The organism is Mesorhizobium sp. M7A.F.Ca.CA.001.04.2.1, assembly GCF_003998485.1.
In the GTDB taxonomy this organism is placed as follows: domain Bacteria; phylum Pseudomonadota; class Alphaproteobacteria; order Rhizobiales; family Rhizobiaceae; genus Mesorhizobium; species Mesorhizobium ciceri.
Window position 1 is genome coordinate 1 of the sequence record NZ_RZQT01000041.1, and the last position, 47,988, is coordinate 47,988.

53 protein-coding genes are annotated in these 47,988 nt (G+C 63.2%); 24 read left to right on the forward strand and 29 right to left on the reverse strand.

Annotated elements, in window-relative coordinates:
* Both EN955_RS35100 and EN955_RS15340 read right to left on the reverse strand, forming a co-directional pair.
* The coding region (locus tag EN955_RS35100; protein ID WP_206523753.1) for a hypothetical protein at positions 1 to 289 on the reverse strand (289 nt) is incomplete at its 3' end.
* Between the two features lie 54 nt (positions 290 to 343).
* Positions 344 to 943: a YdeI/OmpD-associated family protein gene (locus tag EN955_RS15340; RefSeq protein WP_024501718.1), complete on the reverse strand. Its 600-nt coding sequence runs from the start codon at positions 941 to 943 to the stop codon at positions 344 to 346.
* A gap of 264 nt (positions 944 to 1,207) precedes the next feature.
* On the opposite strand from EN955_RS15340, the gene EN955_RS15345 reads away from it, so the two are divergent.
* Positions 1,208 to 1,819: a hypothetical protein gene (locus EN955_RS15345; RefSeq protein ID WP_024501719.1), complete on the forward strand. Its 612-nt coding sequence runs from the start codon at positions 1,208 to 1,210 to the stop codon at positions 1,817 to 1,819.
* Positions 1,820 to 1,840: 21 nt separating this feature from the next.
* Here EN955_RS15345 and EN955_RS15350 read toward each other — a convergent pair whose 3' ends face one another.
* A complete protein-coding gene (locus tag EN955_RS15350) occupies positions 1,841 to 2,311 on the reverse strand; it encodes a cupin domain-containing protein (RefSeq protein ID WP_024501720.1) in 471 nt (156 codons plus the stop codon).
* A 65-nt stretch (positions 2,312 to 2,376) separates the two neighbouring features.
* On the opposite strand from EN955_RS15350, the gene EN955_RS15355 reads away from it, so the two are divergent.
* Both EN955_RS15355 and EN955_RS15360 read left to right on the forward strand, forming a co-directional pair.
* Positions 2,377 to 2,838, forward strand: a complete 462-nt coding sequence (locus EN955_RS15355; protein WP_024501721.1) for a MarR family winged helix-turn-helix transcriptional regulator — start codon at positions 2,377 to 2,379, stop codon at positions 2,836 to 2,838.
* Positions 2,839 to 2,967: 129 nt separating this feature from the next.
* Positions 2,968 to 3,696, forward strand: a complete 729-nt coding sequence (locus EN955_RS15360) for an SDR family oxidoreductase (protein WP_024501722.1) — start codon at positions 2,968 to 2,970, stop codon at positions 3,694 to 3,696.
* A gap of 16 nt (positions 3,697 to 3,712) precedes the next feature.
* Here the strand turns inward: EN955_RS15360 and EN955_RS15365 are convergent, their stop codons facing one another.
* Positions 3,713 to 4,687 (reverse strand): LysR family transcriptional regulator, encoded by a 975-nt coding sequence (locus tag EN955_RS15365; RefSeq protein ID WP_024501723.1) that lies wholly within the window; start codon positions 4,685 to 4,687, stop codon positions 3,713 to 3,715.
* A 15-nt stretch (positions 4,688 to 4,702) separates the two neighbouring features.
* Positions 4,703 to 5,608, reverse strand: a complete 906-nt coding sequence (locus EN955_RS15370; RefSeq protein ID WP_024501724.1) for a S1C family serine protease — start codon at positions 5,606 to 5,608, stop codon at positions 4,703 to 4,705.
* A gap of 195 nt (positions 5,609 to 5,803) precedes the next feature.
* Between EN955_RS15370 and yghU the strand changes: the two genes are divergently transcribed.
* Positions 5,804 to 6,670 carry a glutathione-dependent disulfide-bond oxidoreductase gene (gene yghU / locus EN955_RS15375; RefSeq protein WP_013530630.1) on the forward strand — a complete coding sequence of 289 codons (867 nt, stop codon included), beginning with the start codon at positions 5,804 to 5,806 and terminating at the stop codon, positions 6,668 to 6,670.
* 83 nt (positions 6,671 to 6,753) lie between these two features.
* Here yghU and EN955_RS15380 read toward each other — a convergent pair whose 3' ends face one another.
* Both EN955_RS15380 and EN955_RS15385 read right to left on the reverse strand, forming a co-directional pair.
* Positions 6,754 to 7,056: a DUF1236 domain-containing protein gene (locus EN955_RS15380; RefSeq protein ID WP_013530629.1), complete on the reverse strand. Its 303-nt coding sequence runs from the start codon at positions 7,054 to 7,056 to the stop codon at positions 6,754 to 6,756.
* Between the two features lie 613 nt (positions 7,057 to 7,669).
* Positions 7,670 to 7,888: an exopolysaccharide production repressor protein gene (locus tag EN955_RS15385; RefSeq protein WP_224674556.1), complete on the reverse strand. Its 219-nt coding sequence runs from the start codon at positions 7,886 to 7,888 to the stop codon at positions 7,670 to 7,672.
* Between the two features lie 326 nt (positions 7,889 to 8,214).
* On the opposite strand from EN955_RS15385, the gene EN955_RS15390 reads away from it, so the two are divergent.
* From EN955_RS15390 to EN955_RS15405, 4 genes are all read left to right on the forward strand, one after another.
* Entirely contained in the window at positions 8,215 to 8,502 is a 288-nt protein-coding gene (locus tag EN955_RS15390; protein ID WP_024501725.1) for a hypothetical protein, read from the forward strand.
* Positions 8,503 to 8,779: 277 nt separating this feature from the next.
* Positions 8,780 to 9,022, forward strand: coding sequence for a hypothetical protein (locus tag EN955_RS15395; protein ID WP_245265288.1), 243 nt, complete (start codon positions 8,780 to 8,782; stop codon positions 9,020 to 9,022).
* Positions 9,023 to 9,464: 442 nt separating this feature from the next.
* Entirely contained in the window at positions 9,465 to 9,764 is a 300-nt protein-coding gene (locus tag EN955_RS15400; RefSeq protein WP_013530625.1) for a DUF1236 domain-containing protein, read from the forward strand.
* Positions 9,765 to 9,871: 107 nt separating this feature from the next.
* The gene (locus EN955_RS15405) at positions 9,872 to 10,054 is read left to right on the forward strand and encodes a hypothetical protein (RefSeq protein WP_318014171.1); all 183 of its coding nucleotides are present in this window, start codon (positions 9,872 to 9,874) and stop codon (positions 10,052 to 10,054) included.
* Between the two features lie 304 nt (positions 10,055 to 10,358).
* Here the strand turns inward: EN955_RS15405 and EN955_RS15410 are convergent, their stop codons facing one another.
* Complete coding sequence (locus tag EN955_RS15410; RefSeq protein ID WP_024501726.1) at positions 10,359 to 10,910, reverse strand: isochorismatase family protein; 552 nt, start codon at positions 10,908 to 10,910, stop codon at positions 10,359 to 10,361.
* Positions 10,911 to 11,021: 111 nt separating this feature from the next.
* Positions 11,022 to 11,225: a hypothetical protein gene (locus EN955_RS15415; RefSeq protein WP_024501727.1), complete on the reverse strand. Its 204-nt coding sequence runs from the start codon at positions 11,223 to 11,225 to the stop codon at positions 11,022 to 11,024.
* A 35-nt stretch (positions 11,226 to 11,260) separates the two neighbouring features.
* Here EN955_RS15415 and EN955_RS15420 point away from each other — a divergent pair, with 35 nt between their 5' ends.
* Both EN955_RS15420 and EN955_RS15425 read left to right on the forward strand, forming a co-directional pair.
* Positions 11,261 to 11,350: a hypothetical protein gene (locus EN955_RS15420; RefSeq protein ID WP_081714185.1), complete on the forward strand. Its 90-nt coding sequence runs from the start codon at positions 11,261 to 11,263 to the stop codon at positions 11,348 to 11,350.
* A gap of 203 nt (positions 11,351 to 11,553) precedes the next feature.
* A complete protein-coding gene (locus EN955_RS15425) occupies positions 11,554 to 11,652 on the forward strand; it encodes a hypothetical protein (protein WP_013530621.1) in 99 nt (32 codons plus the stop codon).
* A gap of 60 nt (positions 11,653 to 11,712) precedes the next feature.
* On the opposite strand, the gene EN955_RS15430 is transcribed toward EN955_RS15425, so the two are convergent.
* The 13 genes from EN955_RS15430 to EN955_RS15500 form a co-directional block, all read right to left on the reverse strand.
* A complete protein-coding gene (locus tag EN955_RS15430) occupies positions 11,713 to 12,909 on the reverse strand; it encodes a hypothetical protein (RefSeq protein ID WP_024501728.1) in 1,197 nt (398 codons plus the stop codon).
* Between the two features lie 193 nt (positions 12,910 to 13,102).
* Complete coding sequence (locus EN955_RS15440) at positions 13,103 to 13,873, reverse strand: exodeoxyribonuclease III (protein WP_024501729.1); 771 nt, start codon at positions 13,871 to 13,873, stop codon at positions 13,103 to 13,105.
* Positions 13,874 to 13,877: 4 nt separating this feature from the next.
* A complete protein-coding gene (locus EN955_RS15445; protein WP_024501730.1) occupies positions 13,878 to 14,522 on the reverse strand; it encodes an alpha/beta fold hydrolase in 645 nt (214 codons plus the stop codon).
* A gap of 209 nt (positions 14,523 to 14,731) precedes the next feature.
* Positions 14,732 to 15,847 carry a tetratricopeptide repeat protein gene (locus EN955_RS15455; RefSeq protein WP_024501731.1) on the reverse strand — a complete coding sequence of 372 codons (1,116 nt, stop codon included), beginning with the start codon at positions 15,845 to 15,847 and terminating at the stop codon, positions 14,732 to 14,734.
* Positions 15,844 to 16,749 (reverse strand): Ku protein, encoded by a 906-nt coding sequence (locus EN955_RS15460; protein ID WP_024501732.1) that lies wholly within the window; start codon positions 16,747 to 16,749, stop codon positions 15,844 to 15,846. The genes EN955_RS15455 and EN955_RS15460 overlap by 4 nt, the downstream gene beginning before the upstream one ends.
* A gap of 270 nt (positions 16,750 to 17,019) precedes the next feature.
* A complete protein-coding gene (ligD, locus tag EN955_RS15465; RefSeq protein ID WP_024501733.1) occupies positions 17,020 to 19,512 on the reverse strand; it encodes a DNA ligase D in 2,493 nt (830 codons plus the stop codon).
* 45 nt (positions 19,513 to 19,557) lie between these two features.
* Complete coding sequence (locus EN955_RS15470; protein WP_024501734.1) at positions 19,558 to 19,782, reverse strand: hypothetical protein; 225 nt, start codon at positions 19,780 to 19,782, stop codon at positions 19,558 to 19,560.
* A 240-nt stretch (positions 19,783 to 20,022) separates the two neighbouring features.
* On the reverse strand, positions 20,023 to 21,201 hold the full coding sequence (locus tag EN955_RS15475; RefSeq protein WP_245265289.1) for a glycosyltransferase family 9 protein: 1,179 nt from the start codon (positions 21,199 to 21,201) through the stop codon (positions 20,023 to 20,025).
* A gap of 194 nt (positions 21,202 to 21,395) precedes the next feature.
* Positions 21,396 to 22,511 (reverse strand): glycosyltransferase family 9 protein, encoded by a 1,116-nt coding sequence (locus tag EN955_RS15480; RefSeq protein ID WP_024501736.1) that lies wholly within the window; start codon positions 22,509 to 22,511, stop codon positions 21,396 to 21,398.
* Between the two features lie 165 nt (positions 22,512 to 22,676).
* The gene (locus tag EN955_RS15485; protein WP_024501737.1) at positions 22,677 to 23,900 is read right to left on the reverse strand and encodes a GNAT family N-acetyltransferase; all 1,224 of its coding nucleotides are present in this window, start codon (positions 23,898 to 23,900) and stop codon (positions 22,677 to 22,679) included.
* Positions 23,901 to 23,912: 12 nt separating this feature from the next.
* Positions 23,913 to 25,142: a GNAT family N-acetyltransferase gene (locus EN955_RS15490; RefSeq protein WP_013530610.1), complete on the reverse strand. Its 1,230-nt coding sequence runs from the start codon at positions 25,140 to 25,142 to the stop codon at positions 23,913 to 23,915.
* An 8-nt stretch (positions 25,143 to 25,150) separates the two neighbouring features.
* Positions 25,151 to 26,458: a hypothetical protein gene (locus EN955_RS15495; RefSeq protein ID WP_024501738.1), complete on the reverse strand. Its 1,308-nt coding sequence runs from the start codon at positions 26,456 to 26,458 to the stop codon at positions 25,151 to 25,153.
* Complete coding sequence (locus tag EN955_RS15500) at positions 26,455 to 27,624, reverse strand: glycosyltransferase family 4 protein (protein WP_024501739.1); 1,170 nt, start codon at positions 27,622 to 27,624, stop codon at positions 26,455 to 26,457. Before EN955_RS15500 ends, EN955_RS15495 begins: the two co-directional genes overlap by 4 nt.
* 336 nt (positions 27,625 to 27,960) lie before the next feature.
* On the opposite strand from EN955_RS15500, the gene EN955_RS15505 reads away from it, so the two are divergent.
* The gene (locus EN955_RS15505; protein ID WP_024501740.1) at positions 27,961 to 29,130 is read left to right on the forward strand and encodes a DUF1972 domain-containing protein; all 1,170 of its coding nucleotides are present in this window, start codon (positions 27,961 to 27,963) and stop codon (positions 29,128 to 29,130) included.
* A complete protein-coding gene (locus EN955_RS15510; protein WP_024501741.1) occupies positions 29,127 to 30,389 on the forward strand; it encodes a cellulase family glycosylhydrolase in 1,263 nt (420 codons plus the stop codon). Before EN955_RS15505 ends, EN955_RS15510 begins: the two co-directional genes overlap by 4 nt.
* Here the strand turns inward: EN955_RS15510 and EN955_RS15515 are convergent.
* Together EN955_RS15515 and EN955_RS15520 are read right to left on the reverse strand one after the other, a co-directional pair.
* Positions 30,352 to 31,698 carry a VpsF family polysaccharide biosynthesis protein gene (locus EN955_RS15515; RefSeq protein ID WP_013530605.1) on the reverse strand — a complete coding sequence of 449 codons (1,347 nt, stop codon included), beginning with the start codon at positions 31,696 to 31,698 and terminating at the stop codon, positions 30,352 to 30,354. The two genes, EN955_RS15510 and EN955_RS15515, sit on opposite strands and share 38 nt — an antisense overlap.
* A gap of 1 nt (position 31,699) precedes the next feature.
* Entirely contained in the window at positions 31,700 to 33,802 is a 2,103-nt protein-coding gene (locus tag EN955_RS15520) for an exopolysaccharide transport family protein (RefSeq protein ID WP_024501742.1), read from the reverse strand.
* A gap of 249 nt (positions 33,803 to 34,051) precedes the next feature.
* Here EN955_RS15520 and EN955_RS15525 point away from each other — a divergent pair, with 249 nt between their 5' ends.
* The 4 genes from EN955_RS15525 to EN955_RS15540 all read left to right on the forward strand — a co-directional run bounded on the left by EN955_RS15525 (position 34,052) and on the right by EN955_RS15540 (position 38,545).
* A complete protein-coding gene (locus EN955_RS15525) occupies positions 34,052 to 35,548 on the forward strand; it encodes a hypothetical protein (RefSeq protein WP_024501743.1) in 1,497 nt (498 codons plus the stop codon).
* Between the two features lie 119 nt (positions 35,549 to 35,667).
* The gene (locus EN955_RS15530) at positions 35,668 to 36,858 is read left to right on the forward strand and encodes an NAD(P)/FAD-dependent oxidoreductase (RefSeq protein WP_024501744.1); all 1,191 of its coding nucleotides are present in this window, start codon (positions 35,668 to 35,670) and stop codon (positions 36,856 to 36,858) included.
* A gap of 426 nt (positions 36,859 to 37,284) precedes the next feature.
* Entirely contained in the window at positions 37,285 to 38,316 is a 1,032-nt protein-coding gene (locus EN955_RS15535; protein WP_024501745.1) for a hydroxyacid dehydrogenase, read from the forward strand.
* Between the two features lie 109 nt (positions 38,317 to 38,425).
* On the forward strand, positions 38,426 to 38,545 hold the full coding sequence (locus EN955_RS15540) for a hypothetical protein (RefSeq protein ID WP_013530600.1): 120 nt from the start codon (positions 38,426 to 38,428) through the stop codon (positions 38,543 to 38,545).
* A 283-nt stretch (positions 38,546 to 38,828) separates the two neighbouring features.
* On the opposite strand, the gene EN955_RS15550 is transcribed toward EN955_RS15540, so the two are convergent.
* Positions 38,829 to 39,092 (reverse strand): hypothetical protein, encoded by a 264-nt coding sequence (locus EN955_RS15550; RefSeq protein ID WP_013530598.1) that lies wholly within the window; start codon positions 39,090 to 39,092, stop codon positions 38,829 to 38,831.
* Positions 39,093 to 39,589: 497 nt separating this feature from the next.
* Here EN955_RS15550 and EN955_RS15555 point away from each other — a divergent pair, with 497 nt between their 5' ends.
* Complete coding sequence (locus EN955_RS15555; protein WP_024501747.1) at positions 39,590 to 40,333, forward strand: Crp/Fnr family transcriptional regulator; 744 nt, start codon at positions 39,590 to 39,592, stop codon at positions 40,331 to 40,333.
* Here EN955_RS15555 and EN955_RS15560 read toward each other — a convergent pair whose 3' ends face one another.
* Positions 40,334 to 40,639, reverse strand: coding sequence for a hypothetical protein (locus tag EN955_RS15560; protein ID WP_081714200.1), 306 nt, complete (start codon positions 40,637 to 40,639; stop codon positions 40,334 to 40,336).
* Positions 40,640 to 40,867: 228 nt separating this feature from the next.
* Here EN955_RS15560 and EN955_RS15565 point away from each other — a divergent pair, with 228 nt between their 5' ends.
* From EN955_RS15565 to EN955_RS15580, 4 genes are all read left to right on the forward strand, one after another.
* The gene (locus EN955_RS15565; protein WP_024501749.1) at positions 40,868 to 41,614 is read left to right on the forward strand and encodes a helix-turn-helix transcriptional regulator; all 747 of its coding nucleotides are present in this window, start codon (positions 40,868 to 40,870) and stop codon (positions 41,612 to 41,614) included.
* Between the two features lie 163 nt (positions 41,615 to 41,777).
* A complete protein-coding gene (locus EN955_RS15570; RefSeq protein ID WP_013530594.1) occupies positions 41,778 to 42,071 on the forward strand; it encodes a hypothetical protein in 294 nt (97 codons plus the stop codon).
* Positions 42,072 to 42,288: 217 nt separating this feature from the next.
* The gene (locus EN955_RS15575; protein ID WP_024501750.1) at positions 42,289 to 44,259 is read left to right on the forward strand and encodes an acyltransferase family protein; all 1,971 of its coding nucleotides are present in this window, start codon (positions 42,289 to 42,291) and stop codon (positions 44,257 to 44,259) included.
* A gap of 111 nt (positions 44,260 to 44,370) precedes the next feature.
* Positions 44,371 to 44,676, forward strand: coding sequence for a hypothetical protein (locus tag EN955_RS15580; RefSeq protein WP_024501751.1), 306 nt, complete (start codon positions 44,371 to 44,373; stop codon positions 44,674 to 44,676).
* A 55-nt stretch (positions 44,677 to 44,731) separates the two neighbouring features.
* Here EN955_RS15580 and EN955_RS15585 read toward each other — a convergent pair whose 3' ends face one another.
* A complete protein-coding gene (locus EN955_RS15585; protein WP_024501752.1) occupies positions 44,732 to 45,334 on the reverse strand; it encodes a DUF6456 domain-containing protein in 603 nt (200 codons plus the stop codon).
* Between the two features lie 251 nt (positions 45,335 to 45,585).
* Here EN955_RS15585 and EN955_RS15590 point away from each other — a divergent pair, with 251 nt between their 5' ends.
* Together EN955_RS15590 and EN955_RS15595 are read left to right on the forward strand one after the other, a co-directional pair.
* The gene (locus tag EN955_RS15590; protein WP_013530587.1) at positions 45,586 to 45,867 is read left to right on the forward strand and encodes a DUF982 domain-containing protein; all 282 of its coding nucleotides are present in this window, start codon (positions 45,586 to 45,588) and stop codon (positions 45,865 to 45,867) included.
* A 108-nt stretch (positions 45,868 to 45,975) separates the two neighbouring features.
* A complete protein-coding gene (locus tag EN955_RS15595) occupies positions 45,976 to 46,284 on the forward strand; it encodes a DUF982 domain-containing protein (protein WP_032898671.1) in 309 nt (102 codons plus the stop codon).
* 249 nt (positions 46,285 to 46,533) lie between these two features.
* Here the strand turns inward: EN955_RS15595 and EN955_RS15600 are convergent, their stop codons facing one another.
* Together EN955_RS15600 and EN955_RS15605 are read right to left on the reverse strand one after the other, a co-directional pair.
* Positions 46,534 to 47,202, reverse strand: coding sequence for a GcrA cell cycle regulator (locus tag EN955_RS15600; protein ID WP_024501754.1), 669 nt, complete (start codon positions 47,200 to 47,202; stop codon positions 46,534 to 46,536).
* A gap of 112 nt (positions 47,203 to 47,314) precedes the next feature.
* Positions 47,315 to 47,605, reverse strand: a complete 291-nt coding sequence (locus EN955_RS15605; RefSeq protein WP_245265290.1) for a hypothetical protein — start codon at positions 47,603 to 47,605, stop codon at positions 47,315 to 47,317.
* 188 nt (positions 47,606 to 47,793) lie between these two features.
* On the opposite strand from EN955_RS15605, the gene EN955_RS15610 reads away from it, so the two are divergent.
* The coding region (locus EN955_RS15610; protein WP_164769881.1) for a helix-turn-helix transcriptional regulator at positions 47,794 to 47,988 on the forward strand (195 nt) is incomplete at its 3' end.

Below are 47,988 nucleotides of genomic sequence, written 5' to 3' on the forward strand. Positions count from 1 at the left end.
AAGTCTGCTCGGGCGAAGTCTGGGCAAGCGTGACCCCGGCTCCCACACACGCGACGATGACAATGAGACCCAGCGCCATCGTCCACGAAGCAACTCTTCTCAACGGCAACGACTCCCAGCGACCGGTCCGCCGCTCGATCGTCGCGGCTTTCGAAGGGTAGCCGCCGTGCCCTCCTCCGTCCACCAGCGATGTCGTTGCTGAAGCGGCCGCGCCACACCGACCCCGAATTGCGCGAAAACAAGCAGTTGGAACAATTTCGCGATTCAAATCCTGAAGCGCTTCGCGCAACGAGGGATCCCGTGAGGACAGGCTTGCGGCGCCGAAGACGAATTCGCGCCAACCTCACTTCCTGCCTTGCGGATGGATCGTCTCACCACGCTTCAGCATTGCCACAAACGTCTCGATCTTCCTCTTGCGCCCAGCCTCGGTCTTCATGTTGTGAATGCGGAAGGCGAGCGCGAAGCGGTTTTGCGCGTTGAGTTTTTCAAGCATCGCCTTCGCAGCGGGTTCGGCGTCTATGGCTGCTTGCAAATCATCGGGAATTTTCATCTCCTTGCCGCTGCCATAGGCGCGCGCCCAGCGCCCGTCCGCCTTCGCCGCTTCGACCTGTTTGAGCCCATGCTCGGTCATGCGGCCCTCCTCGACCAGCCGCGCCACATTGTCGATGTTGATCAGGCTCCAGATGCTCTTCCTGCCGCGCGGCGTGTAGCGCTGCAGGAAGCTCTTGTCGTCCAACCCTTTGCGCACCGCATCGATCCAGCCGAAGCACAGCACCACGTCGATGGCTTGCTTGGGGGTGATCGATTTCAATCCGGACCCCACCTTGTGCATCTTGATCCAGACTTCGGCTTCCGTGACGTGGTGCTTGCTCAGCCAGGCGTAGAAGCCGGCAGGATCCGCAAATTCATGAACCTTGTCGGGATCGACCTTGATCGGCGCCATCAGTCGGCCTGTCCGTTCGATGCTGTTGCCGCTCGCGTCATCGCTCTCACTGTCGTCCTGCCTCCGGCATCATGCCCATCGTCATTGGCCAGCATCGTGGCATGAATTGCTGTCAGTTTCCGGCAGCAGACTTGGCAGGCGCGCACGGCGTTCCTTCGCGCCCCTCGGCCCGAACATTTTTCTTCCCGCCCCCCTGTAGAAAGTCCCGGAATACCTGCCATGCTCGTGCTCGGGCACGCCGTCTCGCTCCCGGGGGAATACGCCATGAAATCTCTGTTGCTCGCCTTTGTGTTGTTTCTCCCCACGGCCACCCTCGCCGAGCCGATCGAAACCCGGAAGATCATCACGGCTGTGACTGGCGATTTCAATGGCGACGGCGCCGTCGATCTTGCCATGGTGGTGGAGACCGAACCCGGCCATCCGATGGACGTCCACTTCTTCCTCAGGGACAAGGAGCACAATTACCTCAAACCCGTCGAGATCGTGCACGAGCAGATCCAAGGGGAATGGAACGGCTACGAGCGGGCGGGCTACGAGAACTCCGACACCGAGCCGGAACTGACGATGCTGCCCAACGGCTCGATCAAATTCTACCTGCCAGCGATGGAGATCGGCAGCGAACGGACCGACATGACGCTGACCATCGCCTGGCGCAATGATGCCTTCATCGTCGCCGGCTTCGCCTATGACCACTATGACTATTTGAAGGAGAATGCCGAAAGCGCCTGCGAGTACAATGTGCTGACCGGCAAAGGCACCAGCAGCGAAAAGCAGCCGGACGGCAGCACCAAGCACAGGACCGTCTCGGTCGAAGGCCAGACCATCGCCTTCAAGGACTGGAACCCCGGCACCACCTTCAGCGCTTGCGGCGCGTGATCGACGCCTCTTCGACCGACTTCAGCTTGGCGGCGGCGCTGCCGGCGTCAGCCCGTGGCGGCGCATGATATCCATCATCCCAGCCTTGTCCGGCGGACCGCCGGCGGCGGCGTGGAACATGGCGAATATCTCACGGAAATAGTCCGGACCGATCGCCGCTGGTGTGACGACGCACAGCGCTTTCGCATCCGCGCTGCCATTGTTGTCGAAGCGATGGACTGCGCCGCGCGGGATGCACAGCGCTTCTCCCGGTCCGACCTCGATCGGCTTGCCGTCGACGGTCCAGGTCAGCACCCCTTCAATGCCGTAGATCGTCTCTTCGTAGTGATCATGGCTGTGCGCCGGCGCCAGCAGGCGCAGTCCGCTGGCAACCCTCAACTCAAAGGCGGCGATGCTGCCGTTCGAACTGTCGCCCGTCACCAGGAAGCGAATCGACAGCCCCTTGTCGCCGGTCTCATTGGCTGGATTGACCTGAAGATTCATGACCGACATTGCGCAAAGCCCTCCGGTAAATTACATTTACTCGCTATCAGTAAACTCAATTTACCGGATCGTCAATGCCCACCTCAACGGAAGTTCTACAGACCAAGACCGAGAACCTGCTGATCGGCGCCCTGCTGCGCGTGCCGGCACAAGCGATCCAGCGGCGGCTGATCAAGGAGCTCAACGCCGCCGGTTTCGACGAATTGCGCCTGCCGCATATGGCGGTGTTGCAGTTTCCCGGACCGGACGGCGCGCGGCCCGGCACCATCGCCGAGCGTGCCGGCATGAGCAAACAGGCCATCAACCAGCTGCTCAGCAGTCTCGAAGGGTACGGCTACCTCGTCCGCTCCGACATTCCCGGCGATGGCGGTGCGCGCGTGGTGCGATCCACGGAACGCGGTCATGCCGCGTTCTGGAAAATGGTCGATATCCTGCGCGACATCGAGGAGGAATGGCGCACCGAACTTGGGCCGGAGCGCTTTGCCCAGCTGAAAGCTCTGCTGTTTGTCGTCTGGGAAAGTCCGCTGGTGCGCTGAGCCAGAGACGGCGCTCGTCCGCCCTGCTCCATCGGCCTTTCCGATGGCACTATCGGTTTCTTCCGTTTCCTTCTGTCGCGCCGAACTGCCAATTCCTGCCCTTGTCCATCCAAGCAAAGGCAGAGCGAAATGAGCATTTCGAAACAGAAAATCCTGATCGTCGGCGGCGGCTCCGGCATGGGCCTGGCGCTGGCCAGGCGCTGCATCGAGGCCGGAGCCAAGGTGATCATCGCCGGGCGCGGCCAAGACCGGCTGCGGCAGGCGCGCGAGGCGCTCGGCAATCCCGCCGGGCTGGAGACGGCCGTCGTCGACATCGCGCGCGAAGACCAGGTCTCGGCGCTGTTCGCAGCGATTGGCGGACTCGACCACATCGTCTGCACCGCAGCCGACATCGAAGGCGCCTACCGGCTGCTGCCGGAGCTTGACCTGATGGCGGCGCAAAAGGTGGTGGAGAGCAAGCTGTATGGCCCGCTGCTGCTCGCCAAGCACGGTGCGCCGCGGCTGGCAGCATCCGGCTCCATGACCTTCGTCTCCGGTATCGCCGCCTATCGCCCAGCCGCACGCGGCTCCGTCGTTGCTGCTGTCAACGCAGCGCTCGAAGGCCTCGTGCGGGCGCTGGCGGTCGAGTTGGCGCCGATCCGCGTCAATGCCGTGTCACCCGGCTGGGTCGACACCACGATCTGGGCGCAAGTGGCCGGCGACAGGAAGGACGAGACGTTAGCCGCGATGGCCAAGCGGCTGCCGGTCGGGCGGATTGGCCAACCCGATGATATCGCCGACGCCATCGCCTTTCTGATCGGCAATGGCTTTACCACGGGAACGACGCTACATGTCGAGGGCGGCCACCGCCTGATCTGAACCGCCGCTGCTTCCGTCAGGAGTTTTTTGCAAACAAGGCCTTGGAGCGGTTCGACGATTCAAGTCCTGAACCAGCCTTGGCGGGCTGCAGGGCCGGCACCAGCGTGTCGCGCGCGGCAGTGAGCAATTGCTTAAGCGCCGGCAGCTGGACGCGCCGGCGGCGCCAGATCATCACCAGCGGCGCCGTCCGCATCTGGCCGGGCCATCGCATTTCGACGATGTCGCCGCGTGCGAGCGCATCCGGGACGGCCAGGCGTGGAACGAGGGCGAGCCCCGCGCCGGCCGCCACCAGCCGCGCAATGGCGCCGATGCTGCCGACCTCGTTGGCAAGTCTGGGTGCGGCAGCGCCCGCCTCGGCAAAGGCCGTGTCGAACATGTGTCGGTAGATACATCCGGGCTCCGTTGCCACGAACTGCAGTTCGCCAAGCGCGGCAAGGTCGCCTGGCACGCTGCCCTGCCCCGGAGCCGCGACCAGCACCAGCGGTTCGGCTGCTATCGTGCGCCTGGCGAAGTGTTTATCCGACGCGCCCTTCGCGAAATCACGGCGGTCGAAGCAGAACGCGACATCGATGTCGCCATCCTCCAATTGGCGCAGCAGCGCGCCGCTGCCCGCCACCTTCATCCGCACGGTGATGTCGGGATGGCCGGCCTGGAACCCGGGCAGCCAAGGCGCCAGCCTGGCCGACGCGATCGTCTCCAGCGCGCCGATGGTCAGGTGCCCGCTTGTCGAACCTGCCGCTGCCTGCACGGCCGCGCGCGCCTCGCCGTCGAGCCGCAACAAATCCTCGGCGATCGGCTGCAGCGCTAGGCCTGCCGGCGTCAGCTCGAGACCGGACTTCGCGCGCGTGAACAGGGCAGCGCCAAGCTCGGCCTCGAGCGCCAGGATCTGGTCGCTGACGCTCGATTGCGCGAGGTGGACCACTTCTGCGGCGCGCGTGATGTTGCGGCTCCGCGCCACCGCAAGGAAGGTTTTGAGCAGTCTTGGATGCATCGTGTGGCTGACGCGCTATTGCAGCTGCGGTTTCTTCAGAAAACTGCCGCGGTCGGCGGACTTGACGCGCAGCCAGGTTTCGCGGCCGTCGCGCAGCACCCGCATCGGAATCTCGGCACCGGCCGAGCCGCTCTCCCACAGCTTGCGATAGAAATCGGCGAGTCCATCGACCGCGCCGTCGCGGATGTCCGAGATGATGTCGCCCTGGCGCAGGCCAGCCTTGGCCGCCGGACCGCCTTCGGTCACGCTCATCACCACCACTCTGCCATCGCTTTCGGCCGACAGGGCGCCGAGCCATGGACGCGGCGGCTTGGCCACCTGGCCGCGCGTCAGGAGATCGTCGAGTATGGGCGGCAACAGATCGATCGGCACCACCATGTTGATATCGGCGACCTCGCCATTGCGGCTCATCTGCAGGCGCAGCGAACCGATGCCGAGCAGCGAGCCATCGGCGCCGAACAGCCCGGCACCGCCCCAGGACGGGTGCGCCGGCGCAATGAAGATCGCCTCGTCGAGCAGATACTCCCAATAGCCGGCGAATTCCTGCTTGGTGACGATCCTGGCCTGCACCGACTGGCCGATGCCGTCGGCCAGCACCACGGCGTCGCCGATCCTGGCCTTGCCGGCATCGCCCAGCGCCACCGCCGGCAGGCCGAGCGGCGCCAGCGCCTGCACCAGGCCGAAGCCCGATTCCTGGTCATAGGCCAGCGCGTGCGCGGGGATGACGCGGCCGTCATGGCTGGTCAGCCAGACCTCTTCCGCTTCGGTGATGAGATAGCCGATGGTCAGCACCAGCCCGTCATTGCGAATGACGACGCCGCTGCCTTCCCTGAGCGTGCCGAGCGCCCCGGCCGTAAAGGCATCTTCGGGAACAGTGGCCCGCACGGCCACGACCGAGCGCAGATTGGGATTGATGGTCATGCTTTTGTCCTGGGTGGGCTTTGGCGACATCTTCTATAGGTATGCCACGCAGGAGAAGGCGCAAGGGTAAGGAAGAGCCCAATTGCCGATGTTGGCACTGCGGGCATCGATAATAGTTCAACGCAAGTTGAACTTACACATCCGCAGCCCTAGTTAATGGCGACCTGCCATCCTTCCCCGACACGAGGCCACGAAATGACCGACTACACACCGCCGAAAGTATGGACCTGGAACAAGCCGAGCGGCGGAGCCTTTGCCAGCATCAACCGGCCGATCGCCGGGCCGACGCATGACAAGGAACTGCCTGTCGGCAAGCATCCGTTGCAGCTCTATTCGCTGGCGACGCCGAACGGCGTCAAGGTCACCGTCATGCTGGAAGAGCTTCTGGCGCGCGGCCACAAGGGTGCCGAATACGATGCCTGGCTGATCCGGATCAACGATGGCGACCAGTTCGGCAGCGGCTTCGTCGAGGTCAATCCAAACTCCAAGATTCCGGCCCTGATGGACCACAGTGGCACCACACCGGTGCGCATCTTCGAATCCGGCTCGATCCTGGTCTATCTCGCCGAAAAGTTTGGCGAATTCCTTCCGACCGAACAGCCGGCCCGCGCCGAGGTGCTGTCCTGGCTGTTCTGGCAGATGGGCTCGGCGCCGTATCTGGGCGGCGGCTTCGGCCACTTCTACGCCTATGCGCCGGAAAAGTTCGAATATGCCATCGATCGCTTCTCGATGGAGGTGAAGCGTCAGATGGACGTGCTCGACCGCCGGTTGGCCGAGACTGAATATCTCGGCGGCAAGGACTATTCCATCGCCGACATGGCGGTGTGGCCCTGGTATGGCGGGCTGGCACTCGGCCGCATGTACAATGATTCCGGCGAGTTCCTGTCGGTGCACGAGTACAAGCATGTGCAGCGTTGGGCGAAGGCCATCGACGCCCGCCCGGCGGTCAAGCGCGGGCGCATGGTCAACCGCGCCTTCGGTGAGCCTGCCATGCAACTGCATGAACGCCACGACGCCAGCGATTTCGAGACCAAGACGCAGGATAGACTGGCCGCCGAATAGGCCATCGCGGGTCGCGGCAAAGGAAACCCGCCCCGACGCGACGTCGGGGCGGGTTTTTCCCAAGGTCCAGTACTGCGGAATCCCTAGTGCAGCACTTCAACAATCTGGCGGGTCTCCGGATCGACGAGGACCGTCTGGTCGTTGATCACCGCGACGCGGTATTTGACGTCGGGCACCTCACGCAGTTCGACCGTATCCGGCACCGACGAGCCGAGCTTGAGCTCGACGCCCAGAAGGTTCACCGAGGCAAGCGGTTCTCTCTTGATGTATTCGCGAACGACTGTCTCCTGCTCCGGCTGGACGACGACGACGTTTTCCGCCAGCGCCGCACCAATCCCGCCCATCAGGACGACGGCGGTCGCCGCGCTCGTAAGATAAAGTCTCATGGCCATCTCCTAGTGATAACTGAATTCCGCCCTCCATAAAAACTCCACCGCTGCCATGCGGTTCCATCGTAACTTCAGAATTGAAGATATTACGATTGCAGCCTGGATACTGATTGGTTGCTGATCAAACATTCGGCAGACAGCATTCAAGAGTTTGAAAACTTGCACAGATATGTACGGATATTTAAAGGGAAAAAATTCAATCTGAGCACCAGTGCGCCAAATCGGCCGCGCATCCGCCTCTTCATCTGGACGATTTGAAAGGCTCCAGCACGAAAAGGGCTCGCCCCGCCGGGAGCAGAGCGAGCCATAACGGCACCGATGGAGGCGGCAACCTCATCGGCACTGCCAGAGAACGCGAAGCATCAGCACTTGTTCCCAACCTGTCGGCCTGAGCACAATGCGGAGCGGTCGCGCATGCATCCTGTTCCCATGATAACGCTGGCCGAAATCTCCAGCAGGGATATGCTCAGAAGCCGTCTCAGCGACCAAACACCTTGCCGTCGGTCGTGATCGCGCTGGTGGCGACGTTCCCCGAGCGCCCCGGCGCACGCGCTCGAGTGGACGGCCTGGTATGGAAACGCCATTCCTGATCGGTCCCGGTCACCCGGTCTCAAAGCTGGACACCGTCGCGATGCAATGGCGGAAAGGCGTCTACCGGATCCTGGCTCGGCACGATGTCATGTGCGCGCCTGAAGATCAGCCTCACGACGAGCACGAAGTAGCCGACCTGCAGGACAAGCAGCGTCGCTATCGTCCAGGCAAATGCCTCCCAGAAGGAGCCGGTGGTCATATAGGTCCAGACCGCGACGATGACGGCCGTGGCTGACATTCCTACGAGAAACTGTCCAAAATACATGGTTTCCAAAACCGTCGAAACCGCGCCGGTTCCAACCAGTCCCTGCCTCATTCATTTCCCGCGGACAACATTTCATTATTTTAGCAACTTCGCAAGTAATGGGTCAGTCGCCGCAATGCGTTCTCCATTTGCGCGGCAACTTGGCAACCGTGCGGGCCGCGGCCGCGGTGCTGGCGGGGCTGGGCTGACACGCCAGCCGTCGACAATCCAGGAGCACGCCCGGTCTTTGCACTTCGGGTCCGGAACAAACGCCGACACGCCGAGTTTCGCCTCCAGTTCTTCAACGATTGGAGGCCAGCATGGCACCTCGCAACAAACCAGGCGCCGACATCGAAGATGACGCACCGCGGGCGGATGGGCCGACCATCGAGCAGCAGGATTGGGATGCAATCAAGGGCGGCGAGATCCTGCCAGAGTCCGCGCCGGAAAACGGCGACATGCGTTACGGCGTCGAAAAAGACGGCGATCTGCCGGACGAGGACGACGATAACGCGTACCAGGACAGCGACGACGCCCTCCCCGATGATGAGGAAGAAGCCGCAATCACGCACGATCAGACCCGAGAGGGCGGATTCGACGAGACGTGAGCTATTCGTCCCGAGACATGACTGCCTGTTGTTGAACTTGCCAAAGCCACATTTTCCATGCCCGGTTCGCGGGCGATTTTGCTTGGCCAGCTAAGTTTTCCGCCCAGGCAATATATCAGGTTTACCTAAAGTAATGGAACATCCAAGGGACATTATCGGAACTGAACAAGGCCCCTTGGACCTTTGCGCTCGGCAGATAAGACCTTGGTCCTACAGGAAAAAGCAAAAGCCCAAAGTGACCGATTGAGGCTTCCAACGAGGGAACATCGGGCCTCGCTTGTCGTTTGTCGCAGAACTCGGCACCGCCGGGTATCTGGAGAACGCCGCGATGGCCCACCGATCCACCATCATCAAGACAGGCTATGGCCCAGGAACGGCGATTGCCGTGCTCATGGTTGGATTGACGGCGGTGGGCATCGTGTTCCTCATTCTCGGCAGTTCGCTTTACTTCAGCGAGCAGCCGACGGATCAACGTGTCTTATCTTCGCCGCCGGCTCGATCGATACACACGGCCCGATAGCAGAGCGGCAAACTGAACGAGCAACTGCTGGACGATAGCGACGAGCAGGCCGGCGTATGGTGAAGATAGAGGGTTCGCCAGGCGCCGAAGCGGCTTGCGAACCCTCTCAGCGCAGGAAGGGACGTTGCTGCGCCGATCGACGACATGTCAGCCAAGGACTATTCCCATCACCAGAAAGGTAACGGCTGTCGCGAAAATCGGTGCGAGCAACCAGCGCGCTTGGCCAACACTTTTGTCCATCTGTTTCTCCGAATTCCGGGAGACAAACAGCCGTGAACAGAGAGCCGTTCCCGTCGGTAAGACCAATGCGCTCTCGGGCCAGACTTAAGTCGCAGACAGCATCCGACCGAAGCCCAATCTGAGGAACATTTTCAGTTGGCTCAAGTTCAGTTGCCGTCAGCGTTGGACGATCTTGTCATGCTGACTCGCAAGGAGAAACAGTATGAAAATGCACCTAACGGGCGCCGCAGCGGCGCTGTTGCTATTGGCCGGAGTGGGCGCCGTTGCCGCTCAGGACGTTGTCATCCAGCCTGAACAGGACACGGTCATCCGCGAGTATGTGAAGAAGCAGCCCCTCGCTTCGGTCAAGATTCCCGGCGTGGAACTGAATGTTGGTAGCGCGTTGCCGGACACGGTCGAGCTTCATGAGATCCCTGACGTCAAATACCGCTACGTGGTGGTCGACAACCGCACCGTCCTGGTGGATCCGGGCACCCGCAAGATCGTCAAGGTCTACGACTGAACTTGGAATTGTCCCAAACCCGCCGCCAGCCATGGCGGCGGGTTGCCCATGTCAGTTTCCAATCAGGACGAGTGAAGATGATAAGCAAAGCTGTGACATCCCCTGCTTTGGGCGTTCGCCTGGCCGATCTCCAGGCCCGGATGCGCGATGCGCGGGTGACGGATGCCGAAATGAAAACCTTTCAAAAGGTCGCGGCCATCATGGAAGATCGTCACGGCCGGATCGATGGCGACGACCTGATTGCGGTGTCGTTCCTCGCCGATCCGGTGCAGCACCGGCAAACGCCTTGAACGACATTCCCAGTAACCAGCAGACTTTTTGACTCCCGGACCGGGAAAGCGCGCCGAAAATCTCAGCCGAATCCGCCCTTTTGCTCCGGCCTATTCCGCTTTCGCGGAAGTTTCGAGCGGCACGCAATGTGCAATGTTGCTAATGCGGCGGTACGAGCCGCCCTGGTTGACGCGGGCGCCCGAGCCATCCCAACAATGCGCCCCCCCGTCCGCGTCGACCACGGCAGGCGCCCGGCGCTGTCTTCCCTCGCGAAGTCCTCAAGCCGGCCTGCCTGATAATGCGGCCTGCGGCGACGTTCGGGCTTCAGCCGCCGACAAGCGCCTTTGTGGTCACCAGATTGACGCCGGCCTCGGCGAATTCGCCATTGTGCCTGATGATGACCTGCTCGGCACTCTCGCTGGCATTGTCCAGCGTGCTGTGCGCATCGGACACCACGGTCACGCCGAGCCCTCTGGCGATCGCGCCCTTGATCGTCGCGGCCACGCAAAAATCGGTCTGCGCGCCCAGGAGCACGACAGCACCCGCACCCTGCCCGGCAACCCAGTCGCCGAAAGCGGGATTGCTGAAAGCATCGCGCACGGATTTGGCAAAGGTCGGCTCGTCCGCAGCTTGGCCAAGTGCGGGCCAAACCGGCCAGCCCGGCTGATCCGGTGCCAACGGATCGCCTTCGGGTCCATCATGCCTGACAAATGCGACCTTGCGCCCGCTGCGCCGCGCCCAGTCGATCACCGCTTTGGTGCGCTCGACTATGCCTGGCGCATCATGGATCGGCGGTTCGTGCACGCCGTCGAACATACCGGTCTGGAGATCGATGACGATGAGCGGCGCGTTGTCTGGGAGGCTGGATGCTGGCATGGGCTTTACATAGCACGGCGGACAAGGTGATCAAGATTTGCTCATTCCGACGCGCCGGCAAACAGCACGACGCCGTCACCGCCGTCGGGCGGCCAGTCGCGGGTGGTGCGATCATTGCCGCCAGTCAGCACCGCGGCGGACGCCCGCATAGATCGGGCCGGTCTTGCTGTCGAACAGCGCGATCTGGTGGCCGGTGTCCATGCCCCATAGCCGGGCCGTGCCGTCGAGCGAGCCGGAGGCCAGGCGCTGGCCGCCAGCCGATAGCGCCAGGAGGGCCGCCGTCGGCGCCCGGCTTGGTTGACACATGTCGCGCATCTGCCATGCTCGCCGAGGATTCTGGAGAGATCACGATGAAGAAGACTTACGCGAAGCCGACCTTCGTCAAGAAGGGCAAGCTTTCCGCCGTCACGGCAAACGCCCCGAGCAGCGTCACGCTTTAATCCGGCGCATCTCTGGCGGATCGCGCCGGCGCTGGAGAGCAAACTCCAGGTGCAATTGGTTTTGGGATGGCCCGAAGCAAAGAATAGGGACCCTGGCCCTTTGTCGCGCATTGTTGGGTTTATTGTTTGTTGCTTTCAGCTCGCATGGTTGACAGATGGCCGCAGTATGGCATCATCAGGCTGGGATTTTAGGAGAGTCTGATATGAAAAAGATTTATGTGAAGCCGTCGTTCTTGAAAAAGGGCCGTCTGTCGGCGGTCACAGCGTCGAACGGCGCCTCGATTATCATCGTGCCGGGCTGATCGTAAACGTAACCTGATTGAAGCGGGGCGAAATTCGCTCCGCTTTGGCATGCCCAAATCTCAGCGCGTCAGGACCAAATCGTCCACGACCATTTGCCAATAGTGCTTCGTCGACAGGCGAACACGCGTTACAGCTTTGAGCATCGGGGCATAGTGCAACGGCGTCAGCGCCGACAGCGTGATCTGATCGCTTGCAATCAGCTGCTCGCCAAGCCAGCTTTCGATCAGCGCTACCTCCCCTTCCGACGCCAGCCAGGCGGCGCTCAGCATGACCGAGTGAAAGCCGAACGGCCGTTCGCAGCTGAATTCGGCAGGCAGCCCGCTGCTGGTGTAGAGCACATGGTCACCGGAGACGTTGCCATTGACATAGCCCTGGCTGTCCTTGGTGTAGTCGCGCGCCATCGCATTCAGGTTGCGCCACGCCAATCCGGCATGACCGGCCGGAATTTTCCTGAAGGTGCGCGACGTCACATCGTCGAAACCGATCGTTTCGAGAGCGGCATCGGTGGCAATGCCGGCGCGTTGCGCGGACAGCAGGCCGAGATCCGCCGAGTAAGGCGACAGCGTCAGCCGCCGCTCCAAGCCTTCGCCACTGATGCTGACCGTGTCGGCTTCTTCAGCCAGGTCGAAGCTGAAGACGGCACCCGGCGCCAGTGTCCGCGTCTCCAGGACGTGCCCGTCCCCCGACACGGAGACGGTCGCGGGTCCATCGCCGGCAACGCGCCCGCTGACGCGGCGCCGCGGCGCCAGACCGACCGGCAGCAGCATCTCCTGTGATACCATCCCGGCCGGCGAACCCGGCAGCGGCAGGAAGTGTCGGGACTGAATGTCGTTTTCGCTTTTCGCCTGCCAGCCGGGCGGCACCGAAACCACAAAGCGCCAGTTGCCCGGCTTGCGGATCACGGCCTTTCTGCTTTTCACCGACATGGGGAAATTGGCAAAGCCGGCATTGTTGGTGCGCGCGGACGCGGCGAGCTTGCCGGCTTCGTCATACAGCCGCACCATGATCCCGGCCATCGGCCGGTCTCCGGCGCCGTATTTGCCGTCGCGATCGACATCGAAATAGACGAAGGACGAGTAATTGAGCATGCCTCCGCGGCCGCTCCAGTCGGTGCGGACGGCATAGTCGGCAGCCGGATTGGTCTGCCGCCGTCCCTTGCGGCGGCTGCGCTTCCGCCACAGCCGCCAGGACACGACAGCTGCCGCAAGCACCACAAGGGCGGCGAACAGCATCTCGACAGCGCCCAAGTCAGGCATGGAGCCTCGTTTCACAGATCTCGTGGAGGATTGCGTTCATGGGCGATCCGGCTGCGTCGGAATACTTTGCCGACAGGTTATTGCATGTCGGCCAAAAGCGAACCCGGGTTTGGGACAGCGACATGCATCAAGACAAAAGACTTAAAGCGCGTTGCATGGATCCGTTCAAGCGCGACGCATGAAAGCAGTCGCCTTACTTCAATTCCACCCACACCGGCGCATGGTCGCTGGCACCGTCCTCGCCGCGCACGTCGCGGTCGATGCCGGCGGCGGTCAGGCGGCGTGCCAGTTTCTTCGACAGCAGGATGTGATCGAGCCGGAGGCCCGCATCGCGCGGCCAGCGGTTGCGGCGATAGTCCCAGAATGTGTAAAGCGTTTCCTTCGGATGCTTCTTGCGCAGGGCATCAAGCCAACCCTGGTCGAGCAGGCGCCGGAACGACGCCCGGCTTTCCGGCTGCACCAGCGCGTTGTCGTCATAGGAGCGGGTGGCGTAGATATCGCGCGGCTCGGGCACGATGTTGTAGTCGCCGGCCAGCACCACCGGCAGGCCGGTGTCGAGCAACTGTTCGGCATGCGCCTCCAGCCGCGCGTGCCAGGCGAGCTTGTAGGCGAATTTCGGGCCGGGCTGGGGATTGCCGTTCGGCGCATAGAGGCAAGCGACGACAATGCCATTCACCGCCGCCTCGATGTAGCGGCTCTGCCTGTCGGCTTCGTCGCCGGGCAAGGCATCGCGGGTCAACACGGGCTCGGCACTCCGCGCCAGGATGGCAACGCCGTTCCAGGTCGGCTCGCCCTTCCACACCGCGCCATAGCCGGCCGCCGCCAATGCCGAGCGCGGAAACTGCATGTCGCGTGCCTTCAACTCCTGCAGGCACACGACATCGGGCTTTGCCACAGCCAGCCATGTCAGCAGGTTTTCAAGCCGGCTGTTGATGTTGTTGACGTTGAAGGAGGCGATCTTCATCGCTTCAGGAAGCGATCCGACCCGACCACGCCTTGACCGTCCCGGCCAGCGTCTTCAGATGATCGGCGGTCGAAAACCCCGAAACACTCTTGCGAGGCTTGAGATCGTGGTCGCCGTCCTCCAGCCAGATCACCTCGATGCGATCGGAAAGGTCATAAGTCGCAACCTCGTCCCTGGTGCCGAACTCGTCGCGGGTGCCCTGGAAGATCAGCGTCGGCGTCTTCAGATCGGCGAGGTGTTTGGTCCGCAATTGATCGGGCTTGGCCGGCGGATGGAAGGGATAGCCGAGGCACAGCAGGCCTGAAATCTCGCCCTTGGCAAACATCTCGTCGGCGACCATCGAGGCGACGCGCCCGCCCATCGACTTGCCGCCGATGACGAGCGGGCCGGTCACGCCCTTCGCCCTGAGGTCGGCTATCGCCTTGATATATTCCGGGTTGACCGTCTCGGCCCGCGGCGGCGGCTTGCGGTGGCCATAGCGGCGGGCAGCCATATAGTGGAACTCGAAGCGCGCGACCTGGAAGCCGGCTTCGGCCAGCGCCTTGGCGGTGGCGGTCATCGAGGGAGAATCCATCGACGCGCCGGCGCCATGGGCGAGCAGGATGGTGACCGGGGCACTGTCGGGACCGTCGAAGAGAAAGGTGGTCATGGAGCGGTCTCGCTGGAGAGGTCGAGTTCCGTCACACTCCCCTCTGTCCTGCCGGACATCTCCCCCGCAAGCGGGGAGATTGCGCGCTCAACCGCTTTCGCCAATCTCCCACTTTGCAAGCAGGAACGGGACGCCCAAGCTGCCGATCTCCCCCCTTGCGGGGGAGATGGCCGGCAGGCCAGAGGGGGGTGTTCAAGCGCCAGCATCCCTCACCCCGCCGTACGCGCCAACTGCAGATCCACGAACTGCACGCCCTTGGCCGCCACCCGCGACCACTCGGACTCCGCATCGAGTTCGAGATAGCGCACCCACAGCCGCCGCGCCTCCGGCAGATCGCCGGCGTCGAATTCGAGCCGGGCGAGGTTGAACACCGGATCGGCATAGTTTTTGTCGAGCGCGATCGCTTTCTGCAGGTGCCTCCGCGCCGAGGCCTCGCGGCCCTGCTCGCTCATCAGCCCAGCGAGGTTGAACCAGGCCTCGACGAAGGCCGGATCGAGTTTTATCGCATTGATATAATCGTGCGCGGCGTCCGCCGCGTGGCCGCCGGCGCGCAGGCAGTTGGCGCGGTTGAAGGCGGCAATCGCATCGCTCGGATCGATGGCGAGACAGCGCTGGTAGAGTGCGGCTGCCCCATCATGGTCGCCACCCTCCTCCGCCGCTTCGGCCTCGGCAAACAACTCTTCCAGTGTGTCGTCGCCTGCCGAACCGGCGCTGCCCAAATCGAACAGAAGCTGTCCGTCGAGTTCGCTCTGGCCGCCTTCGAGATAGATCGCATCGGCGCGCCCATGCTGCGAGCCGACATTGAGCGACTTGGCGGTCAGCGACGCCACCGGGCCGGAGCGGTGGACGGAGCGCGCGATCGCCCCCCATGTCGCGCCGCCGGCGACGAGCCCGGCATATTTGCGCGCCAGGATCAGGTCGCGGAAGGAATAGGGTTCTGCGTCATGCTCGAACGCATCGAACAGTGACAACAAATCGAGCTCGACGCCGGATAGCCGCGACTGATCGATCAGCGATTGCCGCGACAGCGAAGACGCTTCCGGTGTCTTCATCAGTCCGAGAAGGCGCAGGAACCCGTTCTCGCTGAGGAGCTTGTGCCCGGCCGCGCGCTCGGCGGCGACACGGCGCTCGATCTCGGCATCGCCGTTCCTGGAGAGCCCGGCCTTAGCGAGCAGCGTGCGGCCGCACACGACATGCGTGGTGCGCCTGGTGACGCCGCGCCGCAGCTGGCCGTGCTGGCGTTCGACTTCACGCGCGGCCAGTCTGAGCGGAAACGCCGCCAGCGCGCCGATGGTGCCGAAAACAGCGCCGGCCGGCGCCGTCATTTCTTGCTCTTGCCGACCGCCTTCAGCAGATTGGCCTTCAGCGGATTTTCAGCAGCACCACCCGCTGCCGCTTTCTTCGCGGCTGGCTTGGCAACCTCGTCGGCCTTGCTCTTCGACTTGGCTGGCGGCTTCGATTGCGACAGGCTCGCCTTCAGCGCATCCATCAGGTTGATAACATTGCCGCGCTCCGGTGCCGCCGCAATGATCGGCTTGTGGCCTTTCAGCTTCTCGCGGATCATCGTCATGAGTGCCGCCTCGTAGCGGTCCTCATAATTCTTCGGATCGAAGGTGGTTTCCTTCTGCTTGATCAGCGCTTCGGCGAGCTGCAGCATTTCGGGGTCGGGCTTGCCAGCTGGAATATTGCCAAAATATTCAGCCGTCCCGCGCACTTCGTTCGGGTTCCTCAAGGTGCACACGAACATGCCGTTCTCGCGCGCGCCGATCGTCACCACGCGCTCGCGGCTCGACAGCACAAGGCGGGCGATGGCGAGCTTGCCGGATTTGCGCATCGCTTCGCGCAGCACGGCGAAGGTTTCCTCCGCCATCGCGCCGTCGGGCGCCATGTAGTAGGGCGCGTCCTGGTAGATGACGTCGACCTCGTCCTCGTCGACGAAAGCCTCGATGTTCATCGTATGGTTGGATTCAATGCGCACCGCGTCGAGGTCTGCATCATCGATGATGATGTACTGCTTGTCCTCGTATTCGTAACCCTTGACCAGATCAGCACGCTCGACGAGCCCTAGTTCGGGGTCGACCGGCTTCATGTTGATGCGGTTATGGGTCTTCTTGTGCAACTGATTGAACGAGATGCGCTCGCTGGCGCTGGTGGCGGGATACAACCGCACCGGACAGCTCACGAGGCTGAGTTTGAGGTAACCTTTCCAACTTGCCCTGGGCGCCATGAAACACTCCTACGCGGTCATGCACTGACAAAGACCTGCAGCGCTTTCGTCCGAGGACGATTGAGGCTGAGCAAATCCTACACCGACCGCACACAATACCGGCAAATCCCTGACGAAATCTTCCGCCATGCATTTGAGGTCGTGGACAGAGAATAATTCAAATTGTTGGAAGCGTCGATGGACTGGAATTTGAAACGCTGGCAGGACAGAGGGGGGCGCCACGGATCGCGGCGGTCCTTGTTCTGCAACTACTTACTTCGTCTTCTGCAACTACTTCGTCGCCCCCGAGACCACCGGCAGATCCCGCGCAAACTTATCAATCTCCGCCCACGGATCGCCCGACGTCGCCAACAGCCCCGGCAGCGACGAATAATTCAGATCCTGCGGCGCATCGATGGATTCGAGGTCGCTCCAGCTGACCGGCGTCGAGGCCGGCAGATTGGTGCGGGCGCGCAAGGAGTAAGGTGCTGCGGAGGTGTGGCCGCGCGCATTGCGGTGGTAGTCGATGAAGATGCGCTTCTTGCGGTTGTCCTTGCCCATGGTGGTGGTGAAAGTATCAGGCGCCGTTGTCGCCAGATGCGTGGCGATCGCGCTGGTTGCCTGGTGCAGTTTCTTCCAGTTCTGCTTGCCTGTCACAGGCACCGTGATGTGGATGCCGCTGCCGCCGGAGGTCTTGGCGAACGGCACCAGCCCCAGGCGCTCCAATTCGTCCTTGATGTGCACCGCGGCCTCGACCACCTCGCGCCAGTCGATCCCCTCGCCCGGATCGAGGTCGAGGACGATCTGGTCGGGTCTGTCGAGGCTGGCGCGGTGGGTGCCCCAGGTGTGGAACTCGACGACGCCGAACTGCGCCAGCGCCAGATACCCTTTCGCGCCTTCGACCGAGAGATAGGATTTGGTTTCGCCCTCGGAATTTGTCGCCTCGAATGTCACCACCGAGGGCGGCATGCCGGTGAAGGCGTGGCGCTGGAAGAAGCAATCCTTCGGCAGGCCGGTCGGGCAGCGCACCAGCGACACCGGCCGGCCGAGAATGTGCGGCAGCATGAAATCGCCGACCAGCGCGTAATAGACCGCGATGTCGAGCTTGGTCGGGCCGGTCTTGCCGAACAGCCGGCGCGTCGGGTTGGTCACCCAGATGGTGGCAAGGTCGGCCTCGGCGATCAGCCGCTTGCGTTTGGACGAGACCGGCGTCGACAGGCCGACATCCCTCAAACCGCGGAAGACGCCGTGGCGCAGTGCGTTGTCCGATGTGCGGTTGGCGTAATGGATGCGCGCCGACAGCAGCGGCCGCACCCAGTTCATCTCGCGCATGATTTCGCGCGGGGCGCCCTCGGGCGCGGTGGCGCCTTCCCGCAACGGCTCCAGCCTGGCGAGCAACTCACCGGCGGTGGCGGCATCGAAACCGGTGCCGACCTTGCCGCGATAATGCAATTCACCATCCGCGAACTCTGCCATGCCGAGCGCCGCCAACCCTTCGGCCGCATTGGAGATGGTGAAGCCGGCGATGACGAAGTCGTCTGACAGCAACGCCTTGGTCTTGGTCCAGCTTTTGCTTCGGCCGCTCTGATAGATGGCCGTGGCGCGCTTGGAGACGACACCCTCCAGCCCAAGTTCCGACGCCTGGTCGTAGAGCCCCTGCCCCGAACCCTCGACATGGTCGGAGAACTGGATGGCGGAATTGGCGCCGAGGCCCGACAGCATCTGCGCCAGCAGCGCCTTGCGCCGGACCAGCGGCGCCTTGGTCAGGTCCCAGCCGTCGAGATGGAGAAGATCGAAGGCGTAGAAATGGAGCTTGCTGCCGGCGCCCTCGGCCAGCGCATCCTGCAGCAGCGCGAAGCGGCTGATGCCCTTGGCATCGAGCACGACGATCTCGCCATCGATGATGGCGTCGCAGCACGGCAGCTTGGCGAACGCATGCGGCAGGTCGCCATAGCGCTTCGTCCAGTCGATGCCGCCACGGGTGATCAGCTTGACCGCGCCGTCAGTGAGATGCGCCATGGTGCGGTAGCCATCGAATTTGATCTCGTGCAGCCAGACTTGTTTGGTGTCTTCGCCATCGGGCGGCTTTGGCACCTGCGTCGCCAGTTGCGGCTCGATACGGGCAAGCATGGGAGCCTTGAATGCGCCCGGCAGCGTGCCGGGCTTCAGCGATCCCTGTCTGGGCGCGGGTTTGGCGGCTGGCTTCGCCGGCGCCGCCAGTTCCTCGATGCGCAATCCGGATTTGACGCTTTCCGGCCGGGCCGTGAGGATGTCAAGCGCGGTGTCGGCGGCGAGGTCGCGCTCCTTGAAGAGCAGCCAGTTCTTCTTATTTTCGTCTTCGCCGGGTTTCGGCTTCAGCCGGGTCAGCATCCAGCCGCCATTGAGCTTGTCGCCGGCCAGCCGGAACTTGAAGGCGCCGGTGCGCAAGCTCTTTTCGACATCGTCCATCGGCGCCCAGCTGCCGGTGTCCCAGACGATCATCGGCCCGCCGCCATACTCGCCCTCGGGAATGACGCCCTCGAAGTCGATATATTCGAGCGGATGATCCTCGGTCTCGACCGCCAGCCTTTTGTCGGCCGGATTGAGCGAAGGGCCGCGCGGCACCGCCCAGCTCTTCAAGACATCGCCGACCTGCAGTCGCAGATCATAATGGTCTGCGGTGGCGTGGTGCTTGTGCACGACGAAGCGGTTGCCGTCGATGCTGACGAGCCCGCCAGCCGGTTCCGGCGTCTTGGCGAATTCGCGTTTGGCGCGATAGGCTTTGAGCTTTGGTGGAGTGGTCATCGCAAAGATCGAAGCACGGCGGCCAGGAACAAGCCAGTCACGCTCTCAATCGTCAGCGGCCGGCGTCAACTCGAGCTCCGCCGGCGACAGCCCTTGCTGCAACTGGCTCAGCCGGAATTCGTCGACCCAATAGGCCTCGCCGTCGACCAGAACCCGGGCCTGGTAGGTGCCTGCCGAAAAACGCTGCGCGGTGATGTAGACCTTGTGACGATCGAGCGCCTTGCGCACCGCGGAGCGCTTGGAATTCTGACCTGTGACGGGACTGAACATGACACTGCCCTCGGTCGCCCTGACACGCAACGCGGCCGCTGTCGGCAGCCTGACGACTGGGGTCAAGGATGGCGGAGACGCGCCGTCCTGTCAATTTCGCGGACAGCGCAGGATGCGGCCCGGTCAATTTACCAATCTTTTGAACATGCTTGGGCCTTGGCCTGAATCAAGACGTGAAGCACACGAAGATGAACTGTGCACGACCGCGCCGCCAAACTATCGTCCGTCGCTGCCGCTCTGCTAAGCGGCTGATATGCCGGAATGGGCAGATTTTTGAACTTCCGTGCCGATGAGATCGAGTGTCGCCGCCGCGACGTCGGCAACCTGGAGCCGTTGGACGCAATAGACCCTACCGGCGTTGTTTTCCTTACACACACCTGGAGCAATGCATGGGCAGGGCATGGGCGGCTGGAGCGTCCGGTTGGGAACACCGAACGGGCCCCATTGCTCTGGCGACGTCAGACCGTACAGCCCCACCGCTGGAGTTCGGACAGAGGCCGCAATGTGCATCGGGCCGCTCTCATTGCCAAGAAAAATCGACGCTTCGGCCAACAATGCGGTCAAGACCTCAAGCGAGGCTTTTCCGACGGCACTTGCGACCGGCGACGCTGCCGCTTCAAGGATCCTTTGCGCGGCAAGCCCTTCATCCGGCCCACCAACGAGGAGGGATCGCAGCCCGGTTTTGGCGTATACCTCGTCGATGACCGCAGCAAAATGTTGCGGCGGCCAGCAACGGCCTTCAAACCTCGCGCCGGCATGCACGGCCACATATGACTTCTTCGCCAAAGCGTTTTCCGCAAGAATCCTGGCACACTCTTCCTGGGCAGCCCTGGTCGGCTGCAGCCGAGGCGTCGGGTCCTGACAATCCAACCCAAGCGCGTGGAGCGGAGACAGGTTCCTGTAGAGATAATGGGCCCCGCCCTGTCCGAAGGTCGCGGCGAGAACGTTTGCAAGCTGGATTTCCCAGAACTTCATCGGATGCTCGGGAGGGTCGAAGCCGACGCGAAGTGGAGCGCCGATCAAACGATGCATCATCCGCGAGGTTTTTGAATCGGTAAGGTCGATGCTAAGATCGAATTTTCGCCGCAGATCAGAGATGACGCCACGATAGTCGCTCAAACGCTTGCGCAGAGTCCTTCCTCTGCCGCGAGATTCAAAGCCAACGGCAACATCGGCGATCCCTTGCGCGACGATGAACTGCTTGAGACCCGGCGCACAAAGCATGGTTACCGATGCTTGTGGATAAGAGAGACGCAGATTGCGAACCAAAGCAGATGTCAGAACGACATCTCCAATGTACTTCGTTTGAATAATGAGGATGGAACGAATCCCATCTCCTAAACTTGCATTCATCGAGACGATCTGCCGAAAACGCCAACTTGAGAAAATCTGCCGAGGACACTCATTTCTGAACGTCAAGCGGCGCTTTCAATATAGAGCCAACCAACCCTGTCAACAAGCTTGCCGGCCTTGGTGCCTCTTTGCATCGGTCGTCGACAGGACCGACAGACGCTCGTCCTCAATCCTTCAATCGCCGCAAGCGGCGCGTCAGACCTGACCAGCCTTGAGCGGCCCCGGATGGAGCACACGTGCAGCTTCGTTCGGTCGCCAGCCTACGAAGCGGCCGGCATGCCCGAATGAGCGGATTTTCGAACCTCCCCGATGAGATCGAGTGTCGCTTCTGCGACTTCAGCAACCTGAAGCCGCTGAACACAATGGACTGCACCTGGGTTGTATTCTTTACAAACACCTGGAGCTATACATGGACAAGGCATGGACGGCCGGAGCGTTTTGTTGGGGACAACAAACGGACCCCATAGATCAGGAGACTGCATACCGAACAATCCCACCACCGGAGTTCCAACAGACGCTGCAACGTGCATCGGGCCGCTGTCATTGCCAAGGAAGATTGCCGCTTCTGCCAACAACGCGACAAGGACTTCAAGCGAGGCCTTTCCGACCACAGTGGCCACCGGCGACGTTGCCGTTTCAACTATGCTTTGCGTAACGGGCCTTTCATCAGGCCCACCAACGAGCAAAGACCGCAGTCCGGTTTTTGCGTAGATCTCGTCGATGACGGCGGCAAAATATTGCGGCGGCCAACGACGCCCCTCGGACCTCGCGCCCGCATGCACGGCCACATATGATTTCTTCGCCAAGGCGTTCTCCGCAAGAAGCCTGGCACACTCCTCTTGGGCAAGCTTGGTGGGCTGCAGCCGAGGCGTTGGATCCTGATACTCCAACCCGAGGGCGTGGAGTGGAGACAGGTATCTGTAGAGATAATGGGACCCACCATGGCCGAAGGGCGCCGCGAGAACGTTTGCCATCTGGATTTCCCAGAACTTAAACGGACGCTCGGGAGGATCGAACCCCACGCGAAGTGGGGCGCCGGTCAAACGGTGTAGGATCCGTGAGGTTTTTGAATCGGTAAGGTCGATGCTAAGATCGAATTTTCGACGCCGCAGAGCAGAAATGACGGCATAATAGTCGGTCAATCGCTTGAGCGCAGTCCTTCCTCTGCCACTGGTTTCAAAGCCAACAGCAACATCGGCAATCCCTTGCGCGACAATGAACTGCTTGAGACCAGGCGCGCAAAGCATTGTTACCGATGCTTGCGGATAAGCAAGACGCATATTGTGCACCAAGGCAGATGTCAGAGTGACATCTCCAGTGAACTTCGTTTGAATAATGAGGATGGAACGAATCCCATCTCCTGAACTTGCATTCATCGAAATGATCTACCCAAAACGCCAAATTCAAAAAATCCGCCGGGAACACTCATTTCTGAACGTCAAGCGGCGCTTTCAAATATAGAGCTAACCAACCCTGTCAACAACCTTGCCGTGCCTTGGTGCCTCTTTGCATCGGTCGTTGGCACCGGCAGACGCTCGTCCTCAATTCTTCAATCGCCGCAAGCGGCGCGTCAGGCCCTGGACGGCCTTGAGCAGCCGGGGGCGCGACCGCGTCATGCCTTCGACCCGGCTGCGCAGCAGAATGGCTGCGTTCGCAGCCCTGCCCCGCACCGTCACCGGTTCGCAGATCTCGGCCAGAACCGAACTCGCGGCACCAATATGTTGCTTGTAGCCCTGGCCGCCGACCGACAGGTCGAAATAGTCGAAGCCCCGCTCGCATCCCCACATCATCAGCTTGCCCATCGTCGTCAGGCCGGGTGAGACATTGGCGACCGCGTTCTGGTCGATGCCCAGCAGGAGGGCGTGAAGTGTGCCTTTTCTGACCAGCACATAGATGGAGGCGAGCCAGGCTTCACCGACGCGTAGACCGAAGAGCCGCACCGATCCATTGGACAGGCCTTGCAGCGCCGCGGCGCGGTAGAAATCGACGACCGGGACCTGCGTCAGGAGGTCGAAACGCCCAAGCTCACGAAAACGCTTCAGCCGCAATTCCAGCAGCACATCCAGGAGCTCCTCGGTCAGATCAGGCGTGTCGGCCTCGACCAGAGCGAGGCCACCAAGCTGTTCGAAGCCGCGGCAATGCTTGCGGAAGGCCTTGGCAAAGGACGGCTTGCAGATCCGCTTGATGAGCGTCTCCGGGTCGCCGTGCAGGACGAGGCCGGAGGTGACCTGGATGGAATCGCGCGCCACCGAAAGCAGTGCCAGCGGATTGACGAGGCCGTGGATCTGCTGCGGGATCCCCGCGATATGGATGCGATCCGCCGGTGGCAGAACGGCACGGACCGCCGCCCACATGGCGTCGGCACTCTGCCTGGTCCACGCTCTCCCATCCGCCAGCAGCGGCACCGAGTAGTCGCACACGCGGCAGCTCAGCCATTCGATGACGTGGTGGCCGAGGGCCCGGCGCCGCATCAGCGGCAGCAGCATGGCCGGCGCGCCGGTCACGGCGTCACTCACCTCGATGACGACCAGGTCCGCGTCCTTGGGCATCAGCCGTGCGGCGATTCCTTCGACCCAGGCATAGTGCTGATGGGCAGTGCAGACGCCGTGCGCCTCAAGCAGCAGCCATAGCAGCCTTACGGTATCGAAACTGGTGTGCAGCCGAGCCGTGAAGTGCGCGGTTGCATCAGCGTTGGCGACAGTCGGGGAAAACCGCCCACCGGGCAAATCCCTTATCGGAGTCGTTCGCGCCGCGTAGCTTGCCACATGCTTCTCCCGTCATTCCGATCCCCCACGCAGGCGCCGCAAGTCCCGCATCAGTCCCTGGAGCCTCTTCAGCAGCCGAGGTTTGGAGCGCACGAACACCTCGGTCCGGTTGCGGACCTCGATGGCTGCGCTCACGGCGCTGCCTCGCACCGTAATCCCGTGGCAAAGCTCGCGCAGGCCCGAACCCACGGCACCCATATGTTCCTTATAACTCTGGTTGCCGACCGACAGGTCGAAATAATCGAAACCGCGGCCGCGCGCCCAGCTCATCAACTTGCCCATGATCAGAAGTCCCGGCGAGACATTGGGCACCGCGCCCTGATCGATTGAGATCAGCAGAGCATGAACGGTGACTTGATGGATCAGCAGGTATTGTACGGCGATCAGAGCTTCACCAACACGCAACCCGAAGAGCCGCACCGATCCATCCGACAGGCCCTCGAGAGCGGCGTTTCGATAGAAGTCGACAGCCGTCGCCTGCGTCAGCAGGTCGAAGCGGCCCAGTTCGCGAAAGCGGCTGAGCCGCATCCGGACCAGGCCGCCGAAGATGACCTCCACCAGGGCCGGCGTGTTGGCTTCGACCAGTTCCACGTCGCCAAGCCGTTCGAGGCGGCGCCAGTCCTTGTTGAAGGCCTTGACGAAGGATGGCCGGCATAGGCGCTTGAGCACGGTTTCCGGGTCGCCGTCGATGGCGAGGCCGAAGCTGGTATGCAGGGAATCGCGCGTGGCTGCGAGCAAGGCCAGAGGGTTGGCGACGCCGCTGATCGATTGCGGAATTCCCGTGATCTGGATGCGGTCCGCCGGCGGCAGCACGGAACGCACCGCAGCCCACGCGGCCTGCGCCGATTGCATCGTCCACGGGCTGGCATCTGCCAGCAGCGGTGCCGAATAGTCGCAAACGCCACAGCTCAGCCATTCGATCACCCGATGGCGGAAGGCCGGCCGCCGTATCAGCGGCACCAGCATTCGCGGCGCGCCCGTCACGGCATCGTTTACCTCCACGATGAGCAGTTCCGCACCTTCCGGCATTAGCCGCGCGACGATCCCCTCGGCCCAGGCATAATTCTGGTGGGCGGTGCACACACCGTCCGCCTGGAGGCGCAGCCAGAGCGGCCTCACCGCTTCCAAGCTGGTGTGGAGCCGCGCCGTGTAGGCATCGATGGCGACGACGGTGGCCGGATGGGAGGACTGGCCATCGGGCGAGCCGGTCACCGCAGCAATTTGCACCGCCTGGACTGCCATGTTTTTTCCTATCGCTTTGCCGTAGCGAACGGCAGCGTCCGCCGCCACGCGCCCAACCGGCTGTCGCGCGCCTCATCGGGATGCTCGATATTCCACATGCGGTGATGCGCGAAATACCACGATGCCACGAGCACGAACATCTCCGAGACGGCGGAACCCAACAACGCCCACGGCGGAGACGCGATTGCCAGCAGGGCCGCGATCAGCGCCAGCCCGACGACCGCGCCGCCCGTGGTGATGAACGCGACGATCCGAAAATCGCCGAGTATCTCAAGCACGATGCGGGGCATGATATAGAGCATGATCGGGACAAAATTCGCGATCACGAAAAGCCCGATGAACCAGGTCGAAGCGTCCTGGAGAGCCTGGGATTTTATCATCGGCAGGACGAACATGATCGCACATCCATAAGCAAGGCCGCCGAGCCCCATGACGAGCGCCCAGATCTTGGCCTGCGTCCAGACACGGCCTGTTTCATTGTTCCGCATCAGCCTGGCGAGATCCGGCTGCGTCATGTTGACGAATGCAAGGCTGATGATGCGCAGCGGAGCAAACAGCACCAGAACCGCCGCCAGCGGTGCGTAGGCGGCTGGCCCGGCAATGCCGGCGACCAGCAGCGCCAGACATTGACCCTGGATGTTGGTGGTGGTCGCGCTGAATGCCGACCAGCGCAGTTGGGGCCAGAGCCTGACATAGCGTCGGCGCGTCGGCATGCGGAAGCTGATGCGAAGCGAGCGCCGAGCCAGGCGGACCAGGACGAAAATGCCGAACACATTTGCGGCTGCAAGTGCATAGAATACGGTCTGCAGCGGGTCTTGGACCAACCAGATCGACAGCCCGGTCAGGACACAGCCGGCGACTGTAAAAGCGCCATCGCTGATGGAGACGACAACCTGCTGGCGCCGTGCGAAGAAAGCCGTGCGCATATGGCTGCGCAACGACCAGGCACCGACGAAGCAGCCGGCGGCAATTCCGCTTGGATCTCCAAGGACATGCATCAGAACAGCCGTGCCGACGGCCATCAGCAACGCCACGATCAGCGCCGCCGTTCCGAACGCCACGTCATAGGTATCGACGCCGGCGCTGTTGGTGCTCTTGCTCATCCAGATGCTGGCGGGAACAGCGGTGAGCGACCTGATATAGGACAGGCCGACCCCGCCCATCACCATGCCGATGGCGAAGAGGCCGTAGCCCTGCGCCGACAGCATGTGCAACAGCATGATGTTGAGGGCGAAATGAAAGCCGCTCTGCATCGCCTCGCCGCCGATCATCAGCACGAGGCGTCGAACCAGATGGCTCGGAAACGCTAACTTCACGGCCGTGTCTCCGCTGCGCGGGCAGCGGGCGCCCTGCCCGGCCGCGCGATGGTCGTCTTCAGCTTTTCGGCGGCGATGGCGGTGATCGCCGCGGCCGCGACCGGCTCGCTGAAGATCGCCTCATAGCGCGCGCGCCCGGCAGCGACAAACCCGCGCCAGGCCTCAGGGGCGAGGATGATCTCCTGCAATTTCGCGCCAAGAGCTACTGCGTCGCCGGGCGGAACATGCCAGCCGGTCTCCCCGTCGCTGACCACTTCCACCAGCCCGCCGATCGCCGACACAAGCGGCGGCCGGCCATAAGCCATCGCCTCGATGGCGACGCGGCCCAGCGATTCCGGACGCCGCGACGGCACGGTGACGATGTCGGCCCAGCGATAATGCTCCGAGGGATCGGGAATGAAAGGCAGGACTCCGACGCGCCCGGCAAGCCCCATGGTTTCGACCAGTTCGGCAAGCGCACGCTCGCGCTCGGTGCTTTCGAAGGCGCCGCCGACCAGCCTGACCTCGACCCTCGCCTGGAGTTCTGCCGGCATCGAGGCGATCGCCTCCAGCAGGACCTCCTGCCCCTTGATCCGGTTGATGCGGCCGAGCAGCAGCACCCGCAATGGGCGCTTGCCGTCATACGTCATTGGTTCGACCGCCGCCGGCCCGGCAACGCCGTTGTAGACGACATATGCGCGCGCCGCCTTGGGATCGCCAAACGCGGCGCGTGTCGCGCGCGAATTGAAGATCAGATCCGCATGGCTCCAGCGCATCAGGCCAACAAGTACCCTGCGCATGGCGCCTTCGGGGATTTCGTGGATGTGCAGGACGGCCTTGTAAGGCAGCAAGCGCGCGGCCAGCGCATAGTCGGCAACGATCGAGGTGTTGACATAGACGAGGTCGCAGGCCTTGAGGCGCCGCCACGCCCTGAACACGGCAACCGGCAATCGCGCCATCTCGACTGTCGCAAGGCGCGCAATGGCCTGGCGCCTCAGCACCCAGAGCGGTTCGAAGACGATCCGGCTGGCATGCGCTTCCAGGATCTGGACGATCGGCCCGCTGCGCGGCAAGACCACCTCGATGTCGGCCGACGGAAACACGGCGCGCAGCGCAGCCACGCTCTCCGCGAAGCTGCGGTCAGAACCATAGAGTTCATAACCCTGATGAACGCAGGCAATCCGCATCTTTGTTTCCCGCCGGGTGCTGCAACCATCGCGCTGGGCGATTGTGGCAGAACCCCGTCCGCAAGAATCATGCCTGGTTCGATATGTCCGACTATCGGTTCGATATGTCCGACTGCCGGCCGTACGCCCCTGGCATTGCTTCGTTTCGATACAGCTACGCACAGAAGGGTTGACCGAGAATGAAACAACCACCGGGTTCAACACCGTTTTTTTACAACCCCGCGCCATGATCCCCTCCCAGGATACCGAAATCGGAAGATGGCACGAAAGTTGCGGTCTGCTCATTATAAATTAAGCAATATCTAATATATGAGATGTGTGAAAGTGCCGCCGGCCATGAAACCAGAAAAGCCCGCCATTCTAATCCTGGGGACCCGCGGCATACCCGCGGCCCATGGCGGCTTTGAAACCTTTGCCGAAAAACTGGCGCTGTTTCTTGTCGGGCGCGGCTGGAAGGTCGGCGTCTATTGCCAGGATGAGGTCGAGCGGATCGACCAGCGGGTGCGCAGCGAAACCTGGCGCGGCATCGAGCTCATTCACATCCAGGTCGCCTCCAAGGGACCGCGCGCGACCCTGGAATTCGACTGGCAATGCGCCTGCGATGCTGCCAGGCGACAGGGCGTTTGCCTGGTGCTCGGCTATAATGGCGCGGTCTTCCTGACCTGGCTCAGGCTGAAGCGGCGCAAGATCTTCACCAACATGGACGGCATCGAGTGGCGTCGCCCCAAATGGGGGATGGCGGCGCGAACCTGGTTCTGGCTCAACGAATGGATCGGCGCTTGGGCCTCGCATCGGCTGGTCGCCGATCATCCCGCCATCGCCGATCACCTGGCGACGCGCCGGCCGCGCAGCGCCATCGCCACCATCGCCTATGGCGCCGATCCGGTGGCATCAGCGCCCGAGGCGCCGGTCCGGGCGCTCGGCCTCGAGCCCGGGCGTTATCTCATCTCGATCGCGCGCATCGAACCCGACAACAACATCCTGCCGATTGTCGAAGCCTTTTGCTCCACCAAGCGCGACATGAAGCTGGTGGTGCTGGGAACGCTGTCCGACGACATCCCCTACCATGCCGCCATCCGCAAGGCGGCGAACGGCTCGGTGGTCCTGCCGGGCGCCATTTACGACCAGGCAACGGTGAAGGCCCTGCGCTTCCACGCCCGCGCCTATCTGCACGGCCACACGGTGGGCGGCACCAACCCGTCGCTGGTCGAGGCGCTGGCGGCCGGCAACATGGTGATCGCGCATGACAATCCCTACAACAGGTGGACCGCAGGGGCTGCGGCGATCTACTTCACCGACAAGAACAATTGCGCCGAGCGGATGCAGCAGGCGCTGGACGATGATGCCCTGGTCAAGGCCTGCGGCGTTGCCGCGAGGGCGCGGGCCCGCGAAGCCTTTCGCTGGGACGATGTCCTGCTCGCCTATGAAAACGAGGCCTATCATCTGCTCGGCATGACCGCCGCCAAGACCACTGCGATGGATCACGCATCGCCAGGAACCGTATGATAGGCTGGTCGCGCCGGCGGGTGCTGCGGACCGCGCTGTCCACTGCAGCGGCTCTCGGCTCGCTCCCGGTCGCACCAATCGCTCGCGCCGCCGCCGAGACGCGGTTTCGGCGCGGCGTCAACGCCTGGCCCTGGTTCTCGCTGACGCGTGAATTTCCCGCACCCCGCACCGACTACGGCTGGCCGCCCTTCCAGTCGCAACGGCCGGTGCCGACCCCAGACGACCTGCGTCGGTTGCGCGAGACCGGGCTCGATTTCATCCGCTTGCCCGTCGATCCCGGCCCTTTCCTGGCCGCCGACGCCAAGACGCGCAGTCAGTTGCTGGACATGCTGGACGCCGCCGTCACCGCCACCCTCGACGCCGATCTTGGCATCATCGTCAACATCCAGGCCAACGCTGCCACCCATTACTGGAACCCCGACCGCATGGTCTCCAGCACCGCCGCACCCGCTTTCGATCTCTATCGCGGGCTGGTCGGCGAGCTTGCCGGCAGGCTGGCGCGGTTCCAGCCCGGCAGGGTGGCGCTCGAGCCGGTCAACGAACCGGCGCAGGCCTGCGCGTCGAACGTCTGGTTGCAAATCCAGCTCGCGCTTCTGACTGCGGCAAGGGCATCGGCAGCGACCCTGCCGTTGGTCGTCACCGGAGGCTGCGGCTCGATGGTGAGCGGACTGACCGCGCTCGATCCGGGCCCGCTGTCGCCCTTCGAGCCGATCCTGTTCACCTTCCACTTCTATGAGCCCTATCTGTTCAGCCATCAGGGCGCGCCCTGGGTGCGCGAGCCGGTCTATCGGTCGCTCAACAATGTGCCGTGGCCGGCATCCGCCGGCTCGCTGCAACAGACGCTGGCATCGGTCAGGGCGCGCATGGCGCAGGACACCGAAACCCCTGAAGACGCCAAGCAAGCAGCCTATGCCGAGACCGAGCGTGTGCTGAAAGTCTATTTCGACGCCCAGCCCGACCGCTGGTTTGTCGACAAATATCTTCGCCAGGTCCGCGATTGGGCCGACGGTCATGGCCTGGCGTCGGAACGCATCATCATGGGTGAGTTCGGCGCGCTGCGCACCGACGCCCGCTATGTCGCCGCGCCCAACCCGGATCGCGGGCGCTACATCGCCGATGTGAGGCGGAGCGCCGAGGAACTCGGCTTCGCCTGGGCACTGTGGGATCTCTTCGATGGCATGGGCATGATGGACGACACCACCCGGGCGCTGGATCCCGATATCATCGCGGCGCTTGGCCTGACCATGCCGGCGGACTGACCGGCCTGAACGCTGCCCGCGCCGGCCGATAGAGCACCAATGCCAGCACCACGAACTTGGTCAGCAGCGTCGTCTTCGACGCGACGCTTTCCGAAGTGTTGATCAGGATGACCCAGCCCAGCATCGGCAGCCAGATGCCGGGATGGCAGCGGCGCGCCACCTCGAACAGGAACAGCACGAAGCCGAACGTCAGCAAAAGCGTGAAGAAGGCGCCCTGATAAAGGACCGTGCGGATGATCGGGTTCTCGATGCCCTGTTCGAGACCGTTGATGCGGCGCAGGCTGTCGATCAGGTCGACATCCGGCCCCACGATCAGATCGCGCAATTCCAGGTGCTTGAAGAGCTCGAACATCTCGACGCGGGCATTGGCGCTGCCGCTGTCCGACACGAAGCGCTCCAGCAGCGCGTCGAAAAAGCCCAGATATGCCGCCACGATGATGACGACCGGCAGCAGGGCGGCGAGCATGAAGCCGAGCGCCGCACCCAGGAGATTGACGCGGCCCTGGCGCAATTTGGTGATGCCCTGAAAAAGCAGGTAGCAGCCGCCGAGCACCACCGTCGTCACCATCGCCGTGCGGCCGCCGAAGGCGACGAGTGCCGCGCATTGCAAGCCGATCAACCCTATCCGCACAGGCATCGACAGGGATCTGGCACCGGAGAGCAGCGCAAGCACATAGATCGACGTCACCATGGCATTGGCAAGCGGATGCCCCTGCAGCGCGCTCGAGCGCAGATCGGTGGTAAACGCCACGCCGTCGAGGCGATAGGGGAAGATAAGCGTTTTGGTGGCGAACTCGAAAAGGGCAAGCAAGGCATTCGCTGTCATGACCACGTGGACGACGGTCTGCAGCCCGGCGAAGGTCCGTTCGTCGTCCTCGCTGAGCATCAGCACGAGAAGTGCCGCAGCCACGAACGTATCGATCATGCCGGCCATACCGGGCCGCTGCCTGGCGATGACGACGACCAGAAGCACGATCGATATGGCGGCCATCAGCGCGCTGGCCGGCCGCCTGTCGGCGAGATGGACGATATGGCCGACCGGATTGCCTGATGCGCAGGAGCGCCAGGCAAGCAGCAGGACGATGAGATAGGTGGACGGGTGGATCTTGGTCGCCGGGTTGCCGAACAGGCCATCATAATTGTAGCCGACCAGCCACAGCATGCCCCCCGAGATGCTGAACAGCACCGCTACCGCCGCGATCAATCCGAAGCGCGTCAGCGCATCGACCGAGGTGCCGGAGATGGGCGTGCCTGCGCGGGGTGCGGCAGCACCATGGTTCGAAGCGCTTGCGCTCCAACTGGCCGCCATATCAGGCGGCCTCGTCGACCAGCAAGGCGGCTGTCGGCAGGCGCCCCATCACGGAGACCGCCTGCGAAGTCGTCGTGACGTCGCGCATCGGGGTGGCGTTCAGCGTGGCGACGAGCACGATCTCGTCGGCCATGGCGACCAGCGGCGAGGCATTGAGATTGTCGGCCAGCGCGCCACCGTCGATGACGACGAGCTCGAAGCTCCGGCTGGCCCGCGCCAGCATCTGCTGCGCAAAATAGATGCCATGCGCTTCCTGGAAGACCGCCTTTGAGCGGCCCCTGCCCAGCACGGCAACGTTGCTGCCGGCGGCGTAATGGCTAACGGCCTCGAACGCGTACTCGCCGCGCAGAACATCGAGGATCCCCGGCTGCGGATCCTTCTGGCCGCCGCCGCCAGCATTGGCATCGATGAACAGCACACGGCTGCCCCTGGATGCCGCGGCATTGGCCAGCAGCCGCGCCACCCGGCTACGCTGCGCGCCCTCGCCCGGCGACGATGTCACCAAGATGGAAGGCACCAGCGGCCAGTCCGCCGGACGCTGGCCCGAACTGAACATGCGCCTCAGCGCAAGGCCGACGACGGCATCGGTCTTCTGGCTGGAGGCGGCGGCGCGCGCCCCGCCGAAAGGCCACCAGCGCCGGCCTGTGTCTGACTTTGCCGGCACCACGCCCAGCACCGGCGCGTCGATGGCCGACTGCATCTGGGCGCTGGAAAGCACCGTCGGCGAGGAATATTCGGCGATCAGCGCCAGACCGGTGCCGAGCCCAAGGCCGCCGAATATCGCGCCCAGCAACAGCAGCGGCAGAGGCGGCCAGCTCTTCTTCAAGGCGGGCATGGCGTTGGAGATGATGCGCGCATTGGTGCTGTCGACATTGATCTGCTCGCGCGTCTCCTGGGCGCGCTGGAGATAGTTCGAGTAGACGGAACGCAGCGCCTCGAGGTCGCGCTGCAATTCGCGCAGCCGCACCGAGGCCTGATCGGTGTCGAGCGACTTGCTCTTCATGCCGGCGACCTTGGCTTCCAGCGCCTGCTGGTTGGCCAGCGCCCGTTCGTAGTCGGTCTCGGTGGCGGTGGCGATGCGGCCAAGTTCGCGCGCGATCAGCTGGCGCGTGTCGCGCAGTTGCTGCTGGGCTGCGATCAGCGAGGGATGACGCGGCCCCAACTCCGTGCCGAGCTGCGAGACCTGGTCGACCAACGTCGCCTCTTGCGCCCGCAGGCTCGAGATCACCGCCGAGCGCATTGCTTCCGAAGTTGCGTCCGGCGTGCCGCTCTGCCGGCGCATCTGGTCGACCTGCGCCTTCAGCGCCGCGGTGCGGCTCTGCGCCGTCGCAAGCTGCGTGTTGATCTCGGTCAGTTCCTGGTCGCTGACCAGATTGCCTGCCGCCATCACCATGTTGTTGGCGGACTTGTAGGCTTCGACGGCGTTTTCGGCTTGCTGGACGCGCTTGCGCTGCTCGTCCAGCCGCGCGGTGATCGACTCGGAAGCGTCCTTGGCCATTTTCGCGCGCGCGCTCGCCTGGTCGACCAGGTAGGCCTGCGCGATGGCGTTGGCCAGGAGGGCGGCTTTGTCGGCGCTCTTGGCAGTGACGATGACGTCGAGGACCAGGACCTTGTCGGCCCGCTTCACCGCCAGGCGCCGGCGCAGTGCGTCGAGTGTCTGCACCGACCTGTCGCCTTCGGCTGATGCCGAACCGAGCAGGCGCGACAGCAAGCCCTGCCCATTGAATTCCGGATCCTGCGTCAGGTTTGTCGCCGCGATCGCCCGCATCAGCACGCCTGTCGACTGGACCACGCTGACCTGGCTCTCGACCTGCGTGATGCCGCCATCGGGTGAGATACGGCTGGGATTGACGTCGTTGGTGACCACCTGCAGGTCCTGCGGATCGATCAGGATTTCCGCCGCCGAGCTGTAGAGCGCCGGTGTGAAAAGGCCGTAGAGCAGGGCGACCAGCGTCAGCAGTGCGACGGTGCCGAAGATCCAGAACCGGCGGCGCACCAGGATGCGCTTCAGATCGCCCAGTTCGACAGTGGAGGCTGCATATGATCCCGCGCGTGCCGGATCCGGGGAGTGTTGCTGAGGAACCATGGGCAGGGATGATTGCATGGCTGCCTCCGACAATACTCCATATGCCGGCAAGATCAGTTTGCGGCGCTAACCTAGCTATTCCTCCAACTGTTAAAACATTGTTAATTATGTTGAGAGGTGACGTGAATTTTGGCACGCGGTTTGCTTAAAAATATACATATCGAGGTGTTGGCTACGCAGCGAGCGGAGACGAATGCAAATGGGGTTACAATTTGACCGGACCGGCCTGGCCGGCAAGGCCGGGCACCGCCTTTTCGGACCTCCAACATGCAGATAAGCCTCCGCCTGGACGGCGACTGCGTCCGCGCCTTTCACGTCACGCTGCTGGAGCGCCTCGCCGCGCTCGAAGACGTCGAACTGTCCGTCGATGTCAGGCCGGCGGGCGGTGGCATTCCGCGCAGCGCCGCGGCCCTGTTTCAACTCGAAACGGCGATCCACGGACTGTCCCATGATGGACTGGCCAAGCGTGTGCCGCTTTCGGCGCTCGCGCCCTACCGGCAGTCCCCCGCTTCGCCTGACCTGGTCATCGACCTCTGCGGCGATGTCAGGCTGGAAAGCACACGGATCTGGCGCGTCACCTATGACGGCGCCAGCGGCGAAGCGGCCTTGCTGGCCCTGATCCTCGCAGGTCGCACGCCGCTTGCCCGCATCGAGGAGAACGGCGTTGCGATCGCCGCCGGGCGTCTGGGCACCGAATATGGCGGCATCGCGCTGGCTTCCTTCCAGGATATGCTGGCGCGCACAGCAAGCCTGATCATAGCTGCCATGTCAGGCGCGGCAAGATCGGTGCCCGATCTGCCCGAGCCGGCGCAGCCAGGCAGCCCGCCGCCAATGCCTTCGGCCGGCAAGCTTGGGGTCAGAGCCGGCAAGGCGCTGGCGCGGCGGATCGTCCAGAAGATCTACCACCTTTGCTACAACGCGCCGCACTGGAAGGTCGGCTGGCGGCAAACCGGGGGCCGCGATCTTTTCGACCTGCGCGCGCATCCAGCATCGGGCTGGCAAGAGTTGCCGGACGACGGCAGCCGCTTCTACGCCGATCCGTTCCCCATCCTCTACCAGGGCCAGCTGACCCTGTTCGTCGAGGACTATATCCATCGGCTCGGCAAAGCCATCATCTCCGCCGTTCCCTTCGGCCCGGCAGGCCCGCTCGGAAGGCCTGAACCGGTGTTGGAGCTGCCCTACCATCTCTCCTACCCCTTCGTCTTCGAGCGCGACGGCGAGGTCTGGATGGTGCCGGAAAGCTGCGCCAACGGCACGGTCGATCTCTACCGGGCCACAGCTTTTCCCGGCGGATGGGTCAAGGAGGCGACGCTTCTGTCCGGTGTCGTCGCCAGCGACGCCACGCTTGTCGAGCATGGCAGCGCCTGGTGGCTGTTCGCCACCGTCCGCGACGGCGGCGGCGCCTTCTCCGACGCGCTGCATCTGTGGTCGGCGCCGGATTTTCGCGGCCCCTGGACGCCGCACCCCAAAAATCCCGTGCTGATCGACATCGCCTCGGCGCGGCCAGCCGGCCGCATGGTCAGGCGCGGCAATGACCTGCTGCGCCCGGTCCAGGACTGCCGCAGGAGCTATGGCGCGGCGCTTGGCATCGCACGCATTTCTCACCTTGATTTGATCGGCATGGAGCAGGTCGTTGAAACCATCTTAAATCCAGGTGCGCTATGGAGTGGGCGTAAACTTCACACGCTCAACGAGGCTGGCGGCTTTGAGTTCATCGATGGCTCGGCGATCGCACCGCGCTGGAAGCAGCGGGCCCGCGATTAACCTAAGCATTGGTTACTACCAAGCACGCGCGCCGGTTGCTTGCGGTTGATTTAGGTCCGGAGGATATTTTCTACCGGAGATTGTGAAACGCGCCGTTGCCACCAGAAAGAGCAGCAAAAATGAGCATCTCAGAGGCCGGCCCGGCCCAAGTCGATGTGGCGATCGTCGGCGCCGGAATGGCCGGCACGACCTTGGCAATGCTGTTGGGACGAGCCGGCCGCAAGGTGGCGCTGATCGACCCGCACCGCGTCCACCACGAGGAATTCCGGGCCGAGAAGATCGGCATGGATCAGATGCTGCTGTTCGAAAAGCTCGGCCTCGATGCGACACTCAAGCGTCTCGTCACCTCCACGACCGACACGCATGTCTTTCGCCTCGGCCAGTTCTTCGCGCATGAGAAGAAGGCTGAATTCACATTCTCCTATGGCGCGCTGATCAATGGCCTGCGCGACGCCTTGCCTGCGCAAGTGCCGCTGACGGTCGGCAAGGTAACCGAAGTCTCGACTGGACCGGACCGGCAGCGGCTTGTGCTGGCCGACGGCACCGTCATCGATGCCCGCCTGCTGGTGGTGGCAACCGGTCACGGCGAGGCGGTGCGGCGCGCCGTCGGCGTCGAGCGTATCGAGCAATCGAAGGCGCATTCACTGTCGATGGGATTCGACCTCGCCATCTCGCCCAGCGATTTCGGTCATCAGTCCGTCACCTGCTACAGCAGGCGGGCCGCCGACCGTATCGCCTACATCAGCATCTTTCCCCTCGGCGACAAGATGCGGGCGAACATGTTCCTCTATCGCAACGTGGCCGAGCCGTGGACGCGGGCGTTCCGTCAGGAGCCGCAAAAGATGCTCTGCGAATTGATGCCCGAAATAGCCGTGCGATGCGGCAACTTCGAAGTCGCGAGTCCTGTCGAGGTCAGGCAGATCAGCCTGAGCACGACGCAAGGCCATCGCCGCGACGGGGTCATCTTCATCGGCGATGCTTTCTGTACCACGTGTCCGACGCCGGGCGTCGGCATCGGCCGCGTGATGACCGATGTCGATCAGCTCCATTCGGTTCACATTCCACGCTGGCTCGAAACTCCAGGCATGGCGGCTGACAAGATCAACGCCTTCTATGACGACCCGGTCAAGGTGGCTGCCGATGAGGATGGCATGCGGGTCAGTTACTATGCCAAGTCGATTACCGCCGACACCGGGCTGGAATGGCGCGTGCGGCGCCTGCGCAACAACACCGCGCGCCAGCTGATGATCATCGGCCGTAAGGTCCGGCATCTGGGACAGAAGCAGGCGCCCATGGCCAATATGCGATAGGGCGCGACCAGTCGCGCCCTATCGATTGCCGTTATTGATTGCCCTTGTCAGGCGAATGCGTCAGACGCCAATCAATCACTGACGGCCGGCGGAGGTGTCGATGGGGCAGTCTGGGCCGTGACACCCGAAAGCCTGTCGCGCTTCTGCAAGGTTGGTTTCTCGTATTTCTTCACTGTAAAGTGCCCTCCAAATTGATACGGCGCCAGCAGAACCAATTCCCTGCCCCGTGTCAATTGTGCCATTACTGGTTCTTACGTCGTATCCACGCCATCGCGGTCAAACGATTCTTCACTGTTGCATTGCCGGCACATATCGGCTCCGACAGGTCACCTCATCCCAGCGCCAATCCCGCTCTCCTCGGCCGCGCGATGTTGTAAATCGTTTCATCCAAGGTATTTTGGCCATTGGGGAACAGAGGGAATAGTCATGTCCAACAGCGCCTTGCCGCTGGTCATCAGTGCGCCTGAACCACGCACGCTCGACCTGATCTTCACAGCCCGGCAGCTGGCGCGGCTCAAGGCGCACTATCGCATCGTCGAGACGACCGCTGACGGCGTAGCGAAACTGCCGGCCGACGTGCTGGCCGAGGTGCGTTATATCATCGGCCAGCCGCCCATATCGCCCGAAACGCTCGACCGGATGAAGGCGCTGCGCTGCGTCTTCAATGTCGAGACCAACCTCATCAACAACATGCCCTACGAGACGTTGTTCGCGCGCGGCATCCATGTCGTCACCACCGGCCTGGTGTTCGCCGAGCCGGTCGCGGAGCTTGGCCTTGCGATGGCACTCAATCTCGCCCGCGGCATCGTCGATGCCGACCTCGCCTTCCGCCAGGGACAGGAACTGTGGGGCGGCGACGGCAACCAGACGGCGCGGCTCTTGTCTGGCGCCGATGTCGGCATCATCGGTTTCGGCGATCTCGGCCGGGCGCTCAACCGGCTGCTGTCGGGTTTCCGCACCCGCACCAAAGTCTTCGATCCGTGGCTGCCGCCATCGATCCTCATCGACAACGGCGTCGAGCCGGCCTCCCTCGACGAGGTGCTGTCGACCAGCGACTTCATCTTCGTCGTTGCCTCGGTGACCAGCGAGAACCAGGGTTTTCTCGGTGCCGACGCCTTTGCCGGCATGCGCAAGGGCGCTGCCTTCATCCTGCTCAGCCGCGCCGGCGTGGTGGACTTCCCGGCGCTGATGGCGGCGGTAAAGAGCGGCCACATCGTCGCCGCCAGCGACGTTTTCCCCGAAGAACCGCTGGCGCGGGACCATCCGGTGCGCGCCCTGCCCGGCTTCCTGCGCTCGGCTCACCGCGCCGGCGCGCTCGACATCGCCTTCAAGCGCATGGGCGATATGGTGCTGGAGGACATGGACCTGATCGACCGCGACCTGCCGCCGCTGCGCTCCAAACGCGCCGAGCGCGAGACGGTTTCGCGCATGCGTTCCAAGCCGGCCGACAGGAATTGAGGCGTGGATTTTCGTTCGGGTTGGCCGGCCCTCGACCAGGTCGGCTTGACAGGAGCGCGGCCGGCGATGACGCTGCCGCAATCGAACTTTGCGGAGGGAGGCCGTGACCATGAAGAAGATCTATGAAAAGCCGATGCTGCTCAAACGACAGAAACTCTCCGCCGTGACGGCGCAGCAAGCCACTTCAGGAGTGACCGGTCCGATCGGCCCGACAGGCCCGGCAGGCTGACGCCTCACGGTGTTCGATGAAGGTAGCATTGGACGCGCCCGCGGGTCGGCGGCGAGACGGCAGTCGCTCAAGGCGCAGCATCAGTGTTTATGGCTGCTCTTCGCTCTGCGGGCAACCGCTTCCATAAAAGAGCGGGCGGCAGCGTCACAGGCTGTTCTGGACGGTCCATTCGCGGACAGCACGACCTCCGCGGCCTTCCGCGACATGCCGTATTTCCGGGCGAAGACCGCAGCGTCGTAAGGTTCGTTTTCGGCCGGTGCCGCGGACGTGATCCTGGCCTTGGTCATTGGCGGGTCCGCCTGAAACTCTCAAGCAACTCGCCTTCATTGCGGCAGCCATTCTGGAACAGCGAAAACACCGTGGCTGCCAGAAGCTGCACGTCCGACTCCCCCGACATGCGATCAAATTTGCGCTCCAGGCAGACCCGATCGAAGACGCGCTGGCACAGTTGCAGATCGGAAGGATGGAGACCGGGATTGCGCTTACGAAGGCTCGACATAAGAAGCCCCTTTCGGAGCAGCGGCCACTTTTGATGCATGTCGTCCAAAAGTGACCTCGGCTTTGGGAGAACGACATGCGTAAACAAAGACCCTAAAGCGCATCGCATAAATCCGATCAAACGCGATGCGCTTTAGACGCTGTGGGTCAAAAAATGAAATCGGGCTGAGCAAGAGTCAACATCGGCCTCATCACAGTAAGTATCGTACAATTCTCCCCCCGGTCCTCCCCCTTCTTCGAACGGTCCCCAGGCCCAGCGCGACATGGCGCTTTTCATTGGCCAGCGGATTTTATCGGCGTGATCCGGCGCTCTCATGAAATATGTCGGTTTTGTACCAAATGGCGTTTGGTACGTTTCCGACACTAACATTCAGGCCGATCTTTTCATATGCGAACAGGCGTTGGGGGGCGCCGTGCTTCGAATTTCATATCGCATTGATATCTTTCTGCGTTCAGAGCCCCTATACATAGGCCATCGTCCTCACGTTTTTACGGGCACGGACGGCTGGGAGATTGGATGGCTCTTGCCCTGCATTGGGCCACGCCATGTCTGATCCCAACAAAAACTCTGATCCCGACGGGAACCATCCGTACCGAAACCAACTGCTGCGGCGCATGCCTGCGGATGATCTGGCGTTGCTCGAGCCGCACATGCAGCGCTGCGACTTGCCATTGCGCATGATGCTGGTGACCCCGAATGTTCCGATCGAGGCCGTCTACTTCATCGAACAGGGCATTGGTTCGGTGGTCGCCAGCACGGCAAGCGGCCAAGAGGCCGAAGTGGGCTTCATCGGCTTCGAAGGCATGACGGGATACTCCCTGGTGATGGGCGACGACCGTGCGCCGCATGCCTGTTTTGTCCAACTCGAAGGCGAAGCGATCCGCATCGAAGCCGGCGCTTTCAAGGCAGCTTTGGAGGCAAGTGCGACCTTGCGCATGTTCCTGCTGCGCTTCGTCAACGCACTACAAACCCAGGCCGGCTGCACCGCGCTCGTCAACGCGCGGCTGAAGCTCGAGGAGCGGCTGGCGCGATGGCTGCTCATGTGCGACGACCGGGTGCCCGGCGAACATCTCGCCATCACCCACGAATTCCTGGCCATCATGCTTGGTGTCAGGCGGCCAGGCGTCACCGTCGCGCTTCAATTGCTCGAAGGCCGCGCGTTGATTCGCTCGAGACGGGGCGAGATCGTCATTCGCGACCGCGCCGGGCTGCTGGAACTCGCCAATGGCAGTTACGGCGAAGCCGAGGCCGAATATGCAAGGCTGATCGGCGAGATCGGCGCGGCCTGATCAGGAGCGGCTGCCGCCGGCATCCGGCTTGCCCAATGTCGCTTTGCCGGGCGGTGCCGCACCGCCTTTTATGGGCCCATCCCTGCCGATCGGCCCATCCCTGCCGATCGGCCCATCCTTGCCGATCGGCAAGCCGGCATACTCCAGGCTTGCAAGCTTGCACTTCGTCTGCTCGGCCGCCGCTCCGACAAGGCAATCAATGGTGAACATGGCACCGGCGTGATCGCTTGACGCGACCGCCTGGCGGATCTTCGTCAATTGCGCCTGCGTGTAGTCCAGAAGCTCGACCAGGCCGGTATGATCCAAACCGCCCTCCATTACAGGATGTCGAGAGGCCGATCCGAGGTCGCTCTTGCCACCGAAATACGCCCATTTACACGGCTTGCATAGCCGGACTGTCAGAATCGTACAGCCTACGCTCTACGGGATCGTTGCCTATTGGCCAAAGGTCCATCTTCGCGCCAGCGCCGCGGCATGCAAGTGTATATAAGCTATCGCTTGAATGCTGGTCCGTACGTCTGTCGGGGAGATGTCGTGCCAATTCGCGAGAATCTCGCCGCCAATCTCAGGCGGCTGGTCCAGCGCCACGCTTCCGTCAGCGCGGTGTGCCGTGAGCTTGGCATCAATCGCACCCAGTTCGAGCGCTATCTGCAAGGCAAGGCGGTGCCCAACAAAACCACCGCCAGGCTGATCTGCGATTATTTCAAGATCGACGAAAACGAGCTGTATCGCGAGCCGGCTGTTCCCGCAGCCAAGGGCGACGGCAACGCATCGCTGCGCGAGGCACTGTACGAAAACATGGTGCGGCCGCCGTCGCCCGCCATCGCCGGCGGCACTTATTTCACCTATTTTTCGGTCCCCGGCCGCCCCGACCTTCTGATGCGCTCGGTCACCTTCCTGCGACGTGAGGCCGAGCTGGTCACCTTCAGGCGGGTGACGCGGTGGGCCCCGGGCGATGGCCAGGGTGGCGCCAGAATGCCCGGCAACCACTACGGCGTAGCGATCTCGCGCCTGAACTGGATCTATTTCACAGGCATCAACCGCCGCCAGACAAGCGAGCCCTCGATCATGACCGTACAGTGGGCTCCCATCTCCGAACCGGTTCTGGTCGGCAGGGCGATCGTCCTCACAGGATCGGGGCCGGCCTTTGTGCCGGTCATCATGCGGCAGGACTTCACCAGGGTCAGCATGAAGCGGGCGCTGCAGATGGCCCATATCGTCAGCCTCGACGACCCCAGCGTCGATCGACTGGTGGTCAGTCTCGCACGAGGGACCCGATAAACTCGCCTCCCTACGGGAAAAATCGGGGAAAGTTTCAAGTTTTTCGGCTATATTTTTCCTCGTTTCGGCTTTTCTGCGCAAAAAATGCCGGAACTTTCACCCAAACCTGTCGTTTTCCAATGGATCGTTGCTTCGACGATCCCAAAGCAACAGGAGAGTACCCATGAACATCAAGATGATCTGCTTGGGCGCCATGGCACTTTCGATGGTCGGCGGCGCGGCGTTTGCCAAAACGTCGGCTCTCGACGATCCAGCCAAGATGCAGCCCTTCTACACCGATAGCAGCATGAAGACGATGGTCAGCAACGACGACTTCGTGAAAGCCTGGAAGGCCCTTACGCCGGACGACCAGACCGCGATGATGAAGGCCTGCGAGGACGAGGCGAAGGACGCCACTGCGGCCAACAGCCATCCCGAATTCTGCAGCAGCGTGAAAGCGAACGGCGGCAGCAAGTAGCAGTCCAGCAACCCGAATGAGAAACAGCCCCGCGCGGGGCTGTTTTGCGTCTGCCGCAGGTGTGCAGACAAGCCAGCCACGCAAGGATCGGGCCCGGCCGGCACCCGGCCCATCTCCCCATTTCTGCCATGTTGCACTGCGATAAATTTGTTGCATTGCGATATCGGCCTGCACCGCCGACATTGCACAGGGGCTGGGCTTGCACGAGGGAGCCGTCGTGGCAGCATCGTTCCGGCCGGACATACAAGGATTGCGCGCGCTCGCCGTCGGCGGCGTCGTCGCCTACCATTTCGGCCTCACCGCGCTCCCCGGCGGCTTTGCCGGCGTCGACATCTTCTTCGTCATCTCGGGCTGGCTGATATCGACCCACCTCATGCAGGAGCTCGGCGAGACCGGCCGGCTCGACCTCTGGCGCTTCTATGCCAGGCGCGCGCGGCGGCTCCTGCCGGCAGCTTTGTTCGTCATCCTGGTCACGCTGGCCGCCGGCTACTTCATCCTGGCGCCGCAGGAGCAGGCGCTCTATTCGCGCGGCGCCATGTTTGCCTCCGCCTATGCCATCAATCTGTGGCTGCTGCGCTGGTCGTTCGACTATTTCGCCGCCGACGCCACCAGCAATCCCTTCATCCACTTCTGGTCGCTGTCGGTGGAGGAGCAGTTCTATCTAGCCTGGCCGGCGCTGCTTCTGCTGGCCGCCTGGCTGCGGCCGGGCCGGCGAACGGCCGCAGCCATGATCGGCGTGGTCGGCCTCGCCTCCTTCGCCGCCTGCCTGTGGCTGACCAGCCCGGCGCCGGCCTGGGCCTTCTATTTCTCGCCGCTGCGCGCCTGGGAGTTCGCTGCCGGCGGCCTGGCGACGCTGGTCCCCATGGCTTTGCTGCAGCACCGCATCTGGCTGCGGCCAGCCCTTGGCTGGCTCGGCCTGGCGCTGATCGCGACCGCCTATCGCCTGTTGAACGAGGACCTGCCCTTCCCCGGCTGGTATGCACTGCTGCCGGTTGCCGGCACCGTGCTGGTGCTGCTGAGCGGCGGCTGCGGGGAACAGACCAACGGGCGGACCGACCGGCACGTCCTTGGCCCGGCCACCGCTTTGTCGCTGCCGCCCTTGCAATGGATCGGCACGCTCTCCTATTCGCTCTATCTCTGGCACTGGCCGGTCATCGTCTACGCCGGGATGCTGACGCCCGATCTTACGGTGCCGCAGCGGCTGGGCTGCGGCGTGCTGGCGCTGGCGCTGTCGGTGCTCACCTATCACCTCATCGAGAACCCGGCACGACGCGGCGCCTGGCTGACGGTGGGCGCTCGCGCGCTCGCACCCGCGCTGGCGCTGACCGGTGCCGGCGTGGCGGTCGCCTACGCCAATGCGCATCTGGCCACGCGCAACATCGGTCCCGAGCAGCGCGGCATCGAGCAGGCGGCCGAAAGACCTTCCATCGCGCGGGCCGTCGACAAGAACTGCCTGGCCGACTTCCAAACGGTGACGCCGAAACCCTGCATGTTCGGCCCGGCCGATGCCACCCGCACCATCGTGCTGTTCGGCGATTCGCACGCCGACCACTGGTCGACGCCGCTGATCGAAGCAGCCAGGCGCAACGACACCAAGGTGGTCACCTATCTCAAATCATCGTGCCGCGCCTCGCGGCTCTCCACCTTCAACACGGTGCTGAAGCGCGACTACACCGAATGCGACGCCTGGCGCGAGCAGGCCATATCAGAGATCATCCGCCGCAAGCCGCGCCTGGTGGTGATCTCCGAATTTTCCATCGGCAATCTGACCCGCGATCTGCCCGCCGCCGAACGCACCGCCGAAGTAGCGCGCTGGCAGGCCGGCCTGCGCTCGACCTTGCAGGCCTTCAGCCGGGCCGGTGTCGAGACGGCAGTCATCCGCGACACGCCGATCAACGCCAGCTTCGCCGGCTCCTGCGTGGCGCGCACCCTGTGGTGGCGCGAGGCACCCTCGCCGCACTGCGACACGCCAAGGGCCGAAGCCGCCAACGACAGCACCGCCGCCACCGAGCGCGCCGTGGTGACCAGCGTGCCCGACACCCGCTACATCGACCTCACCAACCAATTCTGCGGCCCGACCACGTGCCACGTCGTCATATCAGGCAAGCTGGCGTTTCGTGACAGGCACCATCTGGCGACAGGCTTTGCCGAGACACTGGCGGGGCCATTGGAGAGGGCCTTGTTTTAGGCGCCTGGGCATCTGCGCCCCGGTCTGCATTGTTCGTCACATCTTACGAATCTGTGGAACGAGGCTGCAACTCGGCAGTTATATTAGCCTAACCTTGAAAAGGAGGCAGCTATGAAAAAGCTCCTGCTTGTTTCGGTTATCGCCATTGCTTCGGCGGCGGCGATGATCGCCCCCTCCGACGCCCGCAGCCGTATCAGTATCGGCATTGGCGGCTATGCAGACGACTATTACGGCGACGATTATTACAATGGTTACGACTATGGCGATCGCTACTATCGCCCTTATTACCAGTACGACGCCTATGACAACGGCTACAGGCCGCGCTATTACCACCGTCACCACCGTTGCCACATCGCACTGGTCAAGCATTGGCGCCATCACCACAGGATCGTCGAGGAAATCCGCGTCTGCCGATGATCTGATCCTGTGAAAAATGATCCGGCCGGCGCCGCCGGCCGGATATTTGCGCCGCTCACCCCACCCGCCTCCTCATCATCATCCCGTAATGCACTGCCAACAGATCCAGCCCCACCTTCAGCAGCTTCGTCACCACGTTCCGGCCCTCGCCGGTTTGCTCGGACAGGCGCTTGAGGGAACCGTCCGCGCAGCAGACTTGTCGTACCACGGCGGCCACCTCCCAATGGCCTAACGCTCTTGTGGCGGCGGCATAGGCCCTGCCGGCGTCGAGAACGCTGTCGGCGATGCCGCCGCCCTCGCGGCCGCCGTCGATGCGCTCGGTCCAGCGCATCGGCTTGACATCAGCCTGCTGACTGCAGCGGAAATCCTCGCGGTAGCGCAGGCCTGCCTCGCGCTGCTGGCGCGACAGCGAGGTGATGCCGACGAGCGCATCGATGGCGCGCAGCCGCACGATGCCGCCGGTCGCGGCGCAGCCGTCATTCGACACTTCGTAGACACGCGCAGCCTCCAGCGTGCCCGCTGCCAGCCGCTTGCGGCCGAAGGCGTCATCCCTGAGCGCGAAATCATGGCCGATCTCGCGGCGTATGCGCACCTGCTCGGCCTCGCCCTTCGGCAATTTCGGCGCCTGCGGTTTTGCGGGTCTGGTCTTTTTGCTCATGGAAGGCTCCTGGTTGGGATGGGTGGTGGAGGCCGGCACGTGGCGATCCTTCGCGCGCCCTCGGCGCTGCCGGGCATCTCCCCACGCGGTGGCAGAGCGGAGCGGAGCGCTGCTCGGTTGGCCTTCAATGAACCGTAGGTCGTCGCCTCTTCGCCGCCGCGCCAGCATCCCTGCCGTCCGGCATCCAGGCTGATGGAACCGGCGCGAGTTTTCGACGTTATGTCGCGTCCATGCCAAGGGGAGGTTCGCCGATGACAGCCTTCATGCCGGTTACCGTGCGCTTTTGCGACAACAAAACCATGCTGGTCAGTTCGGTGGCCGGAGCCGCCGAGGCACTGCGCCACCAATGGCCCGACAAGACAGCGCCTGGCTATCTCGAGGCTTCCCGGCTGGTTACGCTCGCCGTGGACGGCATCTGCTGCCAGCGCATCGCGTTCGACGCCTTCACCAGGGCGGCCAAGCAGCAGAACATACTGGTCGACAGGCCCAAAAGCCGCGCCCATGACTGGCTGGATGCGGTGGCTAGCCCGTGAGGAGCGGGCGCCGCCCGAAAAATTGATGCAACCGGCCCCCAGCGGGGCGCGTTTATGGGTGCGGTAGCTGGAGCCGCGCGCAAAGCGAAGGTGAACGCCGTGGGTACGATGAAAACCGGAGTGCCGCTCAAAGTGCGGGTGGAAGATGAGATCGAAGAGATCGAAAGCGTCAGCGAAGCCGCCGATTTTCTCCAGCGCTGGCCGCTGGAGCGGCGCGGTCATGTCTACCGCAGCGCGTTGAACGCCTGCAGCGCGGCGATTGCCGCCCAGATTTCCGAAGCCGACGCCATGAAGGTGTTTACCGGCTTTGCCCGGGTGACCGGCATATTGGTCGGCGAGGGCAACCCGCCGATGGCGATGGACGCAAGGAGCATGCAGAGCCGCACGCCCAAGCAAGGCCGGCAGATGCCGAAATAGGGCTTTGCTTCTTTCTCCCCGTTTACGGGGGTGAGGTGTGATCCGAGCAGCGGACGAAAAGCCAATTGCTTGGCTTTTCGAACAGCGAACGCCCGGCAGGGCAATGAGGGGCGGCGCCAGCGCTTCGGTAAGTGGCATCTGAATCGGATGCTTGAATTTCATGTCAGCTTCCATCCTGCCTCGTCAGCGCTGCCCCTCATTGCCCTGCCGGCACCTTCTCCCCGTGAACGGGGGAGAAGAGATCAAACCTCACCCCTTCGCAACAAATACGCGGCGCTGGAAGCGCGCCTGGTGGTAGGTACAATAGCTTTTCAGCGCCCTGGTGCGCATGCCGCAGCACAGCATGTCGGCGCCTGGGCGGCTGCCTGGCGCCCCCTCTTCGGCAATAGAAATGTCCGGATCCACCTCCACCGTCAGATCCAGCGGCGCACGGCAGCGTGAAAACAGGCAATCGATGAAGCGCATCGCCACGCCATGCGGCTGCCGGCCGATGGCCGCGCGCGGCGGCGTCGGCGCCTCCAGGCGATAGGCCACGCCGTCGGCGATCAGCACGCCCACCTCGCGCACCAACGAATGCGCGCGCCTGGGCCGGGCCACTTCACGCGCATGGATGTCCTTGGCGGCAAGCACGCCCTCCATCTTGCCGACGACAGGCGTCGCTTTCGCCGACGCGCCACTCGCCCGCTTGCTTCCAGCGCGCTTGCCCACGGCCTGCCTGGATCGCGGCGGCGGCCCCTTGCCATTGGCAAAGCCGATCGCGCCGAGCATGGCGTTGCGGTGCACGATGCCGATGATGGCGTCGCGCGACACCGGACTGCCGCGCAACGCGCTGAACGCGACTGCAATCCTGGAGGCTGAGAACCCATCCTTCAGCCAGCGGGCGATCTCGTGCAATTCCGCGTCGCTATAGCTTGCCATATCCAGCTCCATCCAAAGTTCGGCCGCGCGCCGTCGGGCAGCGTCAAGGTTCGACCCGGTCGCCAGGCCGCAGTCAGTTGTTTTTCAAGAGCCGGCTCTCAGCCGACCAGCCTCAGCCGGCTTGGGCCGATTTCCCGCCGGCAAGGTGCAGAAGCCGCGCTTCGGCCGTGTTTCTGTCCAGGGCGGAAACCGCCCTGCCCGTCAGCCTGTCGAACAGGATGACGGTGCCGTCCTCGGTGCGGATGCAGGATCGGCCTGCCGCAAAAACAGAGCCGGCGCCATGCCGGCCGAATTGGGGGCCGAAGCCGCTGGGAGCGGCGGCTCCGGCCGTTCCGGTCGCCGGAGACAGGCGGCGGACCGGACCCGAGGCTGGTGCGGTCAGGCACTGGGCCTCGGGCTTCATCCGGGCCGGGGAGGAGGACGGCTGGGATGAAAGGGAATGGGCGGTTATGAACGCCGGGCGCGCCTCGCGTGAGGCCGGCGACTCGGCGCCATCAAAGCTGGACAGGTTTTGCATGACCGGATATAAGCATAACTCGAAAATAGATGCAAGCCATTCTTTCATAGACGAGAGCGGCTTTCATCCCTCACATGGGCGCCATGGCAAAAACGGAACTGTCGATCAAGGTCGGAGCGGCGATCCGCAAGGCGCGCAAGCAGCGCGGCCTGGTCATGCGCCACATCGCCGAGCACAACGACACCGATGTCGCCGCCGTCGGCAACTGGGAAACCGGCCGCAATCTGCCCAAGACCGAGAACCTGCTGAAGACCGCCGCCTTCCTGCGC

What these genes read in the sequence shown, in the direction of transcription:
- EN955_RS15340 (WP_024501718.1), bottom strand. Translation starts at nt 943, where the DNA reads ATGGCGCCGATCAAGGTCGATCCCGACAAGGTTCATGAATTTGCGGAT.
- EN955_RS15345 (WP_024501719.1), top strand. Translation starts at nt 1,208, where the DNA reads ATGAAATCTCTGTTGCTCGCCTTTGTGTTGTTTCTCCCCACGGCCACC.
- EN955_RS15350 (WP_024501720.1), bottom strand. Translation starts at nt 2,311, where the DNA reads ATGTCGGTCATGAATCTTCAGGTCAATCCAGCCAATGAGACCGGCGAC.
- EN955_RS15355 (WP_024501721.1), top strand. Translation starts at nt 2,377, where the DNA reads ATGCCCACCTCAACGGAAGTTCTACAGACCAAGACCGAGAACCTGCTG.
- EN955_RS15360 (WP_024501722.1), top strand. Translation starts at nt 2,968, where the DNA reads ATGAGCATTTCGAAACAGAAAATCCTGATCGTCGGCGGCGGCTCCGGC.
- EN955_RS15365 (WP_024501723.1), bottom strand. Translation starts at nt 4,687, where the DNA reads ATGCATCCAAGACTGCTCAAAACCTTCCTTGCGGTGGCGCGGAGCCGC.
- EN955_RS15370 (WP_024501724.1), bottom strand. Translation starts at nt 5,608, where the DNA reads ATGACCATCAATCCCAATCTGCGCTCGGTCGTGGCCGTGCGGGCCACT.
- yghU (WP_013530630.1), top strand. Translation starts at nt 5,804, where the DNA reads ATGACCGACTACACACCGCCGAAAGTATGGACCTGGAACAAGCCGAGC.
- EN955_RS15380 (WP_013530629.1), bottom strand. Translation starts at nt 7,056, where the DNA reads ATGAGACTTTATCTTACGAGCGCGGCGACCGCCGTCGTCCTGATGGGC.
- EN955_RS15385 (WP_224674556.1), bottom strand. Translation starts at nt 7,888, where the DNA reads ATGTCAGCCACGGCCGTCATCGTCGCGGTCTGGACCTATATGACCACC.
- EN955_RS15390 (WP_024501725.1), top strand. Translation starts at nt 8,215, where the DNA reads ATGGCACCTCGCAACAAACCAGGCGCCGACATCGAAGATGACGCACCG.
- EN955_RS15400 (WP_013530625.1), top strand. Translation starts at nt 9,465, where the DNA reads ATGAAAATGCACCTAACGGGCGCCGCAGCGGCGCTGTTGCTATTGGCC.
- EN955_RS15410 (WP_024501726.1), bottom strand. Translation starts at nt 10,910, where the DNA reads ATGCCAGCATCCAGCCTCCCAGACAACGCGCCGCTCATCGTCATCGAT.
- EN955_RS15415 (WP_024501727.1), bottom strand. Translation starts at nt 11,225, where the DNA reads ATGCGCGACATGTGTCAACCAAGCCGGGCGCCGACGGCGGCCCTCCTG.
- EN955_RS15420 (WP_081714185.1), top strand. Translation starts at nt 11,261, where the DNA reads ATGAAGAAGACTTACGCGAAGCCGACCTTCGTCAAGAAGGGCAAGCTT.
- EN955_RS15425 (WP_013530621.1), top strand. Translation starts at nt 11,554, where the DNA reads ATGAAAAAGATTTATGTGAAGCCGTCGTTCTTGAAAAAGGGCCGTCTG.
- EN955_RS15430 (WP_024501728.1), bottom strand. Translation starts at nt 12,909, where the DNA reads ATGCCTGACTTGGGCGCTGTCGAGATGCTGTTCGCCGCCCTTGTGGTG.
- EN955_RS15440 (WP_024501729.1), bottom strand. Translation starts at nt 13,873, where the DNA reads ATGAAGATCGCCTCCTTCAACGTCAACAACATCAACAGCCGGCTTGAA.
- EN955_RS15445 (WP_024501730.1), bottom strand. Translation starts at nt 14,522, where the DNA reads ATGACCACCTTTCTCTTCGACGGTCCCGACAGTGCCCCGGTCACCATC.
- EN955_RS15455 (WP_024501731.1), bottom strand. Translation starts at nt 15,847, where the DNA reads ATGACGGCGCCGGCCGGCGCTGTTTTCGGCACCATCGGCGCGCTGGCG.
- EN955_RS15460 (WP_024501732.1), bottom strand. Translation starts at nt 16,749, where the DNA reads ATGGCGCCCAGGGCAAGTTGGAAAGGTTACCTCAAACTCAGCCTCGTG.
- ligD (WP_024501733.1), bottom strand. Translation starts at nt 19,512, where the DNA reads ATGACCACTCCACCAAAGCTCAAAGCCTATCGCGCCAAACGCGAATTC.
- EN955_RS15470 (WP_024501734.1), bottom strand. Translation starts at nt 19,782, where the DNA reads ATGTTCAGTCCCGTCACAGGTCAGAATTCCAAGCGCTCCGCGGTGCGC.
- EN955_RS15480 (WP_024501736.1), bottom strand. Translation starts at nt 22,511, where the DNA reads ATGAATGCAAGTTCAGGAGATGGGATTCGTTCCATCCTCATTATTCAA.
- EN955_RS15490 (WP_013530610.1), bottom strand. Translation starts at nt 25,142, where the DNA reads ATGGCAGTCCAGGCGGTGCAAATTGCTGCGGTGACCGGCTCGCCCGAT.
- EN955_RS15500 (WP_024501739.1), bottom strand. Translation starts at nt 27,624, where the DNA reads ATGCGGATTGCCTGCGTTCATCAGGGTTATGAACTCTATGGTTCTGAC.
- EN955_RS15505 (WP_024501740.1), top strand. Translation starts at nt 27,961, where the DNA reads ATGAAACCAGAAAAGCCCGCCATTCTAATCCTGGGGACCCGCGGCATA.
- EN955_RS15510 (WP_024501741.1), top strand. Translation starts at nt 29,127, where the DNA reads ATGATAGGCTGGTCGCGCCGGCGGGTGCTGCGGACCGCGCTGTCCACT.
- EN955_RS15515 (WP_013530605.1), bottom strand. Translation starts at nt 31,698, where the DNA reads ATGGCGGCCAGTTGGAGCGCAAGCGCTTCGAACCATGGTGCTGCCGCA.
- EN955_RS15520 (WP_024501742.1), bottom strand. Translation starts at nt 33,802, where the DNA reads ATGCAATCATCCCTGCCCATGGTTCCTCAGCAACACTCCCCGGATCCG.
- EN955_RS15525 (WP_024501743.1), top strand. Translation starts at nt 34,052, where the DNA reads ATGCAGATAAGCCTCCGCCTGGACGGCGACTGCGTCCGCGCCTTTCAC.
- EN955_RS15530 (WP_024501744.1), top strand. Translation starts at nt 35,668, where the DNA reads ATGAGCATCTCAGAGGCCGGCCCGGCCCAAGTCGATGTGGCGATCGTC.
- EN955_RS15535 (WP_024501745.1), top strand. Translation starts at nt 37,285, where the DNA reads ATGTCCAACAGCGCCTTGCCGCTGGTCATCAGTGCGCCTGAACCACGC.
- EN955_RS15540 (WP_013530600.1), top strand. Translation starts at nt 38,426, where the DNA reads ATGAAGAAGATCTATGAAAAGCCGATGCTGCTCAAACGACAGAAACTC.
- EN955_RS15555 (WP_024501747.1), top strand. Translation starts at nt 39,590, where the DNA reads ATGTCTGATCCCAACAAAAACTCTGATCCCGACGGGAACCATCCGTAC.
- EN955_RS15570 (WP_013530594.1), top strand. Translation starts at nt 41,778, where the DNA reads ATGAACATCAAGATGATCTGCTTGGGCGCCATGGCACTTTCGATGGTC.
- EN955_RS15580 (WP_024501751.1), top strand. Translation starts at nt 44,371, where the DNA reads ATGAAAAAGCTCCTGCTTGTTTCGGTTATCGCCATTGCTTCGGCGGCG.
- EN955_RS15585 (WP_024501752.1), bottom strand. Translation starts at nt 45,334, where the DNA reads ATGAGCAAAAAGACCAGACCCGCAAAACCGCAGGCGCCGAAATTGCCG.
- EN955_RS15590 (WP_013530587.1), top strand. Translation starts at nt 45,586, where the DNA reads ATGACAGCCTTCATGCCGGTTACCGTGCGCTTTTGCGACAACAAAACC.
- EN955_RS15595 (WP_032898671.1), top strand. Translation starts at nt 45,976, where the DNA reads ATGAAAACCGGAGTGCCGCTCAAAGTGCGGGTGGAAGATGAGATCGAA.
- EN955_RS15600 (WP_024501754.1), bottom strand. Translation starts at nt 47,202, where the DNA reads ATGGCAAGCTATAGCGACGCGGAATTGCACGAGATCGCCCGCTGGCTG.
- EN955_RS15605 (WP_245265290.1), bottom strand. Translation starts at nt 47,605, where the DNA reads ATGAAGCCCGAGGCCCAGTGCCTGACCGCACCAGCCTCGGGTCCGGTC.